This window comes from Streptosporangium sp. NPDC000239, assembly GCF_040300765.1.
GTDB lineage: Bacteria > Actinomycetota > Actinomycetes > Streptosporangiales > Streptosporangiaceae > Streptosporangium.
This window is the reverse complement of sequence record NZ_JBEPEI010000024.1, coordinates 57,016-114,686: the sequence shown is the minus strand read 5'-3', so window position 1 is coordinate 114,686 and position 57,671 is coordinate 57,016. Positions and strand designations below refer to the sequence as shown.

Below are 57,671 nucleotides of genomic sequence, written 5' to 3'. Positions count from 1 at the left end.
CGATCGTCCGACCGGTCCTGTCGTTCATGGCATCCTCACACTTTCTCGGAACGTGACAGAACAGGCGCCAATGCATCCGGCAGGGTCGTCCCCGAACGTTCGAGCCGGGAGAAAAGGCGTTCCTCAGTTGCCGTCGGGACGGTGCCCGGCGAGCAGTTGCAACGGGTTCTCACTGAAGATCGTCTCCACGACGTCCTCGGGAACCCCGGCCGCGATCAGGTCGGGGCCGACCTGCCGCAGCACGTACGAATAACCCGGCCCACCACGGCGTTCGCGCATGCCCAGTACGCAGACGTCGTGGGAGAGCAGCAGGCTCTTTGCCCATCCGCGGCGGATCAGCTCCACCGCGTTCGCGATCCGCTGCTCCTGGAGCAGCGCGTCACCCGGGCCGTTGCCGTCGTACATCACCATCGCGCCGCGCTCGGCCAGCCGCTCGTGGTAGTCGACGTCCGGATATGTGTCACAGTGGCCGACCGCGACCCGGCTCAGGTCGCAGCCCTCGTCCTCAAGCACGTCGAGCTGCCAGGCGCCGACCTCGCTCTTGACCGCGTGCAGGATCAGCCCGAGCCCGGTCTCCTGCTGGGCTCGGGCGGCCGCGCGCAGCACCCGCTCCTCGACCCCGGAAACCCACTCACGGTCGGCGCCGATCTCGCCGATCACGCCCGGCCGTACGCCGCCCTCGCCCTCGAAGATGTCGATCAGCAGGCGGTCGGTCAGCTCGGCCGTGCTCAGCTTGTTCATGTCCTCTTCGTAGTAGGGCTCCCGGTACCACCCGCAGCCCATGACGATGTGCACGTCGGCACGTTCGGACACCGACCGGAGCACGGCGGGCTTACGGCCGAGCCCGCCGCTGGTGGCCTCGACGACGGATCCGCCGCCGAGTTCCTTGAAAACCTTCAGGTCCCGGACCGCCTCGTCCGGGTCGTTCAACGCGGCGAGACCCATCTGCCGTGTCACGCGGAACAGGTCGCACGCCACGTGCTCGTGCGGCAGGACGCGCCCGAGCTCGGACACCGGGACCGGTCCGCGTACCGTCTGCACCGTCAGTCGCTCAGCCACTGCCCATCCTCTCCTTCGTTTCTCTCGATCACCGCGCGGCCGACGGTGCTGACCCCGCCGTCAGCGGAGACGCCGTACAGCGTGAGGTGACGCGAGGGCCCGTCCCCGTCGCCGTCGTCCGCCCGGGCGAGCACGCGAAACGGCGCGCCGACCCGGTCCATCCCTCGGTAGGAGGCGCTCAGCTCCCGCACGAACGTCCCGTGTCCGCCCCACTGCACGGCGGCACGCGCCAGGTAGGCGAGCTTGAGCAGGCCGTGGGTGATCGTCCCCGGCAGACCTCTCGCCCGTGCGAACGCGTGGTCGTAGTGCACCTCGTAGAAGTCGTCGGTGGCCGCGGCGTACCGCACGACCTCGCGGCTGCTCGGGGTGACCTCGATGACCGGTACGGCGTCGGCGGGCGGCTCCGTGCGGTGCCCGGAACCGCCGCGACCCTGCCGGGCGCCCGTGCGGATCGTCGTGGTGGACGTGCGCGCGACCACGTCGTGCGTCATGCGGCGCCGGTACGTCGTCGCGAGCTGGTAGAACGTCAGGTCGCTGTCGCGGCCCGGCTTCGTGGTGACCGACTCGATCACCGTGCGCCGCTCCAGGATCTCCCCCGGCGTCACGGGCGCCTCCCACCGGCACCAGTTGCCGGCGTTGAGCCTGACCGGCGCGTCCGGGACGCCCATGGCGTCCGGGTCGGTCCGATGGGCCACCAGGAACGTCGGGGGCAGCAACGCCAGGCAGGGCACGTTTCCGTCCGCGTACGGCGGGCCGTACAGGCCTGTGATCTCCTGGAGCACCCGCGCCCGCCACTCGTCGCAGACGAAGATCTCCCACCCCGGTTCCGGCTGTGGCTCCACGGCCTCCGACACCGCTCACACCTCCGGTTCGATGCGGCTCGCGGTCCGCAGCGCGGCGCGCACCGCGGGGGCGAGGGGCGATTCGAGCTCCTCGCCGATGTGCGCGACCAGGCCCGCCGTACGGCTCATCAGGGCGAAACCGCGGTGCAGTCGCCAGGGCACACCCACCTCAAGCAGCAGCGCGGCGGCGGCGCCCGTCGCGTTGAGCGGCAGTGCCTTTCCGGTGAGCGCGGCGGCCAGCTCGACGACGAGCTCAAGGTGCTCGACGTGCCGCGCCGCGACCTTCTGGTCCCGCGCGACGTCGAGCAGCTTCCCGGCGCGCGGGTCGCCGTCGCGGTGCAGGCTGTGCCCGAGGCCGGGAATCCGCCCACCCGCGTCCACGATGGCGCGCAGCCGCGTCTCCACCGCGTCACGGGCCGCGGCGCCGTCGGCGACGTCGTCGGCGATGTCCGTGAGCAGGCGCCCGCAGCCCTCCATCGAACCGAGCAGTACGCTTCCCGCGCCGAGCAGACCGGCCGCGACGGCGCCCTGGATCGCCTCGGGAGCCGACCAGAACGTCAGCCGTGCGGCGAGCGCGCTGGGCGTCAGGCCGTGGTCGAGCAGGCTCACCAGCACCGCGTCGACCACCTTGGTCTCGGCGGGGGTCGGCCTGCGGCCGGTCACCGCGAGCAGCGCGACCTCGGTGTAGGTCAGCTCGCCGATCAGGTCGTCGACGAGATCCAGTCCGCGCACCTGCACGTGGTGCTCGTCCGCCGCTCCCACGGCGGTGCCGATCTCCAGCCGCACACTGCGCCCGCTCACCGCGACGTCTCCTCGACGCGCGTGGCGGCTGGATCGTGCGGGGAGCTCACTGTCGGCCGAGCGTTCATGTTCCGTCTCCCACTTCGAGGATGTCCGTGGTCTGGGGGTCGGACGCGGCCGGCGTCGGCAGCCCGAGCGCCGCGAACCGGCGCAGCGGCGTGACTCCGAGCCGCTGCCGGACCGCGCCGGTCACGTCGGAGTAGGTGAACTCGTCGGCCAGGCGCACGCTCTCCTGCTCCTGGGGAGGCTCCCACCGGGCGAGTTTGCGACCGGCCGCGGTGAAGGTCTGCCCGGTGATGTGGCGGTTGGCCGGGTCGAGCAGCGCGCGTACGAGTTCGGCGACCAGCTCGGGGCCCTGCCGCTCGGCGCCGGGCCTGCTGGCCTGCATCCGGTCGGTCAGTCGTGAGGTCATGCGCGTCGCCGCGGAGGGGACGACGCAGTTGACGTTGACGCCGTAGCGTCCCATCGCCAGCGCCGTGCTCTGGGCGAGGCCCACGATGCCCGCCTTGGCCGCCGCGTAGTTGGCCTGCGCCGGGCTGCCCTCCAGCCCCGCCGCCGAGCTCAGCAGCGCGATGCTTCCGCCGCGCTGGCGGCGCATCTGCTCCGTGGCGAAGCGCACGCAGTTGAACGTGCCCTTGAGGTGGACGGAGACGACCGAGTCCCACTCGTCCTCCGTCATGTTGAAGATCATGCGTTCGCGCAGGATGCCGTGGCAGGTGACAAGGCCGTCGAGCGAGCCGAACTCCTCGACCGCGCGCCTGACCAGGTCGGCCGCCGCGTCGAAGGAGACGACGTCGTGCTGGTGGGCCAGGGCGCGACCGCCCCGGGCCCGGATCACCTCGGCCACGGACTCCGCCACCTGCCCGTCCGGGTCGTGGCCGTCGACGGACACCCCCAGGTCGCTGACGACGACGCCGTAGCCCGCGGCGGCGAGGCACTTGGCCACCTCGGCTCCGATGCCCCCGCCCGCACCGGTGACGATCACTCCGCCCGGTACGGCCACCTCACACGCTCGCTGAGGACGTGGCGGAGCGGTCGAGCGCGCCCGAGGCCGCCGACCCTGCGATCCGCCCGAACACCGAGCCCGCCGTGAGCCCGCTGCCCCCCGGGTAGTTGAAGTAGAAGATCCCGCCGACGATCTCCCCGCAGGCGTACAGCCCGGGAATGGGCTCGCCGGTGACGTCGATCACGCGCGCCGACGTGTCGATCCTCAGGCCGCCGAAGGTGAACGTGATTCCGCACGTCACCGCGTAGGCCTCGTACGGCGGCGAATCGAGGGTGTTGGCCCAGTTCGACTTCGGCACCGCCAGCCCGGAGGTGCCCCGCCCGTCCTTGACGTTGGGGTTGAAGGGGACCGACTGGTCGACCGCCGCGTTGTACTCGCCGACCGTCCGCAGGAACCGCTCCTCGTCGATGCCGTCCATCCGCCGGACGAGCTCCTCCAGGGTCGGTGCCACGATCTTCGTGACCTGCCGGATCCGGTACTCGTCACGCAGCAGGTGGTTCACCTTGCTGTCGAAGACCTGCCAGGCGATCTGCCCCGGCTGCCGCAGGACCTCCTGGCCGTACTTCGCGTAGGTGTAGTTCCGGAAGTCCGCGCCCTCGTCGACGAACCGCTCGCCGCGGCTGTTGACGATGATCCCGAAGGGGTAGCTGTGCTTCTGGAACCCGTCGCCGACCACGCGGTCGCCGAACGCGGGCGCGTTGCTGTCCCAGCCGACCGCGTGGCAGCCCGACCAGTTGCCCCACGACATGGCGCCGATGTCCATCGCCATGCGGTGTCCGTCGCCGACGTCGAACTGGGTGCCGCGGACCTTGGCGAACTCCCACCCCGGCCCCAGGTAGCGGGTGCGCCACTCCGCGTTGGCCTGGAATCCGCCGCAGGCCAGCACGACGGCGTCGGCGGAGATCGTCCGGATCTCCCCGCCCGCCCGGACCACGACGCCGGTCACCTTGCCGCCGTCCTCGGTGAGGCCGATGGCGCGGTGGCCGTAGAACACCTTGCCGCCCGCCGACTCGAACGCGTCGAACAGCGAGTCGACGAGCCCGGGACCGCCTCCGTTGGCCTCCAGCGTCAGGCCGCCCCAGAAGGTGAACTTCCCGTCCACCTGGAACGCCTGCCTGCCGTAGATCGGCAGGAACCGCACTCCCTTGTCGCGCATCCACTTCAACGTGTCGAAGCTGCGTGTCACGAGCAGTTCGACCAGGTCGGGGTCGCAGCGGTACTGCGTGACCCGGGCCATGTCGTCGAAGAACTGCTCCTTCGAGTAGCTGCCGAAGTCGGTCTTCGCGAGCTGCTCCTCCGACAGGTCGGGGACGAGCTGGACGATCTCCTCCCTGCCGTCGTAGGCGAAGCGCATGGCCCCCGCGGTGAATCCGGAGTTCCCACCACGCTCGGACTCCGGGGCGGCCTCGAGCAGTGTCACCTCGGCCCCACCCTCAAGGGCGGCCAACGCGCTACACAAGCCGGCGTTACCGCCGCCGATGACAACAACTCGACTCTGACCCATGCCTACCCCTCTCCTTGCATGTGCAACGTAAACTCTAATATATCAGATGTCAACGCTCCAGCAAGGAGGCCAGGGTGGGCCCCAGGACGCCGCCCACCCGGCGGCGGACGGGAGCCCCTACCCGCCCAAATGACAGAAGGCCCAGGTCATCGACCTGGGCCTTGCTTGTTTCCCGCTCCGCACGCTCGGACTCGACCGGTTCCCCGCCGACGTCACCCGCGTCCGTTCACCGGCGGGACGGTCAACGGGTGGCGGCATCCGCCTGCGGTGCGGGCTCGGGTGTGACAACGGCGCGGGCGCGGCCGGTGAAGAGGCTGCGGGCCAGCGCGAGTACGGCGAGCACGGCCACCAGCAGGCAGACGCCGCCCCAGCCGAGGCCGGAGTAGGCGCGGACCCCGAGCCAGGAGCCGATGCTGCCGCCGAGAAAGGCGCAGGTCATGTAAGCGGTGTTGAGGCGGCTGCGGACCTCGGAGCGCAGGGCGAAGATGCGCGCCTGGTTGGCGACCTGGCCGGACTGCATGGCCACGTCGAGCAGCAGCATGCCGACCGTGACGCCGACCAGCCCGGCGGGACCGCCAAGACCGCCCAGGGTCAGCAGGGCGGCGGCCGCGATGACGCCCACCATGCAGACCAGATTGACCGGGTTGGGCCCGTGACGGTCGACCAGCCGCCCGGCGATCGGGGTTGAGAACATGCTGGCGGCCCCGACCAGGGCGATCAGCCCGACCGCGGAGGCGCCGAGATGGTAGGGCCCGGTGATCAGCAGGGCCAGGCTGGTCCAGGCCGCGGTGAAGCCCGCGAAGATCAGCGCCTGGTAGAGGCACGAGCGGCGCAGGTCCGGCTCGGTGCGCATCAGGCGCAGCGCGGTGCCGATCAGGGCGGGGTAGCGCTCGCGTGACGACGGGGTCGTGGTGGGTACGGCGAACGCCAGGATCACCGCGAGCAGGATGACGACCGCGGCGGCGACCAGGTAGGGGGCGCGCCAGCCGAGCCACTGGCCGAGGCCACCGCCGAAGGTCCGGGCCAGCAGGATGCCGCCGATGAGCCCGCTCAGCAGCGTGCCGGTCACCGCGCCGCGTCGCTGCTCGGGGACCAGCCCGGCCGTCATCGGGATGATGATCTGCGGGACGACCGTCGCGGCACCGATCAGGACGCTCGCGGCCACCAGGACCGGCAGCGTGGTGGCGAGACCGGCGACCAGTGAACCGAGCCCGGCGATGGACAGCAGCGTGACGATCAGTTTCCGGTGCATCAGCCGGTCGCCCAGGGGGACCAGCAGGAAGATGCCGGCCGCGTAGCCGAACTGCGCGGCGGTCACGACCGTGGCGGCCGTGTCGGGAGACACGTTCAGGTCGGCGGCGACGAGGGGGCTGATGGCCTGTGGAAAGTAGATGTTCGCGACGCCGACACCGCAGGACAGGGCGAGCAGGAGGATCATCCTGCGCCCCGGCGCGGCGGCCCCTGACCGGGGCATGTCGATGGGCATGAAGGTCCTCTCTGACCTAGAACCAGTTTGACCGGTTCCAAAAACGGTACCAGTTAAACCGGTTCGCAAGTAGGGTTGATTCATGACGCCAGCGCCGAGCTTCCGATCCGGATCAGGCCGGTTGTGCCTGGACTTCATCCGTACGCTGCGGCATCGCGGTACGGCCCGGCCCGAGGAGGAACTGCCGGACCCGGCGGCGCTGGCTGCGTGGGTGGGCCGGTTCGGCCCCTGGGAGTCGGTGCCCGAGGCCGCGGCGGTGGGTCACGACGCCCAGGCGAGACAGCTGCGGGAGGCGATCCACACGCTGGTCGCGGCGGCGCGTGAACCGGTGGAGGGCGGTACGGCCCTCACCGCGGCCCTCACCGCGGCCCTCTCCACGGCCCTCTCCACAGCCGGGGACACCGTGAACCGGATCGCCGCGCTCCCGGTCCCGGCGCCCCAGCTCGACGGCTCGGGCCGGTTGCGATGGCTGGCCGCCGCCCCTGTCCCCGCGGTCCTCGCGCTCATCGCCAGGGACGCCGTGGACCTGGTCACCGGCCCCTCCATCGACCGTGTCCACGAGTGCGCCGACCCCGACTGCCACGCCCTGTTCCTCGACTCCTCACGGCCCGGCACCCGCCGCTGGTGCTCGATGAACACGTGCGGCAACAGGGCCAAGAAGCAGACGCTGCGGGGCCGGAGCGTCAGCCGTCCTGAAGGATGAGCTCACTCGCGCGTTCGGCCAGCATGGTGACCGGGGCGTGGGTGTGCGCCCGTACGATGCTGGGCATCGCCGAGGCGTCCACCACACGCAGGCCGGAGGCGCCTCGCACGCGGAAGCCCGGGTCCACGACCGACAGCGGATCGGCCCCCATCCGGCAGGTGCTCACCAGGTGGTGGATGCTCAGCCCGGTCCGCCGGATGTACGCGGCGATGTCCGCGTCGTCGGTGGCCAGCGCGCCCGGGGTCAACGGCTCTCCGCGCCAGCGCGCGTAGTCCGGCCTGTCGAGGATCCGGTGGGCCTGGCGCACGCCCGCGATGGCCGTCCGCAGGTCCGTGCCGCCCGGGTCGGACAGGTAGCGGGGGTCGACGACCGGCGCGTCGTGCGGGTCGGCCGAGCGCAGCTCGACGCTTCCCCGGCTGGCGGGACGCAGCACGATGACACCCAGCGCCAGGCCGTCCCCGGCGGCCGACTCGTGCTCGCCGAAGGGAGTCGTCAGGTGGACGATCTCGACGTCCGGGGCCGTCAGCTCGGGGCGGGTGCGCAGGAAGAGCAGTGCCTCGGAGATGATCGAGTTCAGGGATCCGGTCCGCTCCTTGAGGTAGAGCCGCATGTCCTCCAGGTCCGCGGCGGCGCCGGGAGACTCGAACCCGCGAGCGGCGAAGGCGAGGGGAACCACCAGGTGGTCGGTCAGATCGCGGCCGACTCCGGGGGCGTCCACCCGTACCGGGATGCCGTGCGCGGCCAGCTGCCCGGCCGGGCCGATCCCCGACAGCATGAGCAGGTGCGGGCTCCCCACCGCTCCGGCGGCGAGGATCACCTCGCGGCCGGCGCTGATCTGGAGGCTCCCGTTCTCCGTCTCCACCTCGACGCCGGTCGCCCGGGTCCCGTCCATGAGCACCCTGCGCACCAGGCCGCCGGTGACCAGGGTGAGGTTCGGCCGCTCGCCCGGCTCGCGGAGATAGCCGTCCGCCGAGCTCCAGCGGAGGCCGTCCCGGTGGGTGGCGCGGGCGAGGATGTACCCGTCCTGCCTCTCGGCGGCCGGCTGGTACCCGAGCTGGGCGCAGGCGCTGAGGAAGTCGGCGGTCGGGGGGACGGGATGATGCATCCCCGCCAGCCGGATCCTCTCCTCGGCCCGATCGAAGTACGGCAGCAGGTCCGTGTGCGCCCATCCGTCGAGCCCGGCCGCCGCCCAGCCGTCGTAGTCCGCCGGGTGGCCACGGGTCCACAGTTGCGCGTTGATCACGGAGGAACCGCCAAGGGCCTTACCACGGGGAATGGGAATGGTACGGCCGTCCAGCCCGGTCTGCGGCACCGTGGTGAAACCCCAGTCGAGCGCGCTGCCGAACATTCTGGGGAACAGCACGGGAACCTGGATCTCGGGGTGCTCTTCGGGCCTGGGGCCTCCGGCCTCCACGAGCACCACGCTGATGCGCGGGTCGGCACTCAGCCGGTGCGCGAGGACACACCCCGCGGAACCGGCCCCGACGATCACGTAGTCGGCGGTTTGCACGATGTCGTTCTCCACTTCTCTAAGGGCGTCAGGAAAGGGCGGCTGTGGCTTTGAGACGGGTGAAGGTGCGGTCGCAGTACAGCAACGGCATTCGGTGCGGGTCCGTGTGGAGCTCCTCGACCCGGCCGACGAGAATGCTGTGGTCACCGCCGTCGAGGACGGCGTGCATGGAACAGGCCAGACGCACCAGCGCGCCGGGCAGCCCCGGCAGGTTCATCTCGTACGGCCGCATGTCACCGGCTGCGAACCGGTCGATCCCGGAGGTGGCGAAACGCTGCGCGACCTCGACGTGCTCGGTCGCCAGGATGTTCACCATGAAGCGGTCGGCGGAGGTGAAGGCGTCGTGCGTGCTGGCGAAGCGGTCCAGGCACAGCAGGACGAGGGGTGGGTCGAGGGACAGGGAGCTGAAGGAGCTACCGGTGAAGCCCCATCGGCGGCCTGCCGCATCGACGGTCGTGGCCACGGTCACCGGGCCGGGGACCCGGGCCATGGCTTGTCGGAACGAAACGGCGTCAACGGACATCGGTGATCTCTTTCTCTGCTGAAAGAAACGGTGCGGGAGGCTCGGCGGACCTGACCCGCCCGGCCGTACCGGTTGACCGGTACGGCCGGAGGTCATCGGCTCAGCGGGTGACGCCGTACCCGGACGCCCGGCGGCGCGGTTCGCTCACGCGCCGCCGGACGCCGGTCACCGTGTGGATCGCCGGCGCGGGCACAGACGTCATCGCCTCCGGCGCGCGGGTGGATCAGGCGGGCCGCGACATCTCGGCGGCCGTGCCGGAGAACTCGCCGAACTCGGCCCGGATCACCAGGCGTCCCCCCGGAAGTCGACCACCGTCTTCAGCCCGGTGGTCGTACGGTAGTTCTCCAGGATCTTGACGAGACCGTCGTAGTCGTCGAACGGGTGGACGGTGGACAGCAGGCGCTTACCGTCGACGATCCCCGAGACCAGCATCTGCATGGCGGCGGTGATGACGTTGGCCGTGTGGTGCATGGGGAAACTGCTGACGTCAAAGGGCGAGGCGCTGATGTTGATGCCCTTGGCCAGCATCAGCCACGTGTCGAAGCTCTGCATCTCCTGGGACGCGCCGTACAGCACGTACCTGCCGCGCGGTTTGAGCTTGCGCATCGCGACCCGCCTCGGGTCCTTCGCCGGATCCGCCACATTGACGGTGGGCAGGCAGTCGAAGACGTAGTCGAAGGTGCTCTCCTGCACTTCCTCGATCAGTTCGTCCGGGAAGTAGGCGCGCTCGGAGAAATGCGCCTCCGCATGGGTGTTGCGGTGCGGATTGGCGTCCACGGAGACCACCGAGTGCGGCGCCAGCAGTTTCTTGATGATGCTTCCTGCGATGATCCCGATGGGCCCGGTACCGAGAATGAGCACCCGGTCGCCGATCCTGGGCGCGTTGGCCAGCACCGAACGCAGAACTCCCGTCGTCGGCTCGATGAAGGAGGCCTGCAGGTCGTCGAGCTCTTCGGGCACTTTGACGGCGGCCGCCCGCCGGTCGTCATAGAAATTACGATCGGCCTCGAAGACATCCGTTTTGATCTCTCCGGAGAATATAGGACGCAGTGTCCGATATTCAGCGAAGCCGTCGTAGTCGGTCTGTCCCCAGTAGACGATGCGGTCGCCGACCTCGATACCCGGGCCGGTGAACTCCGAACCGATCTCCACGACCTCGCCGAGATACTCGTGGCCCAGGACCACCGGATATTCGGAGGGGAACAGGTGGCCTTCGAAGAAGGAGACGTCGGTTGAACAGATCGATACGCATCGCGTCTTCATCAGCAGCCCGTCGGCCGGAACCGTGGGCTTGGGAAGTTCGGCCAGAATCGTCTTACGCGGGGCGAGAAGCTGTACGGCCTTCATGGTCTGCATGACTCTCTCCTCTGTACGTGACCGGCGTTAACGTCGCATCATCAGGGGGCCGCCCAGCAGGTACTGGCCGACCGTCTCGAAATGGGTGTGCGACAGGGTGATGTGTTTGACGGCCGTGTGGACGTCGCGGAAGTAACGCTCCAGCGGGCTTGAGGTGTAGATCGCCGTGGTCCCGGCGAGGCGGAAGGCGGTGTCCACGACGCTCGTGGCGTTCTCCGCGACGGTCGCGGCGGTGAGCCGGATCAGCGCGCTGAGCGCGTCGCCGCCGTCCTCTCCGCAGGTTTCCGCGTGCCACGCGGCGTCGACGAGCGCCAGGCGGGCGGCACGCAGCTGCGCCTCGGCCCGCCCCAGCTTCTCCTGCACGGTGTGGCTGCCCGCCAGGGGGTTCGTCGCCGCCGCCGGTGTCTTCCTCGTGGCCAGTGACTTGAACGCCTCAAGGGCGCCCTGCGCGGTTCCCACGGCGGTCGACGCCGAGGTGAACGGCCCGAAGTCGTAGTAGCCGATGGCGTACGCCCGGGACGGCCGGGCGGCCGGCGGCCGGAGCATGTCGGCGACGGCGACGGTGAAGTCCTCCGTGACGAAGGTCTCCTCGATCTCGAAGTGCTCGCTGCCGGTGCCCCGCAGGCCGATGGTGTGCCAGGTGTCGAGCATCCGGCACTCGGATTTGGGGACGAAGAGCATGCGCGTCTCCGGCCCGGTGTCCGTCATGTGGGGGGTACCGTCCTCGCCGGTGACGACCGCCGCGCAGATCAGCCAGTCGGCGTGCGCGGAGCCGCTGGCGAACGCCCAGGTGCCGCTCAGCCGGAACCCGCCGTCGACCGGGACCGCCCGTCCCGACGGGTTGACGCCGCCGACCACAAGCGTGTCGTTCTCCGCGAAGAGCTTGCGGGCGGTCTGCTCGGGCAGGTAGTCCGACAGCCGTCCGATCGCCCCCTGCACGCCCATCTGCCAGGCGACCGACGGGTTGGCGGCCGCCAGCCGCTGGATGACGGCCGATCCGGTTCTCAGGCTCACCTGGCCGCCGCCGAAGTCCTTGGACACCCACATGCGGTGGACGCCCGCGGCCCGGAGCGCGTCGATGACGGGCGCGGGAGTCACCCGTTCGTACTCGGCCTGCTCCCGGTGCTCGTCGATCACCGACGCCAGCGCGTCGGCTTTGGCGAGCCAGTGATCGGTCTCCGCGGTGGCCGGTGTTTTGTTCAACAGTCGTTTTGGCTGCTCGTTCACGTATCCCCCGGTCGTGGAAATCAACGCATTCATTTCCTCTTCTTTTCTCTGCCGCCGCCCCACAGTCGGGGCTTCGCGAGGATCCGGCTCTCGCCGTCCGTCTGCGAACCATTCCTAGCCATAGTTCGTTGTCCGGTATCGAAGGCTGCACACCAGACAACAAGCACCGGACAATGGCTCGGTGACCTGATGGGCGGGGGTGGAGATGCCACGAGCTGAGCGTCCCTTGGACGACAACGACAGTGCGTTAACGCGTTTCGCTGCTGACCTGCGGCTGTTACGCGCGAAATCGGGGGGACCTCCTTATCGAGAATTGGCGAGCCGGGCTCACTATTCAGCGGCGACGCTGGCCGACGCGGCGGCGGGCCGGAAACTACCGAGCCTCGCCGTGACGATCGCCTATGTACAGGCATGCGGGGGTGACGTGCATGAATGGGAGGAGCGATGGAAGACGGTCGCCGCAGAATCGGCCGAAGGGAACACCAAGGCCGAAAACGATAAGAAGCGGAATCCCTACTTCGGCCTGACTGCTTTTCAAACGGAAGACGCCGATTGGTTCTTCGGCAGGGAGCGGCTCACCGAGGAGCTGATGACCTGCGTGCGCGAACACCGTTTTCTCATGGTGCTCGGCGCATCAGGGGCGGGAAAGTCGTCGTTGTTGCGGGCCGGGTTACTGTCCGCGTTCGGAAAGGAACAGAAAACGGCTTCCTGGCCGACGTTGCTGTTCACGCCCGGACCGCATCCCCTGGACGAATGTGCCGCGCGCCTGGCCACCTTGGGTCATGAATCGGCCGCCACCCTGCGCAAGGAACTGGACGAAACCCCGCGTGCCCTGCATCTGGCCGTGTTGCAGGCGCTGACCGACCGGCCCGCGGACAGCGAACTGCTGGTGGTCGTGGACCAGTTCGAAGAGGTCTTCGCCCTGTGCCGAGACGCCGACGAGCGTGCCCGGTTCATCGAGGCGCTGGTCACCGCCGCCCGGGCGGCCAACAGCCGCGTCCGTGTCGTCCTCGGGGTACGCGCCGACTTCTACGCCCGCTGCGCCGAACACACCGATCTCCTTGAGGCGCTGCGGGAGTCCCACCTGCTGGTCGGGGCGATGAACGTCGAGGAGCTGCGCCGAGCCATCAGCCGGCCCGCGGTACAGGCGGGCTGCGTGGTCGAAAGCGCGCTGCTGGCCCGCCTCATCGCCGACGCCGCGGGGCAGGCGAACGTCCTGCCGCTGGTTTCGCACGCCCTGCGGGAGACCTGGCGACGCCGTCGCGGCAACGCCCTGACCCTGTCCGGTTACGAGCGGGCCGGCGGCATACATGGGGCGATCACGGCCACCGCCGAACAGCTGTACGCGAACCTGTCGGACGCCCAGGCCCACCAGGCACAGCGGATCCTGCTGCGGCTGATCAACCCGGGTGAGCAGGCGGCAGACACCCGCCGCCCCGCCTCCTACGCCGAGCTGCTTCCCGACACGAGCCCCGACGCCGCCGAGGTGCTGGAACAGCTGGCCGCCACCAGGCTGGTGACCCTGCACGAGGACACCGCCGAACTCGCTCACGAGGCTCTCATCTCCTCCTGGCCGCGCCTGGGCGAATGGATCGATCAGGAACGTGAGCTGTTACGCGTGCAACGGCACCTGACCGAGGCCGCCACCGGCTGGCAGGAACTCGGTGGTGACCCCGGTGCCCTGTACCGGGGAACCCGCCTGAGCGCCGCCCGGCCTCTGCTGGCCCACCCGCAGGACCTCACCTCGCTGGAGAGCGCCTTCCTTCGGGCCTCCGTCGAGGCGGCGGACCAGGCCGAACGCGCCACCGTCCGGCGCAGGAAGCTGGCACGTCTGGCGGTGGCCGCGCTGACCGTCCTGAGCGTCCTGGCCTCGGCCGCCGCCGGGGTGGCCATCACCGCGGCCCGCCAGGCCGACGCCCGCGGCCGGGAGGTCCTGGCCCGGCTCGTCGCCAAGAGCAGCGACGAGCTGGCCGCCACCGACCCGGCCCTGGCCGGACTGCTGGCCGCGGCGTCCTGGCACTTCACCCCCACCGCCGAGGCCCGCTACACCATGCTCACCACACTGACCGGCTCCCTGGACGGCGTCCTGAACAACCCGGCCGGGGGCGTCACCACCGTGGCCTTCAGCCCGGACGGCGGCCTGCTGGCCGCCGCGGGCGCCGACGGAAGTGTGCAACTGTGGCAGGTCGCCGCTCGTCACCTCGTCGCCACTCTGCCCGCCGGTCCCGCCCGCGACAGCGATGTCCGCACCATGGCCTTCAGCCCGGACGGCCGCCTGCTGGCCACCGCGGGCGCCGGCAAGGACGTACGGCTGTGGGACGTCGCAGGCCGCCGCCTGACCGCGACCCTGTCCACCGGTCACACCACCGCCGTCACCCTCGTGGTGTTCAGCCCGGACGGCACCAGGCTGAACACCGTCGGCGACAGCGGGAACGTCCAGGTGTGGGATGTCGCCACCCGCCGCCCTGCCGTCACCCTGCCCGCCACTCCCGCCCACGGCGTGACCGGCGTGGCCTTCAGTCCCGACGGCGCCACTTTCGCCACCAGTTACGTCAACGAGACGCACGTGCAAAGCTGGGACCTGGCCACCCGTCGCATGAACGGTCCGTTGTTCGACGGCGACGTCGGCCCCTCCCCTCGGGTGAGGTTCAGCGCCGACGGCACCACCGTCGCCACTTTCGGCGACAACGCGAACGTGCAGTTGTGGAACGTCGCCACTCACGGGCGGGTCGGCCATCCGCTGCCCACCGGCTACACCAGCGAACTGGCGTTCAGTCCGAACGGCGCCACGCTGGCCATCGTCGGCAAGGGCGAAAAACGCATCCAGTTGTGGGACGCCCACACCCAGAGCTCCACCGGCGTCCCGTTGAGCGGCCACACCGGCCCGATCACGGATATCGCGTTCAGCCCGGACGGCGGCATCCTGGCCAGTTCCAGCGACGACGGAACCATCCGGTTGTGGAACACCTCCGCACGCCACGAGAACAGTGTCCTTCTGACCGGCCACACGCTCGATGTCACCACCGTGGCCTTCAGCCCGGACAGCCGCCTGCTGGCCAGCGGCGGGAACGACAAGACTTTCCGGCTCTGGGACGTCACGGCACGCCGCCCGATCGGCGTTCCCGTGACCGGCTCCGCCGGCGGCATCGCCACGCTGGCCTTCAGCCCGGACGGCCGCCTGCTGGCCGCCTCCGGCAGCGACACGAGCGTTCACCTCTGGAGCGCCGCCACCCGCCGCCCGATCGGTACCCTCACCCCCAAGGGGAGCCAGGGCGCGGTGAACACGCTGGCCTTCAGCCCGGACGGCACCAAGCTGGCCACCGGGAACTGGTACGGCGCCACCCAGCTGTGGGACGTGACCACCCACCAGCCGATCGGCGCCCCCCTCCTGAGCCACAGCGGCGCGGTGAACACGGTGGCCTTCAGCCCCGACGGCCGCCTGCTGGCCACCGGCAGCTGGTACGGCGTCGTCCAGTTGTGGAACGTGGCCACCCACCAGCCGATCGGTACCTCCCTGATGGGACACGGCAGCTCGGTGAACACGGTGGCCTTCAGTCCCGACGGCACCACCCTGGCCAGCGGTGGAACGGACAGGACCGTCCGCCTGTGGGACGTGGCCACCCGCCACCCGATCGGCGCCCCCCTGATGGGACACAACGGCTCAGTGAACACCGTCGCCTTCAACCCGGACGGCACCACCCTGGCCAGCGGCGGAGAGGACAGAACCATCCGGCTGTGGGACGTGGCCACCCGCCACCCGATCGGCGCCCCCCTGATGGGACACAACGGCTCAGTGAACACCGTCGCCTTCAGCCCCGACGGCACCACCCTGGCCGGCGGCGGAGAGGACAGAACCATCCGGCTGTGGCAGGAGAGGATACCGGAGGACCCCTCCGCGGAGGTCTGCGCCGTCGTGGGCCGCTCCCTCACCCCGCAGGAATGGCGGCAGTACATCCCCGGACAGCCCTACCAGCAGGTCTGTCCTTAACGCGTTTCCGCACGTCATCGGCCTGAACGGTACGGCGGGGCAGGGATGGCGCCCCGCCGTGCCCGGCCCTTCGTCCCCCGCCACCTGGTCGCGTACGGGTTCGGCCTGGTCACGGCCCATCCGTTCCGAGGCGAGCACCGATGGCCACGGTACCGGCGCGACCAAATTTCTATTGACAATCCTACGATCGTATTTATTACGATAGTTACATGAAAGCAAGGAAGCGGGTCGGACCACTCTGGATCGCCCTCGCCTGCGTGCTCGTCCTGGTCGCCGGGGCCTGTGCGTGGATCGTCGTGCAGAACGATTTCGCCGTACGCGAGGTGCGGGTGACCATCCCCGGTCCGAAGCAGCCGCTGAAGGCGGTGCTCGCGCTGCCGACGGAGGGGAAGGGCCCGCGAGGGCTGGTTGTCCTCGCTCACGGGGACGGAGTGGCGGACGCCTCCAGGGACGGGTTCTACCGGCCGATCTGGGAGGCGTTCGCACGTGCCGGATACGCCTCGCTGTCCTGGAACAAGCCCGGCGTCGACGGCGCGCCGGGGAACTGGCTCCACCAGAGCATGAGCGATCGCAGCGCGGAGGTCGACGCCGCGCTGGATTGGGCGAAGCGGCGACCGGAGATCGACCCGAATCGGCTGGGAGTGTGGGGGATCAGCCAGGGCGGCTGGGTGCTGCCCAAGGTGGCGGGAGACCGTACCGACCTGCGCTTCATGATCCTGGTAGGGGCTGCGGTGAACTGGTTGCGGCAGGGCGAGTACAACCTGCGGGCCGAACTCCAGGACCAGGGCGCGCCGGACGACAGGCTCGGCGCCGAACTCCGCCGGCGTGCCGCCCAGATCCGCCTTCTTGAGGAAGGCGCCGGGTATGACGAGTACCTCGCGTCCGGGCTGGACGACCCGCCGATGAGCAAGGACCGGTGGCGGTTCGTTCTCCGGAACTTCCGCGCCGATGTCACGGACCAGCTTCCGAGGGTGCGCACCCCGACTCTTCTCGTGCTCGGGGACCACGACCGCAACGTCGACGTCAAGGAGACCGAGGCCGCCTATCGCGCGGGCGTCCCCCAGGGCCTGCTCACGGTCGAGACGCTCCGGGGCGGCTCCCACAGCGCGGCCAGGTACGAACTGGACACCCCCGGCAGCGTCCGGGGTCTGATCACGTACGTCGCCGCCCCCCGTTCGCTCTACGTACCCGGCTACCTCGACTCGCTCACCGACTTCGTGAAGAAGCACGGGCGGTGACCATGGAGGAACCACGCCTCCGGAGCGGCCCCGTTCGGCAGGTGGGAGAGCAGACCAGGCGGTACCCGCGTGAGGGCGTCCTCCGGTTCCTGTCCGATCCCACCTACCTCGACCGGCATTCCACGCCCAGGTACCAGCGGCTGTGGCCGGCGTTCCTCAACGTCCGTAAGGGGATGGTCTTCGATGGGCGAGCGATACCGTGTGGTCGCGCTGGGCGGAGCCGGAGCGATGGGCGGACCCGTCGTCGAGGCGCTCGCCGGGCGCGCGGACATCGCGGAACTGGCGATCGCCGACCGTGACACCGCGGCCGCCGAACGCCTGGCCGCCCGCTTTCCGGGCGTCTCGGTCGCGCCGGTGGACGCCTCGGACCCGGTACGGCTCCGCGAGCTCTTCCACGATGCCGACCTGGTCCTCAACACCACCGGCCCCTTCTTCCGGCTCGGTGTGCCGATCCTGCGGGCGGCGATCGAGAGTCGTACCCATTACGCCGACATCTGCGACGACTGGGAACCGACGCTGGACATGCTCGCCATGGACGCCGAGGCGCGGGAGGCGGGCGTGATCGCCGTGGTCGGAGCCGGGGCCAGCCCGGGCACCGGCAACATGCTGGCCGCGCTGGCGAGCCGAGAACTGGACACCGTCGAAGACGTCTTCACCGCCTGGCCGGTGGACGTCCCGTTCGTCGGAGACGACCCCGCCGACGACGCGTCCGACGGAAACTCGGCCGCCCTCGTCCACTGGATGCACCAGCTGTCAGGAAAAATCATGACTTGGTCGGGCGGGGAACCCGCCGAGGGCCCGCCGCTCGAACCCGTCCGGCTCGACTACCCCGGGCTGGGCACCGGAACCGTCTACACCGTCGGCCATCCCGAACCGCTGACCCTCCCGGCGACCTGCTCGGTCACCCGCGACTCCGCCTGCGTCATGGTGGTCAGGCCGGAGACGGCCGCCTACCTGATGACCCTGCGCGATGAGGTCGACCGGGGAAGGCTCTCCCTGGAACAGGCCGCCGCCGCGATCGAGACCCCGACCGCCGCCCGCTTCGCCCGCTCGGCCATACGTCGGCTCTCTCTGCGCGGCCCCGGCTCGCTTCCCCCCTTCTTCGCACTGGCCACCGGACTCCGGTACGGCCGGCCGTACCGGGTCGGCGCGAGGCTGATCGCCTCGCCGCGCGGGATGGCCAGGATGACCGGGATCCCTCTGTTGCTCGCGGCGGCGCAGATCCTCGACGGCACGGTGCGCACCCCCGGCGTCCACCCGCCGGACGCCGTACTCGACCCGGCAAGATACTTCGACGAGCTGGCCGCCCACTGCGACCCGCCCCGCACCGGCCGCGACGAGGTCGTCAGGGTGGACCACACCCCATGACCACGGATCATGGCGCCCGACACAGAATCTTTCATGCATTCGACTATCGAGCCCAATACGATAGTTCTTTTGGAGGGCCGCAGCATGGACGTCCATGTCCCCACCCGGATGCTCGTCGAAGCGCTCGTCCGCACCGACCTCACGGTCGACGCCGGCGACCTCTACGCGACCGCGAACCTGCTGCGCATGAACGACCAGCAGGTTCGCCTGTGCATCAAACGCCTGGTCGCCGAGGGACGCTTCGTCCAGGAGGGACGAGGGCGCAAGGCGATCCTGCGCGCCACCGGCGGCACCGAACGCGCGATGGGCCTCGACGTCGAGTTCGTCACCCACGCCTTCCGCCAGGACGCCGGGCTCGCCCCCTGGGACGGCGCCTGGCACCTCGTCGGCTTCGCCGTACCGGAGAGCGCGCGGCCCGCCCGCGACGCGCTGCGCGCCTGCCTCACCTTCCTCGGCGGCGCCGCCATCCACGGGGGCCTCTACCTCAGCGCCAATCCTTGGGAGCCGTACGTCGAGGAGCACGCCCGCCGCCTGGACATCCTCAACCACGTCACCTTCCTGACCACCCGGGACCTCCGTCGCGGCGAGGAGACCGATCCCGTCGCGCTCACCCGCGCCATGTGGCCGCTGGACGAGATCGCCGAACGTTACGACCGGCTCGCCGCGGTGGCGGAGCCCCGGCTCGCGCTCATCGAGGATTCCGCCGATCTGTCCGGGGCGCAGCGGCTGACCGTCGCGGTGGAACTGGCCGCGGAGTTCACCCGCGCGATGGAGGCGGACCCGCTCCTTCCTCCCGAGCTCCTCCCCCCGTCCTGGCCCGGCGCCCGAGCCCGCGCCCTGACCGCGCGCTGCTGGTCGCTGCTGGAGGAACAGAGCGACCAGGACGACAGCGGGATCCGCCTGTTCAGGCTCTACGGCGACACAGCCGTCACGACGCCCCGCGAGTTCGACCTCGACAACCGGCGCTCGGCCGGCCATGACCCGACGGTGCACGGTCCGGGCTGACCTGGCCTTCTCCCATGAGCCCGCATGAGGCGATTTCATGCGTTCTTTGCCCACTCCACCAGCTTTGGTGACGGATCCGGCGGCGGCTGCCAACCGGAGTACTCCGACGTCATGGTGCCCATCCCGCCGGGAGGCGTTCCGGGGTCGATCGATGTCGAACCGCCGTTCCCGCCCTTCCCGGCCTCCCGGTGGCGCCCGCACCCCCGAGGAGACAGGGAAATCCGCCGATCAGGTTTTCTTTCACGGCATCGCGGTACGCGGTAGAGAGTCGGACAAAAAGGGAGAAACCGGATGATTACCCAGAACCAGATCTCAGCGGTGATCGACCAGACCGTCTACGACAACCACGGGGACAAGATCGGCAAGGTCAAGCACGTCTACCTCGACGACAACACCGGTCGCCCCGAGTGGCTGTGCGTGCGGACCGGGCTGTTCGGCATCAACGAGACCTTCGTCCCCATCCAGGGCGCCGACGTGGTCGGCGACCACGTCGAGGTCGCCTACGACAAGGACCGCATCAAGGACGCTCCCAACATCGACGTCGAGTCCGGCGGCCACATGTCGCCACAGGAGGAGCGCGAGCTGTACAACTACTACGGCATCGACCTGGACGCCTCCTGGAGGGAGGCCAACCAGCCGGGTGAGACCGGCTGGGCGCACACCGGCGGCCAGCGGGAGCGCGAGCGCCTGGGCTCCGTCGGCCGGGAGCGGGAGGCCGGACGCGCGGACCTCACCGGCGACGACGCGATGACCCGCTCGGAGGAGCGGCTGACGACCCACACCGAGAGCCACGAGATCGGCCGGGCGCGGCTGCGGAAGTACGTGGTCACCGAGGAGCAGCAGGTCACCGTGCCGGTCACCCGAGAGGAGGTACGCATCGAGCGCGAGCCGATCACCGAGGAGAACCGGGACGCCGCGCTGCGGGGCCCGGACATCTCCGAGGCCGAGCACGAGGTGACCCTGCACGAGGAACGGGCGGTGGTGGAGAAGAACACCGTCCCGGTGGAACGGGTCCGGATGACCACCGAGAAGGTCACCGACGAGGAGACCATCACCGAACAGGTCCGCAAGGAACGCATCGAAGCCGAAGGAGACATCGGCGAGGACGGCCGCGCCTTCTGAGCGCGGGGGCGACCCGTCCGGAAGCGCCCTCACCGCTCCACGCCCGCCGTCATGACCGGCCGACCGCTCGTCTCGAACCGACGGCTGCGTCCAACAGGTGTCCAGCAGGTCCCGCACGGGGCGAGCACGGCCGGTCAGTCCTCCCGCGCCTCTCGCTGGCTCCCGTAGATCGGGCCGCCTGCCTGTATTCGGGGAGCGGCCCTCCTCACGCCGACCGCCCCGGCCCATGCCGTCCCTGGCCGGAGGTGAGGGCCGGAGAACCGGGCGACACAGCTGGAGTTCCAGGACGGCCGGGAGCCGACCGGCACGACGAGGAGGTCCGTAGGGGTATTACGCCAGTCTGAAAATACCAAAAAACACCGTATTAAACCCCATGGGATTCACGAGACGGCACCCTCGGGAGCCTTCTGACCGGGGTTGTTCCGGCCCTCAGAGGCCTTGACGGACCGCCCCCCGACACCCGTCCGCGACCGGCCAAAAATAGGCGAATTCCCGAATTCGGCAGAACTTTCGATAGACCGTTCGACACAGCTCCAGGTTGTCGGCCGCCTGTCCGTTTCTTCGGATCTCACCAGGCTGAGCTATGTCCGGATCCGGAACTTCGTTCACATAATGACAGATTTAATGATTTAGCTATACGATCGCCGTTCGTGGTTGGAGTTAATCCCCCAAGAACCCGATTGGCCGACGACCTGTTCTTTGTCATGCATGACAACTCGACCGGCCGGCCGCGGCTTCACGCCCGCCTGGCCGGTCTGGGGCTGGCCGCCGCCATCCTGGGAGAGCTGATGCTCGCCGGGCGGACAACCGTGGGATTGGCAGCGGGGCAGATACGGCTCGTCGTTCTCGACACGGCGCCGCCCGGAGACGCGGTCACCAGGACCGCCTTGGACCACATCATCGCCGAGCCCGCCCACCGCCTCCATACCTGGTTGCAGTTCTTCGCCCGTACGGCGCTCGCCGACGTGGCGGCCCGGATGACCGCCGACGGGCTGCTGCGCCCGCCCGGCAGACGCCCGTCGCGGAGGCAGGCACCGGTCGACGTGAACATCGCGGCGTGGCCCGGTGGACGCGTCAACCTGGCGATCCAACGCCGTGAACCGCTCAACGTCCAGGACAACGTCCTGCTGGGGCTGCTCGTCGTGACCGGCGGCAGCCGGCTCGTCCTGTGGGAACAGAACCCGGGATATCTCTCCGATTCGGTCGCCGCCCTCCCGGCGCCGCTCCAGGAACTGATCGCCCAGACCGAGGCTGCCGTGGGTGACTCCATCATCAGCCGCCGGTGAACCCACCCCCCTCACTCCAAGGATCCTCCCCATGTCCGTGACAGAACGAAGGGCCAGCGCCGTCTCCGCCGCACTGGCCCAGGACCGCCTCGGTGTGCCGTCGGTGGTGTTCTTCGTCATCTCGGCGGCGGCGCCGCTGACTGTCATCGGCGGTTCGGTGACCTCCGCCTACGCCGCGACCGGCGTGACCGGCGTACCGCTCGCCTTCATCCTGCTCGGAGCCATCCTGGGCCTGTTCGCCGTCGGCTACGTGACGATGGCCCGTTACGTCGTCAACGCCGGGGCGTTCTACGCCTACACCGCGAAAGGACTCGGCAGGCCGATCGGAGTGGCGACCGCGTGGGTCGCGTTGCTGGCCTACAACGCGCTCCAGGTGGGCCTCTACGGCATGATCGGCGCGGCGGCCCAGCAGCCGATCACCGACTGGTTCGGAAGCTCCCCTCCCTGGTGGGTCATCGGACTGGTCGCCTGGGTGCTGACCGGGGTGCTCGGCCTCATGCGGGTCGACGTGAACGGGAAGGTCCTGTCGGTCCTGCTGCTGACGGAGATAGCCGTCGTCATCGTGTTCGACGTCGCGGACCTGATCAACCCGTCGGCCTCGGGCTACAGCCTCGACGTCTTCTCCCCCTCAAGCCTCTTCGTCCCCGGGATCGGTGCGGTGGTCGCGATCTGCATCGCGTCCTTCGCGGGCTTCGAGTCGTCGGTGGTGTTCTCCGAGGAGACCAAGGACCCGAGGCGTACGGTGCCGATCGCGACCTACGTCGCGCTCGCCGTCATCTCGGGCCTCTACGCCGTCTCGTCCTGGGCGATGACCGTGCCGATCGGCTCAGGCAAGATCGTCGACGCCTCACGTGAGCAGAGCTCGGCCCTGCTGTTCAACCTGGCCGGGCGGCACCTGGGGGCGACCATCGCCACCATCGGCTCTCTCCTGTTCGTGACGAGCCTCTTCGCCGCGCTGATCGCCTTCCACAACACGATCTCCCGTTACATCTTCGCCCTCGGCAGGGAGAGGGTGCTTCCCGAGACCTTCGGTCGCACCTCCCCCGGGACCGGCGCCCCGATCAACGGCTCACTGGCGCAGAGCGTCATCGGGCTGATCACGATCGTCGTGTACGCGGCCTTCGGCCTGGACCCGGTCGTCCAGCTGTTCTTCACCGTCGGATCGTTCGGCGGCCTGGGGCTGCTCATGATGCTGGCGGCCACCTCGGTCTCCGTGCTGGTCTTCTTCTCCAAGAACCCCAACGAGGAGAACGCCTGGCGGACCAGGATCGCCCCGGGCATCTCCTCGGTCCTGCTGGTCGTGGTCATCGCACTCGTCATGATCAACTTCGACACCGTGCTCGGCGTGGCCTCCGACTCCCCGCTGCGCTGGATCATGCCCGCCGTCTACTTCGTCGCCGTGGGGCTCGGCGTCGTGTGGGGACTCACCCTGCGGTCCAACCGGCCGAAGGTGTACGCGAACATCGGGCGGGGCGCCCAGGCCGCCGTGGGAGGGGCCGAATGACAGAGATCATCCGCATCCAGAACGTTCCCGGAGCGGCCGAGGCCGTCGGCGCGATCATCGCCACCTCCTTCCACGAGCAGGAGATCTCGGCCTGGATGGTCCCGTCGGACGACGACCGCCGCCAGGTCATGCCCCCCTTCTTCTCCATGGCCACCGAGAGCGCCCTCGTCCACGGCGAGGTCCACGCGACGGCCGACATGACCGCCGTGGCCGTGTGGTTCCACAAGGGCGTCGAGCCGCTTCCCGAGATCCCCGGCCGGGACGCCCGGGTGGCGGAGCTGGCCGGTCCCCACGCGGAGCGCATCGGGCGGATGGGAGAGGAGATGGACAAGCGCCATCCTCACGAACCGCACCACTATCTGGCGTTCCTCGCCGTGCTCCCCGGGCACCAGCGGCGCAGGACGGGGACCCGGCTGCTCCAGGGGTACCACCGCGGACTCGACGAGGCGGGCATACCCGCGTACCTGGAGGCCAGCAGTACCCACAGCCGCAGGCTCTACCTGCGCCACGGTTACCAGGACCTCGGCGACCCGATATTCATGCCCGGCGGCCCGCCGATGTTCCCGATGTGGCGCCCGCCGAACCCCTGACCCGCGTACGGCCCCGCCCCCGCCTGACAGGCGCCCGGCAGGCCTCGGGCGGTCTCGCCGACGCCCCTGTTGCCGGCGAGACCGCCCTCACGTCGTCGGATCCCGAACCGGGCGCCCGACGATCACGGCCGACCCGGCGGAGGGTCGGGACGGGCCTGGGAGGCGTTTCCCGAGCCCGCCGGCCCCTGCGCCGGTGGTGATCCATGTGCTTGCCGTACGGGTGACCACAGGGAACGCGAACACCGAGCCGTACCAGGTGGTCCTGTCGTCGGCTTCGGAGCCGAAGCCGTATCCGCCCTTTTCCCGGTCACCGGCCTTCGTGTCGCCGATGCCGTAGGAGAGGCGGCGGTGCCGTTCCACGGTCTCCGAACCGATCAGCCTGCTGATTCGGGCGGCTCACCGGGGACACCTGTTGGTGAGAGTGGTGCGGTCCTTATCCGAAAGCCGATTTTCGGCACGCGCGAAAACGGTCCGGTCGATGCGGTCGTCGACACCGACGACGGCCTACGAGGCCTCGCCCGCGTCGACGGTCACCGCGGGCCGCTCGGCCGCCGGATCGTCCGGCGCGGCCAAGGCGGAGAAGGCCGTACCGACGACCATGTCGGTCAGCGTGATCTCTGAGATCAGGAGCAGGCGACTGACGAGCATTCCAGGTCATCTCCTTGGGGGTGGACATGGCTCCGTTCCGTTCCTGCGGTGGGATGCCCGTCGGCCGAACGGCCCACCGGTCTGGGATCGTCCCGTCAGCCCGGCCGGTGGAACCGCCACGGGAACGCCTTGGGAGAAGGCGTCTCCACGGTCGGCCGAAATCAAGCTGTTCCGGTCTTTCCAGGTTTCCGGTGAACCACCCGCCTCCGGCGGCCGGCGTGTTTCCCGCATCCGCTCTTCCGCTTTTTTGGTGGAACGAGAACCACTGTGCGCCATTGCCTGTGGACGAACCTTGGGCCAACCTTGAACCGGCTGGTCCGACCGGCCGTCCCGGGCCGGAATTCCCGCTGGAAAGGTGAACGGAATGGCCGTGGAGTTCGGCTTGTTCGGTGGCGTCGAGGCGCGAGCCGACGGTCGGCCGATCGAGCTGGGCCACGCCCGGCAGCGATCCGTGCTGGCGGCGCTGCTGATCGATGCGAACCGGGTGACATCGGTCGAGCAGCTGGTGGACCGGGTGTGGGGCGAGCGTTCTCCCCAACGGGCTGAGGGAACCCTGTACAGCTACGTGTCCCGCCTGCGTCAGGCACTGGCTCCGGTCGCCGGTGAGGCGCGTCTTTCGCGGGCCTCCGGTGGCTACGTCCTCGCGGTCGACGCCTCCACCGTGGACCTGCACCGTTTCCGCGACCTGACCGCCCGGGCCCGCACGGCCGATGACGACGGCACCGCCGCCTCCCTGCTGGAGCAGGCGCTCGGCCTGTGGCGGGGAGAGCTCTTCCCCTCCCTGGACACCCCGTGGTTCAACTCCGTACGCGAGTCCCTGGGAAGGGAACGGTTCGCCGCCGAGCTGGATCTGGGCGATGTCCTGCTGCGGCTCGGACGGCACGCGGAAATGCCCTTCGAGCTGGCCGCCCGCACCAGGGAACATCCGTTGGACGAGCGCCTGGCCGGTCAGCTCATGCTGGCCCTGTACCGCTGCGGCCGTCCCGCCGACGCCCTGAACCACTACCGGGACCTCCGGAGCCGGTTGGCGGATGATCTCGGTATCGACCCGGGCCCGGAGCTGCGGCACCTCCATCAGCAGATCCTCACCGCTGATCCGGCCATCGCCGTACCGTCTCCCGCCGACTCCCCCACGACCGGCGCCCACCCCGCGCCCACTCCGGTGCCGCGGCAACTTCCGGCACCGCCGCCGATGTTCACCGGCCGGGACCTGGAGGTGAAGGTCCTCTGCGGAATGCTGGATCCCGACGAGCCCCGGCACGCCCACGTGGTGGCCGTCGACGGAGTCGCCGGAGTCGGGAAGTCCGCGCTGGCGCTTCATGCGAGCCATCGGATGGCACACGGGTTCCCCGACGGGCAGCTCTACGTCAACCTGCAGGGCGCGTCTGCCGCGGGAGCGCCGCTGACGCCGTACGACGTCCTCGTCCAGTGGCTCCCCCAGCTCGGTGTGGCGGGCACGGATGTGCCCGGCGAAACAGGGGCGGCGAGCGCGCTGTGGCGCTCGGTGCTGGCGGGGCGGCGCCTGCTGCTGGTGCTCGACGACGCCTTCTCCGCCGAGCAGGTCCGTCCGCTGCTGCCCGCGGAACGCGGATGTGTGACGGTCGTGACCAGCAGGAGCGTGCTGTCCACCCTGGACGGAGCCGAGTTCGTGCACCTGGAGCCGCTGGCCCAGGAGGAGGCGGTGACGTTGCTGGAGCGGCTGGCGGGTGCGGGCCGGGTGGTCGCGGACCCGACGGCCGCCGGCGACGTCGTCGGGTTCTGCGAACGCCTTCCGCTCCTGCTGCGCATCGTGGCCGCCAGGCTGGCGGCCCGTCCGAGCTGGTCGATCCGGGTGATCGCCGACCGGCTGGCCGAGGAGCACCGGCGCCTGAACGAACTGCAGGCCGGTGAGCTGAGCGCGCGGGCGAGCCTCGCGGTGAGTCTGCGGGAGACGAGTGAGGAGGGCGCGCGGGTCTTCGCGTCTCTCGCGATGGTCGGCGTGACCGAGCTCGACCTGCCGCTGGCGGCCTCGCTCGCCGGCCTGCCCTGGGCCGCCGCAGAAGCCGTCCTGGAACAGCTCGTCGACGCCCGCCTCATCGACTCGCCCGTTCCCGGCCGTTACCGGATGCACGACGTGGTCCGGCTCTACGCCCGCGAGCAGGCCCGCGTGCGGGCCGACACCGCCGGGTGGAGCGCCACGCGACGCCGGGTGCTGGATCACTACCTGGCCCTCACCCAACAGGCCGCCCTCCTGCTGGACCCGGAGGAGGCCTCCGCGCTCACGACCGGACCGCCGCCGGCCCATCCCTCCGGTTTCGCGTTCGACGACCGCTCGGAGGCGAGTGCCTGGATCGACTTCGTGGCCCCCCATCTGCCGATGATCATGGACGAACTGGCCGGTTCCGACGACCTGACCGCCGACATCGCCCTGCTCGCCCTGGAGGCCTATCCGGCGCTGGTGGTCCGCGACCGCTGGACGGAGCTGATCCGGCTGAGTTCCATCGCGGTCAGGACCGCCCGCGACGGCGACCGGCGGGTCCTTGAGGCACGGGCCCACAATCTGCTGGGCATGGCGTACGGCAACACCGGCCGGTTGGACGAGAGCCTCGCCGAGTTCGATCTCGCCCTCCGGCAGTGGGAGGAGATCGGTGACCGGCACCAGATGGCCCGCGCCCTGAACAACCTGGGCCTCGTCGCACGCCTGCGCGGCGACCTGCCGGAGGCGGTGCGCTGCCACGAACGCAGCATCCTGCTGTTCCAGGAGGTCGGGGACTCCAACGGGCAGGCTCGGGCCCTGTCCAATCTGGGCCTCGTCCACCAGCGCATCGGTGACCACGACCAGGCGATCGTGGCGCACGAGGAGGCCGCCGGGATATTCCGGACCCTGGGCGACCGGTACCGTCTCGGCCTCATCCTGGGCAACCTCGCCCGGTCCGTACGGCTGGCCGGCCGGATCCGCGAGTCCCTCGACCGCTACCAGGACAGCCTGAGGGTCATCCGCGAGACCGGTAACCGTTCCGGTGAGGCCGAGCAACTGTGGGGACTGGCACAGGCCCTGCACGACCTCGGTGAGTCCGACCTCGCGCGTGCGCAGTGGCGCGCCGCCCTGGACATTCTCCGCGAGTGCGGTGACCTCACCGCCAAGGAGGTGGAGGCCATCCTCGCCCAGCCCGTTCCACAGGCGCCGGCGGCCATCAGCAGGGGAGTCTGAACGAGGATCGGCCGTCCGGCCCGGACCCGGGAGCGGTCAGAGTGCCGTGTGGTGGTCCTTCCTGGAGGAGTGCATCGTGTCGATTTTGGCGTGCAGCCGGGCCAGGTCCTCGGCGATGGCTGCCAGCCGGTCCTCGGTCCGCTGTTCCTCCGTCGAGGTGTTCTGGTCGTCCATCGCGTTGACCACGACGGCGATCAACAGGTTCAGCACCACGAAGGTCGTCATGAGGATGTAGCCGACGAAGAACACCCACGCCCACGGTTCCCGCCCCATGACCCTCTCGGCGATGTCCGGCCACGCCTCACCGGTCATGACCTGGAACAGGGTGAACAGCGAGGTGGGCAGTTCGCCGAAGTACTCCGGGGCGATCCCTCCGAACAGCTGTGTCGCCAGGACCGCCGAGACGTACATGACCAGAACGAGCAGGCCGACGATCGACAGCATGCCGGGGATGGCGGACAGCAGGGCGTTGACGACGTTGCGCATGCTGGGCACGGCCGACACCAGGCGTAACGCGCGCAGGATCCGCAGGGTGCGCAGGATCGAGGTCGGGCCCGAGGTGGGAACCAGCGCGACGCCCACGATGATCGTGTCGAACCAGTTCCACGGGTCGCGGAAGAAGGCCCCACGGTAGGCGTACAGCCGGGCGGCCAGTTCGACGGCGAAGACCGCCAGGGCGATCCTGTCGACGACGTGGAGCAGTCCGCCGACGTGATCGACGAGGTAGGAGGACGTCTCGCAGCCGATCGTGATCGCGTTGATCACGATGACCGCGACCACGGCCCGCTGCAGAAGGGAACTCTCAAGAAAACGGCGCGTCCGTTCCCGTACCGGCACCTGGTCGATTCCTGAAGGATGGGGGTTCACCCGACGATCATCGCAAACCGCCGTCCACGATTTTCGGACAGATCCCCCCATGCGGCTCATCAAAGGAGAATTCGACCGATGATCGGGCAGCTGCGGCGTCTACGGGAGGTCGAAGGGAGCCGGGAAGTGGTCCTCCCAGATCCGGCGGGAGGCCTGCTCCGGGTAGGGCAGGGTCTCCGACGGGGCGTCCAGGACGCGGGTGAGCCGCCGGTCGGGCCGGTGGGCGGCCCACCCCGCGTCACCGGTGGTGACGAAGCGGATCCACGCCTCCTTCAGCTCGCGGGAGAGAGCGACGGCCTCGGGGGTGGGCTCGTCGCCGATGAGCTGTGTGCCGACGGGGCTGTCCAGGGTGCCGAACGCCAGGGGGACGTCGAGGCTGTGACAGGCGCCCAGGGCACCGCCGAGGGCCGGAGCGCTCCAGCGCAGCTCGAACAGGTACGAGGTGCCGCCCGCCGCGGCGTTCGCCTCGGCGAGCTTCTGCGACGGCATGCGGAAGAGCGCGTCGGAGTACACCGCCTCCACCAGTTCCTCAGGGCCGGCCTGCGCGAACGCGGCGCGGTACGCCTGCGCGCCGTACGGCTGGGGGGCGAGCAGTTCCAGTGCCGTGCGGGCGTCCTGCTCGGTGAAGGTGCCCCGCCGTCCGCCCATGACGCTGAACAGCCGGAACTCGTCCCGGGTGTGGCCGACGAGCAGTTCGGTCCCGCTCGCGCGCGCACCGGTCAGCGCGGGCCAGGGCGTCTCGGGAAGGACCTCACCGTCGACGACGGGGCACAGGGAGGTGCCGGTCCCCGTGATCCGCCCCCAGCTCTCCCGGTGCGCGTGGAGACCGGCGTTGAAGGAGGTGAGCTCCGCGGCCAGGCGCCAGGGGTCGACGTCGCGCAGGGCCGCGGCGGTGGGGGCCGCCGCCCCGAACCGGTCCGCGAGCGCGGCGGTGATCCGCCGTGCCAGCGCGGGGGTGCTGTGCAGTCCCGGCACCGAGTGGGCGACGGCCCGCCGGAACAGGCCGCGCGCCGGTTTCATCGTCAGGAGGGCGGCGACCGACCCCGCCCCGGCGGACTGTCCGGCCACGGTGACCTGGTCGGGGTCGCCTCCGAAGGCGGCGATGTTCCGCCGCACCCATTCCAGTGCCGCGATCTGGTCGAGGAATCCGCGGTTGGGCGGCGCGTCGTCGAGGAACGCGAACCCCTCCGCGCCCACGCGGCAGTTGACGGTCACCACGACGAGTCCCGCCTCGGCCAGCGCCGCCGGGTCGTACATCGGGTCGCTCGACATCGCCGTGACGTAGCCGCCCACGGGCAGCCACACCAGCACCGGCAGTCCCGCCGCGCCCGGGTCCGGAGTGCCGACGTTGAGCGTCAGCCAGTCCGTGCCCCGCTGCGGGCCCACGTCGACCGGCAGGGACAGCGGAACCACGGGACCGAACTCCGTCGCCTGCCTCGTCCCCTCCCAGCGGTCCGGCGGGGCCGGCGCGGCGAAGCGGAGCTCCCCCACCGGAGGCCGGGCGTAGGGGATGCCGCGGAACACCGCGTGCCCCTGCCGCCAGAGCCCCCGCACCGGGCCCTCCGTGGTCCGTACCCTCGGCTGTCCAGACATGACGTCTCCTTCCCTGAGTGGGGCCAGGATTATAGGTCAGCTGTATTATGTCAACTGTATTGGAAAGACTCCGGGACACGAGGGAGGGACCGGCGATGCCGAAACAGGTGGATCACCGTGAACGCCGCGAGGCGATCGCCCGCGCGTTGTGGCGGGTCGTGGAGCAGCGCGGCGTCACACACCTGACGCTGCGCGTGGTGGCGCAGGAGGCGGGCATCTCCCTCGGGCAGCTGCAGCACTACTTCGCCTCCCGGACCGCCATGCTCTCCTTCGCCATGGACTTCGCGTCCGAGCGGACCTCGCTACGCGTCGCCCAGGGCCTCGAAAAGCTCGGCGACCACCCGCACCCCCGTGACGTGCTGCGACTGACGCTCATGGAGATGCTCCCCCTGCACGCCGACGCCCGCGCGACCAGCCGGATGAGCACCGCCTACGTCCTGGAGGCACTACACGACGAGGCCGTCCACGAGCAGGCGCGTCACGGCCTCACCCGGGGACGGGCCCTTGTCGAACGGTTGGTCCGCCATGCGATCGCCGACGGGCACATCGCCCCCGGCCGCGACCCGGCGACCGAGACCAACCTGCTCCTCGCCCTCACCGGCCTCACCCCCCTGATCGAACTGAACGTGATCGAACCCCGGGACGCGCTCGCCGCGATCGACCTGCACCTGGACAGGTTGTTCGACGGGAACGACCGGAGGGCGTGACCCGCACCCGAAGCGGATTCCGCGCCGGATCGGCGGACCGGCCGCCGACCCACGCCCGAGGCAGCGTTCCGCGTGACGGGAAAAGCCGTCAGAATGATTTCCACAGGACGGAACGCATCGGGAAATCTCGAATTCCAACCTCTTCGCAGAAACGCGCCGATCTCCATCGGCCCAATGGATTCCCTACGACGCGAAATCGGCGTTGTCAAGCCGGTGCACAGCCAATTTCCTGCGACAACGGCCAGCACAATGACGCTGCGCATCCACCCGGAAGCCAATCGTGCAAATCAAATTCACAGTTGATTTTCACACATGTGATCGGCCTATGCTGACCCGTCGGCTCCCTTGGTCCCACAACAAACCCATCGCGCGGGAAACGCGCCATTCGGCGTGCCCGCACGCCCAAAGTCACGAACGCCGGGCGGCACCCGCGCACCCCAGAGGACGACGAGAAGAGGAGAATTCGGTGCCAACTCACTCCGCCACCCGGGGTCACGGAGGACCACGGTCACGGTGGCTCACCGCGGCCCTGCTCTCCGTGGCCGTCGGCGCGCTGTCCGGCGTGGTCGCCGCGAATCCCGCCTCGGCCGAGCCCGCCCCGGCCTACGACCACAGCAAGGACAAGGGCACCGCCCCGGGCACCCACGCCCCCCTGCCCAAGGGCTTCTCCACGACCCAGCTCTCGGTGAAGTTCAAGCCCGGCCTCGCCGTACGGCTGCGCGGGCAGGGCCTGGTCGCCAAGGACTCCGGAGACACCGCGGACATCCAGAAGGTCCTGGCCAGGTACAAGGACGCCTCCATCAGGCCCCTGTCCTCGACCTCCGAGACGAAGACCACCGAGCAGCGCCTCCAGCTGGAGAGGAAGACCGGCAGGCAACTGCCCGACCTCAACTCGTGGTTCGTCGTCACCGCCCCCAAGAGCGGCGTCGAGGGCCTGCTGAAGGACCTCAACGCCCTGCCCTCGGTGGAGATCGCCCAGGCCAAGCCGAACGTCCGCTCCTTCTCGGAACCGCTGCGCCCCCATCAGAGGTACCTCAACTCGGCCACCTCGGTGTCGGGCGGCGGGGTGGACGCCGAGTACGCCCACACCCAGACGGGTGGCAAGGGCGACGGCATCACCGTCACCGACATCGAGGTCCAGTCCACGATCATCCCCGCCTACGGCGGGCAGACGATCTCCGCCGGAGACGACCACTCGCTGATGCTGGACTCCCTCGGCCATGTCTGGGCCTGGGGGGACAACAGCCAGGGACAGCTCGGCACCGGGGACACCGCGGCCAGGAGGATCCCGGTGCAGGTCCCCGGCCTGGACAACTTCATGTCCGTCGCCGCGGGCAACGACTTCTCCGTGGCGAGGAAGAGCGACGGCACCGTGTGGGCGTGGGGTGACAACAGCCAGGGCCAGCTCGGTAACGGCACCCTGACCGACAGCTCCGTCCCGGTGCAGGTCGCCGGGATCTACAACGCCGCGAGCATCAGCGTCGGCCCCAACCACGCCCTGGCCGTCCTGACCGACGGCACCGTACGCGCCTGGGGCGACAACAGCCAGGGCCAGCTCGGCTACGCCGGCTCCGACTCCCCCGTCGCCATCACCGTCCCCGGCCTCACCGGCGTCATCACCTCGACCGGTGGAATCGCGGCGGGCTACGGCCACTCCGTGGCGCTCATCAACGACGGCACCGTCAAGGCCTGGGGCGGCAACGGCACCGGCCAGCTGGGCGACGGCACCACGACCAACCGCACCACCCCGGCCGCCGTCACCGGCCTGACCGACGTCAGGCTGATCAGCAGCCGGGGCTACCACACCCTGGCCGTCCTCAACGACGGCACCGTCAAGGCCTGGGGTGACAACGACCAGGGACAGCTCGGCGACGGCACCACCGTGGACCGCAAGACCCCGGTCGCCGTCCCCGGCCTGACCAACGTCAGCGACGTCTCGGCCGGAGCCCTGCACAGCCTCGCCACCACCTCCTCGCTCACCTCGACCACCTACGCCTGGGGCGACAACGCCCAGGGACAGCTCGGCGACGGCACCACCGTCGACCGTCCCTCCCCCACCGCGATCTCCCCCTCCCTGGAATGGGTCGCGGCGGGCCGTACCCACAACATCGGCAAGGCCGGCTCGTCGTTCTTCACCTGGGGCGTCAACGGCACCGGCCAGCTGGGCGACGGCACCACCACCACCCACATCACCCCGACCCAGCTGAGCGGAGTGGCCAACCGCTGGAACCTCTGCCACGAGGACCTCGCGGGACGCGTCGCGGCGGGTCAGATCGTCCAGCTGCCGTCCGCGTTCGGTGACCCGTGCTCCACCGACGCCGGCACGATCTACCACGGCACCGCCGTCGCCGGGATCATCGGCGCCCAGGACGACAACGGCGTCGGCATGGCGGGCATCGCGCCGCACGCCACCCTGCACCTGACCGGCAACGCGATCCCCGACCCCGTCGCCTACACCACCGCCCACTCCCAGCCGGGCGACGTCATGCTCTTCGAGTTCGGGGCCGAACCCGAGGCGTACAAGCACTACCCCTGGGAGTACGACAGCAGCGTCTACGACCAGATCGTCCTGGCCGTCGCCGCCGGAGTGACCGTGGTCGAGGCGGGGGGCAACGCGAGCAGCAACCTCGACGATCCCCTGGACCCCTACTCCGCCGTCATCATGGGCCGCCCCGACTCGGGCGCCATCATCGTCGGCGCCGGAGCGCCCCCCAGCCCCGGCGGCACCAACTGCCTCGGCTCGACCCCGCCCGCCGAGCGGACCGCGATGTCCTTCTCCACGTACGGCTCCCGCGTCGACCTCCAGGCCTACGGTGCCTGCGTCGCGACGCTGGGCGTCCCCTTGGCGAACGACCTGACTCCCTCGGAGACCAACCCCAACAAGATCTACTCCGGCAGGTTCAGCGGTACCTCAAGCGCCAGCGCCATCATCGCCGGAACCGTCGCCTCCCTGCAGGGCGTGGCCAAGGCCAACGGCGGCGTGCTCACCCCCGTCCAGGCCCGCGACACCCTCAAGCTCACCGGAACGGGACAGCCCGCGAGCGACCCCCGCCACATCGGCCCGCAGCCCAACCTGCACGCCGCCATCGACGACATCCTGACCCCCTGACCCCCTGACCTGCTGACCTTTGGCCGGAACGACCTTCTGGCCGGAACCGAGGGCCGGTGAACGCGCGGGCCACGGGACGCCTCCCGTGGCCCGCGCCTCGTATCGTGGAGGCCTGTTCTACAACGGGAGACACCGGATGCGACTTGATCAAGCCCTTGTGGACGCGGCCGTCGCGCAGATGGAACGGCGCTGGCCCGCCGACGAACCGGGGGGCGCCGCGGCCGTCTACCTGGAGGACGGGCAGATCATCACCAGCGTCGGCCTGGACAACTTCAACGGCGGGGTGTCCCTGTGTCATGAGACCGGGGCCTTCTGCCAGGCCTACACGCTCAACAAGAGGATCACCGCCTCCGTGTGCGTCTTCCGGGAGTCCGCGCGGGACCGCGTCCTCTTTCTTCCTCCCTGTGGCGTCTGCCAGGAGCGCCTGGCCCTGTGGGGGCCCGACGTGCAGGTCGGTGTGCCCGACGACTCCAGCCCGGCGGGATGGGGCGTCCGCACCCTTCGCGAGGTGAACCCGTACTACTGGGCGCAGCAGTTCACCGAGGACGGCACCTGGCCCACCCTTGAGGCCCACTCCTCCTGAGCCGTCAGTGCGCTCCGGCGGCGCGGAGCAGGCCGGCCACCGCGGTCTGCCTTCTGGAGACCGCGTGGGCGAGTGGGGTGACGCCCTCGCGGTCACCGAGGTCGACGTCGGCGCCCGCCGCGATGAGCAGGCGGACGATCTCCTGGTAGGGCCGGCCGCCGTCGCCGAGGATGATCGCCTCAAGCAGGCCGGTCCAGCCGAGGTCGTTGACGTGATCGACCTTGATGCCGGTCTTCAGCACCTCCCGGACGTAGTCCACGTGCCCACGCTCACAGGCGGGGATCAGGGAGACGCCCCCGTAGCGGTTGCGTATGGTCAGGTCGGGCCTGCCGGGCAGAAGGGCCTTGAGCATCGCGACGCTTCCGGTCACGCCCGTGACCAGCCAGGGGGTGTCGTGCCTGGAGTCCAGCGCGTTCGGGTCCGCGCCGGCCGCGATCAGCAGTTCGGCGACCTCCACGTGGTCGCCCGCCACGGCGAGCAGCAGTGCCGTACGGCGGAGCCCGTCGCGGGCCCCGACGTCGGCCCCGGAGGTGAGCGCGTCCCGGACACCCGCGACGTCGCCTCGCGCGGCGCGCGTCAGCAGTTCATCGTTGAGCACCTTCTCCCCTTTCACCGTGCGACTCACCGTACGGCCGCCGCAGGCAGCGGCCAGCAGGCCGAGTCCGGAGAGCAGGATCGCCCGGCGCCTCATCCACATCGTCCCTCTCCCCTGCTTCCGATACCCGGTCTCTCGACCTCCGGCCTCCCGGATCCCTGACCTCCTGGTCCCCTGCCTCGACTCCCGGCCCCCGACGACGTCCGGCCCGGCGGGGCGGGACGGGTCGGTCAGCGGAGCCGACCGGCGACGGCCTTGAGGCCCTCCTGGGCGATGGCCTCGTCGATGTCGCCGCTCGGCGCGCCGCCGACACCGATGCCCGCGACGGGCGCGCCGCCGGAGACCACGGGAACACCGCCGCCGAGGAAGAGAGTGCCCGGGATGTCGGCGATGTTCGGGCCGCCGCCGGTCACGCCCTTGCCAAGCTCACTTGTCGTCTTACCGAAGGAGACCGCGGTGAAGGCCTTGCGCCGCGCCGACTCCTCGGTCTGCGGGCCCGCGCCGTCGCCCTTCAGCACCAGGCGGGTCACGCCGGACCGGTCGACGATCACCACCGTGACACGCTGCTTCCGCCTGGCGGCCTCCTTCATCGCGGCGTCGGCGATCGTCAGGGCGGCGTCGGCGGAGAGCACGTCGGTCTGCACGACGGCCTGCCCGTCCTTGGCGGGGGCGGCCTGCGCGGGGGAGGCGACGGCGAAACCGAGGGTGCCCGCCATGATGGCGAGCCCCGCGAGGGAGCCGACGACCAAGCGGGGACGCGCGGAACGGACTGTCATTGGTTTCTCCAGGTGCGGGTCGGTGGAACCTTGCACACCCAAGGCTTCCGGAGACGGCGCTCCCGGCCATCGCAAGCATGGGCGGTTCCCGGACGCCGAAGGGTCGAGGGAGGAGTCAACCGATCGGTTGACGCGTGGCCGTACCGCTCGGGCCGATCCTCGCCAGGGGATAACGTCGAGAAAGACCAGACAAGGAGGGTGATGAGGGAACGTATCTGGCTCAACTGGGCCATGCACGCGGGGTTCTACCTGCTGCTCGCCGCCTCCGCCCTACGGCTGGTGTCCCGGCACGACATGGGGACGCGGACCGTCGCCTCGCTGGTCGTCGGCGGTCTCCTGGCCCTGACCTACACGGCGGGCGTCGTCCTCTGGAACCGCCTCGGACGCGGGCGCGTCGTCTGGCTGGCGGGGGTGGCGGCGGTCTGGCTCGTGCTCGTGGTGCTCGCGCCGTCGTTCAGCTGGTGCGCGGTCCCCCTGCTCTTCCTGTGCCTGCGGTCGCTGAACGCGCGTGGTTTCGCGGTGGCCGCGGCCGCCCTCACGCTGGTCGTGATCGCGGCCCAGCTCAAGATCGCGCGGGAGTTCGATCTCAGCCTGATCCTCGCGCCGATCGGCATCGCCGCCATGACCGCGGTGATCTTCTGGGAGCTCCAGCGGGAGAGCGCCGCCCGGCAGCTCCTCATCGACGACCTGATCAGCACCCGGGGAACGCTGGCCGACTCCCGGCACCGTACCGGCGTCCTGGAGGAGCGCGAGCGGCTGGCCAGGGAGATCCACGACACCCTCGCCCAGGGGCTCACCAGCATGGGCATCCTTCTGCAGGCCGCCGACCGCATGTGGGCCTCCGACCCCGAGCTGGCCCGCGCCCACGTACGGCGGGCGGCGGCAGCGGCCGCGGAGAACCTCGACGAGGCCCGGCGCTTCGTCCGCGACCTCCAGCCCCCGGGCCTGGTCGAGGCCTCGCTGCCCGAGGCCTTGGCCAGGCTCTGCGCGGGCACCGGGAACGGCACCGGGCCTGACGTGCGCTTCCGCCAGGAGGGCGAGCAGTACCCGCTGGAGCCCGAGGTGCAGGCGGCGTTGCTGCGGGTGGCGCAGGGGGCGCTGGCCAACGTCCGCGACCACTCCCGCGCGGGCACGGCCATGGTGACCCTGTCCTACCTCGACGGTGAGGTCACGCTGGACGTCTTCGACGACGGCGCCGGGTTCGACGCCCCGGCCCCCGCGCCGGGCCGGGGATACGGGCTGCGGGCGATGCGCGACAGGATGGCGGAGGTGAACGGCGTCCTGGTCGTCGAGAGCGTCCCCGGCGAGGGAACGGGGATCGCGGCCACGGTCCCGACCGGCGCGCGGGCACGAGACGGGGAGGAAGAGCGATGAGGCTGTTTCTGGTCGACGACCATCCGGTGGTCCGGGCGGGGCTGGTGGCGCTGCTCGGCGGTGAGCCCGACATGGAGGTCGTCGGCGAGGCCGCCGGTGGGGACGAGGCACTGCGGGGTGTCGCCTCAAGCTCCCCGGACGTCGTGCTCATGGACCTGCAGCTCGGCGACGGCGTCGACGGGGTCGAGGCCACCCGGCGGATCCGGGAGCTGCCCACTCCGCCGCAGGTCCTGGTGCTGACGACGTACGAGACCGACGCGGACATCATGCGGGCCGTCGACGCCGGGGCCACCGGTTACCTGCTCAAGGCGTGCCCGCCGGAGGAGCTGTTCCAGGGCATCAGGGCCGCGGCCAAGGGCGAGTCGGTGCTGTCCGCCAAGGTCGCGGCCCGGATGATGAGGCGGATGCGCGACCCCGGCCCGGCGTTGAGCGCCCGGGAGGTGGAGATCCTGGAGCTGCTGGCGAGCGGCGCGGGCAACCGGGAGATCGCCAGGCGGCTCTTCATCACCGAGGCGACGGTCAAGACCCACCTGGTGCACATCTACGGCAAGCTCGGCGTGGACACGCGTACGGCCGCGGTGACCGCCGCCGTCGAGCGACGCCTGATCAGGCTCCCCTGAGGCGCTTCAGAGATCGTTCTCCTGCTCGTTGAGGATGGCGAGCGCGATCGTGACCGCGCCCGCCGCGTCGCCCGCCTCGATCGCCCGGTACAGGTCCCGGTGGGTGGAGTCGGCGTCGAGCACGGCGTGTTCCATGCACTGGTCGCGGCGGACCGTTTCGCGCACCGCCTCGCTCATGCCCCGGTACAGGTCCAGCAGCACGGGGTTGTGCGAGGCCGCGGCGACGGCCAGGTGGAAGTCCACGTCGGCGTCGGCGAACGCGTCGAGGTCGGCGGCCTCGTGGGCGGCGGTGCGCCGTTCCAGCGTCTCCCGCAGCGCGTCGAGGTCGGCCGGTTCGCGTCGTTCGGCGGCGAGCCTGGCCGCCACGAGGTCCAGGCCGCGCCGTACGTCGATGATGTCCATGGTGGCCGCGCGGTCCAGGCGGCGCCTGAGGGCGACCTCGTTCTCGTCGGTCGCGGTGACGTAGGTTCCGTCGCCCTGACGGGTGGCGAGCAGACCGGCGTGGACGAGGACGCGGACGGCCTCGCGCACCGAGAGCCTGCTCACGCCCAGGGTCTCGGCCAGCCGCCCCTCTGTGGGGATCTTGGTGCCGACCGGCCAGACGCCGTTCGCGATCTCCTGGCGGAGCTCGTGGATGGCGGAGTCGACGAGGGAGGTCCGGCCCACGTGGCGCATTCTTCCTCTGCTTCTCTAATCATCTGATGTCTGATAATTCTAGGACACTGTCGCCCTCAGGTTAAGGGGATCAGCCGGTATGGCTCAGATTCTGTTCACCCATGTCCGTCCCCACGACGTCCTGGTCGAGGACGGTCGCGTCGTCCCCCTCGAACGCAGAACCGAGGACTGCGAGGTGGTGGACTGCGGCGGACTGCTCGCCCTGCCCGCCCCGGTCGACGCGCACATCCACCCCGACAAGACCACCTGGGGGCAGCCCTGGCTGAGCCGTACCCCGGCCGGGACGCTGCGTGACCTGATCGAGGGCGACGTCGCGGCACGGGCCGGGATGACCGCGCCGGTCGCCGAGCGGGCCGGGGCGCTCATGGACAGCGCGATCGCCCGTGGCACCCGGGCGTGGCGGGCGCACGTGGACGTCGCCCCGGTGTACGGGCTGAGCAACGTGCACGGCGTGCGGGAGGCCGCCCAGGCGCGCGGGGACCTGCTGGACGTGCAGATCGTCGCCTTCCCCCAGCTCGGCCTGCTCACGGCGCCGGGAACGGCGGAGCTGATGGAGCGGTCACTGCGGGAGGGCGCCGACATCGTCGGCGGGCTCGACCCCGTGGGCGTCGACGGCGACCTGCACGGCCACCTCGACCTGCTGTACGGCATGGCCGAGCGGCACGCCGTACCCGTCGACATCCACCTGCACGACCGCGGCGAGGAGGGTGTCGCGCAGGTGGTCGAGATCGCCCGCAGGGCGAGGTCCAGCGGGGTGCCGACCACGATCAGCCACGCCTTCTGCCTGGAGGGCCGCGAGGACCTCGCCGAGACACTGTTCGAAGCAGGAGTCTCATTGACCACCTGCGCGCTCGGCGCGTCCCCGATCCCGCCCGTCGGGCCGCTGCGCGAGGCCGGGGTGCCGGTCGGCCTCGGATCCGACGGGGTGCGGGACCCGTGGACGCCGTTCGGCGACGGCGACATGATCAACCGCGCGCACCTGCTCGCCTACCGCACCGACGCCCGTACCGACGAGGAACTGGCCGCGTGCTACGAGGTCGCGGCGCACGGGGGCGCCGCCCTGCTCGGTCTCGAACCGGTCAGGTTCCAGCCCGGCGACCCCGCCACCTTCGTCCTGGTCCGCGCCGAGTCCATGGCCCAGGCCGTGGTGGACCGGCCGACTCCCCAGCTCGTCGTCCGTGACGGCCGGGTCATCCAGGCCGGATCGTGAACGGCCCCGACCTCACCACCGGCCTCGCCGCCGAACTTTCCGCCGAGCTTTCCGCCGAGCTGGATGTCCGGCTGGCGGCGGCGGACGAACGGCTGCGCACGGCCTACCCCGGCGAGCCGACCGGCAGGCAGCCGGTGCACACCGTCTACGTCCCCGCCGACCGCTACACCCCGGACACCGTACGGACGTGGGGCGAGCAGGCCCGGACGGCGCTGGCCGCGCACGGCCGGACCGCCGAGGAGTTCGCCGACGCGCTCGTCCTGCCGCCGGGGACGGCGGCGGAGGTGTACGACCTGGTCCTGGCCAAGCTGGAGCGCGAACCGGTCGAGGACCTGAGGATCGACTTCGAGGACGGCTACGGCGACCGCCAGGACGCCGAGGAGGACGCGGCCGCCCGGACCGCCGCCAAAGCCCTCGCCTCCGGTGACGGCACGCCCTTCTGCGGAATCCGGTTCAAGAGCTTCGAGGCGCCGACCCGGCGGCGCGGCCTGCGCACCCTGGCGATCTTCCTGGAGGCCCTCGGCCCGCCGCCCGGCGGCTTCGTCGTCACGCTCCCGAAGGTGACCTCCGTCGAACAGGTGGAGGCGATGACGCTGACCGCCGAACGGCTGGAGGCCGCCCACGGGCTGCCGCACGGGAGCCTGCGGTTCGAGATCCAGGTGGAGACACCGCAGGCGATCATGGGCGTTGACGGCGTCTCGCCGCTGGCGCCGATGATCCACGCCTCGGCCGGGCGCTGCACGGGCCTGCACTACGGCACCTACGACTACTCGGCGGCACTCGGGGTCTCGGCCGCCCACCAGAGCGTGGAGCACCCGGTCGCCGACCACGCCAAGGCCGTCATGCGGGTCGCCGCTGCGGGCACCGGCGTACGCGTCTGCGACGGCTCGACCAACGTGCTCCCGGTCGGCGACGGCGACACGGTCCGCGCCGCCTGGCGGCTGCACGCGCGCCTGGTACGGCGTGCCCTTGAGGACGGCGTCCACCAGGGCTGGGACCTGCATCCGGCCCAGCTTCCCAGCCGGTACGCCGCCGTCTACGCCTTCTTCAGGGAGGGACTGCCGGGCGCGGCGGCCCGGCTGCGCGGCTACCTCGAACGCCGGGAGTCCGGCTTCCTCGACGAACCCGCGACCGCCAGGGCGATGGCCGGGTTCCTCACCCGGGGCCTCGACTGCGGCGCCGTCGGCGAGGCCGAACTGCGCGACCTCACCGGCGTCACCCCCGCCGAACTGCGGGCCGTACGAGGTGGGCCGTCATGCGCATCCTGATCGTGAACGTGAACACCACCCGGTCGATGACCGAGACGATCCGTGCCCAGGCGGCGGCGTACGCGTCGCCGGGCGTCGAGATCGTCGGCCTCACCCCGTCGTTCGGGCCCGAGTCGGTCGAGGGGAACTTCGAGAGCTACCTGGCCGCGGTCGCGGTGATGGACCGGGTCGTCCGGTACGCCGAGCCGTACGACGCGGTGATCCAGGCCGGGTACGGCGAGCACGGCCGCGAGGGGCTCCAGGAACTGCTCGACGTCCCCGTGGTGGACATCACCGAGGCCGCCGCGCAGGTCGCGATGCTGATCGGGCGCACGTACTCGGTCGTCACCACCCTCGACCGCGCCGTGCCGCAGATCGAGGACAGGCTGCGGCTCGCCGGGCTGACCGGCCGGTGCGCGTCGGTCCGGGCCGGCGGGCTTTCGGTCCTCGAACTCGACGAGGACCCCGGCCGGGCCGTCGGCGCGATCGTCGCCCAGGCCCGCAGGGCCGTCGAGGACGACCGGGCCGAGGTCATCTGCCTCGGATGCGGGGGGATGGCCGGTCTCGACCGGGAGATCACCGCCGCCACCGGGGTGCCGGTCGTGGACGGCGTCGCCGCCGCGGTCACCCTCGCCGAAGGGCTCGTCCGGCTCGGCCTCACCACGAGCAAGGTGCGAACCTACGCGAAACCGCGCCCCAAGACCGTGACCGGATGGCCGGTCCACACCGGGGATGCCTCCTGATGGCCGGGCTTGACCTGCTGTTCCGTGCCCGTCGCGTCGTCACCCCCGCCGGGGAGAGGGCGTGCGGCGTCGGCGTGCGGAACGGGACGATCGTCGCGGTCGAACCGCCGGACACGGATCTCGACGCCGCCGAGGTCGTCGAACTCGGCGACGACGAGGTGCTGCTGCCCGGCCTCGTGGACAGCCACGTGCACGTGAACGACCCCGGCCGGGCCGAGTGGGAGGGGTTCGCGACCGCCACCCGGGCCGCCGCGGCCGGTGGCGTCACGACGATCGTCGACATGCCGCTGAACAGTCTCCCGCCGACCGTCGACACGGCCGCGTTGCGGGTGAAGCGGGAGGCCGCCGAGGGGCGGGTGCTCGTCGACGTCGGCCTCTGGGGCGGTGCCGTACCGGGCAACCTGCGTGAGCTGCGCGGACTCCACGACGCCGGGGTGTTCGGGTTCAAGTGTTTCCTGCTGCACTCCGGTGTGGAGGAGTTCCCCCACCTTGAGCCGGACGAGCTGGCGGACGCGCTCCGGGAGATCCGGGCGTTCGACGCGCTGATGATCGTGCACGCCGAGGACCCGCACGTGATCGATCACGCCCCGGCGGCGCACGGCGCGAGCTACCGGGACTTCCTGCGCTCCCGGCCCCGTGGCGCGGAGAACCTCGCGGTCGCACGCGTCATCGAACTGGCCCGCACGACCGGCTGCCGGGTGCACATCCTGCACCTGTCCAGCTCGGACGCGCTGCCGATGATCCGCTCGGCCCGGGACGACGGCGTCCGGATCACCGTGGAGACCTGCCCGCACTATCTGACGTTCACCGCGGAGGAGATCACCGAGGGGGCCACCCAGTTCAAGTGCTGCCCGCCGATCCGCGAGGAGCCCAACCGCGAGTCGCTCTGGCGGGGTCTCGCCGACGGCACCGTCGACTGCGTGGTCTCCGACCACTCGCCGTGCACACCGGAGCTCAAGCGGTTCGACACCGGGGACTTCGGCGCGGCCTGGGGCGGCATCGCGTCGCTGCAGCTCGGCCTGCCCGCCGTGTGGACCGAGGCCAGGCGTCGCGGCCACACCCTGACCGACGTGGCGCGCTGGATGGCCGAGGGCCCCGCGAGGGTGGCCGGTCTGTCCCGCAAGGGCCGGATCGCACCGGGCCACCAGGCCGACTTCTGCGTGTTCGCCCCCGACCAGGTGTTCACGGTCGACAGGGACCGGCTGCACCACCGCAACCCCGTCACGCCCTACCACGGCCGCGAGCTCACCGGCGTGGTCCGCGGCACCTGGCTGCGCGGCGTACGGATCGACATCGACGGCCCGCCGCAGGGCCGGCTGCTCAACCGAGGAGAGGCATGACCTTCACCCACCTTCCCGACCTGGCCTCACGCGCGCTGGCCGGCAGCGTCGTGTACGCCAACGACGAGTTGTTCGCCGAACGCGAGAACCTGATCAAACCCGGTCCCTCGGTGTTCTCGACGGAGGACTTCGGCCACAAGGGCAAGGTGTACGACGGCTGGGAGACCCGGCGCCGCCGCGAACCGGGGAACGACCACGCGATCATCCGGCTCGGCGTCCCCGGCGTGGTGCGCGGCGTGGTGATCGACACCGCCTGGTTCAGGGGCAACTACCCGCCCTACGCCTCGGTCGAGGCGACCAGCGTCGAGGGGGCGCCGTCACCGGCCGAGCTCGAACAGGCGACCTGGGAGACGATCGTCGGCAGGAGCGCGATCGAGGGCGACGCCGAGAACGCCTTCGAGGTGACGGACCCACGACGCTGGACCCACGTCCGGCTGAGCATCTACCCCGACGGCGGGGTGGCCCGGTTCCGGGTGTACGGCGAGCCCGTGCCGGACCCCCGCCTCCTGGACGGCACGATCGACCTGGCCGCGCTGGAGAACGGCGGATCGGTGATCGACTGCTCGAACACCTTCTACTCCTCGCCTGTGCAACTGCTGCTGCCCGGCAGGGCCGCGACCATGGGCGACGGCTGGGAGAACGCCCGCCGTCGCGACGGCGGCAACGACCACGTGTCGATCAGGCTCGCGGCCCGGGGGCGGGTCCGCCGGGTGGAGATCGACACGTCGTACTTCGTCGGCAACGCGGCGGGCTGGGCCACGCTGAGGGGGACCGACGCCGATCGTCCCGGCGAGGACACCGAGTGGTTCGACCTGATCCCCAGGACCAGGCTGCAGCCGGACACGCGTCACTTCTTCCGCCCGGTCTCCACCGCCCCCGTGACGCACGTCCGTCTCGACGTCTTCCCCGACGGCGGCCTGGCCAGGCTCAGGGTGCACGGCGAACTGACCGCCGACGCCCACCGGGCCGCCGTCCTCGACTGGCTCACCCTGCTCCCCGAGGAACACGCCGTCCAGGTCCTCGGGGAGGCCGGTGTGCCCCGTCAGCCCGGCGAACTGCCTCCGGCGGTGCTCGCCGCGCTCATGGGAGAGTCCCGGTAGGAGCGCGCCTTCTTCGCCCGGTGGCGGCCGAGGCGGGCGCGGGAAGCTCGTCGCCACGGGCCGGTCGGTGGCCTGGGTCGGACCGGCCACCGAGGCACCATCCGGCCCCACGGCACCGGTGACCGGCCGCGGCCACCGTGATCGCCGTGACCGGCCGCGGTCGCCGCGGTCGCCGTGATCGCCGTGATCGCCTGAATCGTGGCCTCCGGAGACCCGCCTCGCCTGCCGAAGCGGGACCGTCCCGGCTCCTCGGTGCTCTCCCGGCGTGTATCCGGATCTTCGCCCTCGTCGCCGTGACCCCAGACGGTATCTTCGCCAGCGTGCTCCTCGACGTGAAGAACGCCCGCCCGTTCCCGTCCGGCACACCGGTTCCGGCCATCCCCATCGCGCCCGGCCGTACCCTCCACGCCCCGGACCGCGTCTCGCCGTGACCGCCTGACAACCACCGAACTCCCAAGGAGCGATCCATGGCACAGAACGTGACGACCGTCGATCTCCAGGCGAAGGCGGAGGCGTTGGCGAAGGAGGGCGTCGTCGGCATCACCATCGCCTGGGCGGACAACAACGGCATCACCCGCTCCCGTACGGTCCCGGTCGAACAGCTGGCGTCCGTCGCGGAGCGCGGGGTCGGCGTCACCACGCTGTTCGCGGTTTTCGACTCCCACGACGGCATCACCTTCGGTCATCCGGGGCTCGCCACGCCGTCCGGTGACATCCGGCTGGTCCCCGTCTCCGACCGGATCGTCCAGCTGGCCGGACAGCCCTCGTTCGCGTGGGTTCCTGGCAGGCAGGTCGCCGCCGACGGCTCCGCCTGGCCGTACGACCAGCGGGGCGCGCTGGAGCGCCAGGTCGCCCGGGCGGCAGAACTCGGCCTGGAGTTCCGTGCGGGCTACGAGATGGAGTTCCACCTCAGCCACGCCGAGCCGGGCCCCGGCGGGAGCACCCAGCTCGCCCTCCCCGGCCCGGCCTACGGCCCCCGTGTCCTGCTCGACGTCGACGGCTTCGCCGCCCAGCTCCTGGGTGACCTGCGGGACAACGGCGTGCGGGTCAACCAGTTCCACGCCGAGTACGGCCCGGCCCAGTTCGAGCTCAGCATCGCGGCGACCGACCCCGTCACCGCCGCGGACCAGCAGTTGCTCGCCCGGCAGACCATCCACGCCGCCGCGAGGGCGCACGGGCTGCGGGCGAGCTTCGCCCCCCTGGTCACCGGCGCCGGGGTCGGCAACGGCTGGCACCTGCACACCTCGCTGTCCCGCGACGGGGTCAACCTGCTCTCCGGGGGCGACGGCCCGTACGGCCTGACCGCCGAGGGAGCCGCCTACCTGGCCGGTCTCCTACGCGACCTGCCGGCCATCACCGCCGTCACGGCGCCCAGCGTCCCCTCCCTGCACCGGCTCAGGCCCGGCTACTTCTCCAGCGCCTACACCTTCTGGGGGGTGGAGAACCGTGAGGCCGCCCTGCGGTTCGTCCCCGCCACCGAACTGCTCGGCGCCTCCCACGCCAACGTCGAGCTCAAGCCCTCCGACGCCTCCGCCAACCCCCATCTCGCGCTCGCCGTCGTCATCGCCTCCGGCCTGGCCGGGATCGCCGACGGCCTCACCCCGCCGGAGCCCGTCCAGGAGAACCCGGACACGTGGTCAGCGGAGCGCCGCGCAGCGGAGAACATCCACCGGCTTCCCGCCACCCCCGACGAACAGCGCGCGGCCCTGCTCGGCAACGACCGCGTCCGCGACGCCCTGGGCGAGGAACTCCTGGGCGCCTTCGCCGCCGTCCGCGCGGCCGACCAGGCCTGGGCCGAGGGCAAACCCCTCGAAGAGGTCATCACCGCCCACCTGTGGCGCTACTGACATCGTGATCCCCGGCGGCGGGGTTCGAGGCCGGGATTCTCGGTGAGGACGCCGCCGACGGGCCGGCGAGTGCGCTCGCCGGCCCGGTCAGGCGGCTCCCTACAAGGGGTCGCTACACGGCTGGAAAAAGGTCCGGTCTCCGAAATGGTCGGCCCAGCCTTCGCCGACGTACCGATCCCACTTGTCCTTGTCGAGAATGAACCCATTGGGGGCCGCGCCGCCTCGGCACAGGTCACGCAACGGGTCACCGCTGACTTCCGCGAGATTCCACCAGACCCCGCTCCCCTGATTTACGCCGACGAAAGCGGTCATTCCGTTCCGGCTCAACGCGACCGACCTGGCGAAACTGTCGACCCCGCCCAGCTGCGCGACCTTGAAGGGGTGGGACGGGTCGGTTATCTCCCACAGCGCGACAGAATAGATTCCCTGGCGGATCAGAACGGTGTGACGGTCCGAGACCGCCGACATCATGTCAACGGGACCCGTGCCCTGGGAGAACGCTCCTCGTTGAACGGGATCACCTCCGCTCGGCAGGTCCCACACGACTGCTCCGTCGCCCGTCCCCACCACCACCACGTCCCCTTCGGGCCCCAGCGCGACGCTTCTCCATTCAGCGGTGCCCGGCCGCCGAATGCTCGCCGTCTCTTTCGGTTTGGATGGATCCGTGATGTCCCACACCACGGCCCCGTCCTTGCCGACGATCACCGCGACCTTGTCGGTCGCGTCGACCCCAAGCCGCCCGGAGCCGGTCTTCTTGGAAGACAACGAGGCCACCTTGACCGGATGCGACCTGTCCGTGATGTCCAGCACCAGAACATGACCCACATCGGTCTCGGAGTCGGTTCGGTTGACCAGGGCGGTTCTGCCGTCCGGTGTGATGGTCAGACTTTCCACATCCCCCTCCGGCTGACCTCCTTCGAAGGTCGCCGAATGACGGGGCTTCTTTGGCTTCGTCAGATCCCAGATCTCCACCGGCGGGTCCCACACGTTCGCCGTGTCTATGAGTGCGACCTTTCCGTCGAGCGACAACGCCACCTCACCCGCCGCGGCGTCCTTCAGAAGGAAGCTCGCAGGCATGTACACCTCGTCCCTGACGGAACGCCTGTCGGGCAGCGGCCGGACACGCACTCCCCTCCCGTTGTCGCTCGTGAAAGCGAGTCTGCCGTCGGCGCTCAACGCCGCCGCCCAGATATCGACGCTTCCGGCCAACTGCTGCTGCCGGGTCGCCATGATGCCGTCCATCAGTGCGGCTTTGACGAGTGGATCGGGGTCCATCCGCATCGCCGTGGCGCCGAGGATCAGGGAGAGCTCCGGGTTGCTCTCCCGGAGGCTCACCCCGGCCAGCGCCACCCTGGAAGCCGCCGCGGAACGCTGACGCGCTCCCGAGCCGACCGTGATCACGCAGACCCACCCCGCGACCACGGCGGACAGAATCGCGAGGGCAGTCACAGCCACGGTACGGCGACCGCGCCTCATCATTGACGATCCGATCTCACGGCCTTCTCCTGTTCATTTCTCACCGCAGCTCTGAGAAGCCCGATGCGACCATTCGTTCCGAACATCGACCGCCTTTCCTGGATTTCAGGTACCGGCCTTCTTCCAATGTCCGTCAAGAGATTCAACACGCCTTCCTGGAACAGCTGTTCACTTCGCGGGACCGACGGCTCGAATGGTCACCTCCAACCTGCCGCACAGTGGCGCTCCGCCGTGGCGGCCTTTCTCCATGGCATTCGGAACACACCGCGGCTCGATCGCCGCCGTGGCGGCCACCGCGGCCGGACAGAGGGGGGCATGTGGGTCCGGCGGCATTCCGGTGTCGCGATCCTGTGGGGTGGCGGGTACGGGCCGATCGGCAGGGGCGACCGCCTTCCCTGAGACAGCCCTCCGGCGTCCCTGGCCCGGTGTGGTTCAGAGATCTTTCCGGTCTTTGGAAAGGTTGTCCAGCTTCGGGTCATAGGTGGTGGGGGTCCGGCGTGTGCGTCGACAGGCCCGGCGAATGCCGCTCATGATCTGAAACGGGTCGGGCCACGGCTTTCCGTGGTGAATCGCCGGCTCTTCCGGGGGCGGTGAGGGGCGATCATGGCCGAGCAGGGGCGCGTGCGCTGGAGGCGCTTCCTCCTGATCCTCCTTCCCGTCGCGACGGTGACGTCGCTGCTGGTCGGCGCCGTCGCCCAGGGGGTCGTCGGCGCCACGTTCGTCGTCTCCGGGCAGGCGTTCAAGCTCTTCACCGACGAGTTGCGCGGGCAGGACTTCACGTTGTCCGCCGGTGTGGTGCGCGACCGGGAGGGCCAGGCCATCCCGGTCATCGTGACCGGCGTACGGCGGGCGTTCGCCAAGGGCCTGTGCCAGAGCGCGCTGGTGCGGACCCCCGTGGGCACGGTGACCATCAGGATCACCGGCGGCCAGGACGGCAACGAGGTGACGATCGAGGACATGGTGATCGACACCGCGGCGGCCCGTGGCGCGGCCACGCTGCGGGGCGTCGAGCTGGGCCGCGACGCCTCCACCCTGAACGGGGTGCCCGCCGCCCGAGGCCCGGCGGGCACCTTCGGCGGCCAGAGCCGGACCTTCACCCTGCACGACGTACGGCTGAGCGCGCGGGCCGTCTCCGCCGCGACGCTGAGCCTGCCCGACCTCGGGCTGAAGATCCTGCGCGGCGAGCACGAATGCTTCTGACCCGCGAACCGCTTCTGACCCGCGAACGGAGGACCATGAGATCGTGGCGGCGCTCACGACCCTTCTGGGGCGGCCTGTTCATCGTGGCGGCGGGCCTGGAGCTGCTGTCCGTCTCCCTGACGATCGACGCCCTGCCGGTGGCCGTCATGTTCGGCGCGGTGGGGGCGGGCTACCTGGTCGCGCTGGTCATGGTGCTCGCGGGAGTGCTCATCTGGTTGCAGCCCGGCCAGCGGGTCTTCCTCGGCCTGGTGAGCGTGGTGCTCTCCCTGGCCTCCTTCGTCTACTCCAACCTGGGCGGTTTCCTGGCCGGTATGGTCCTGGGCCTGCTGGGCGGCATGCTGGCGGCGGCCTGGGCCCCCATCAACCGGCCCGTCAACCGGCCCGTCAACCGGCCCGCCGCCCGGCCGGGCGGTCAGACCGTCAGCCAGTCCGCCGACCGGGCGAACGGCCGGACCGTCGGCCATGCCGCCGACCGCTCGGGCGGCCTCTCAGGGGGTGACGATGGCGAAGTCCGGCGTGGACTCCTCCAGTACGGCGCCCAGCCTCCGCAGGACGGTGGCGTCCCCGTCATGGTCGACGCCGTCAAGACCGCCGGAGCCGTCCCCGACGATCAGGTCGAGCAGCCGCTGCCTGGTCAGCCGTAGCGTCAGGTCGGCGCTCTCCCCCGGCGACGTCCGCCGGTGGGTCAGCGCGCCGTTCGACATCGTGGTGCGGTGGTGTTCGTCCAGGTCGGTGAGGTGCCAGTCGATGGTGAACCGCTCGTTCCATGCCTTCGGGCCGTTGACGCGGATGGCCAGGGAGCCGAAGATCTGTTCGGCGGACAGCGCGCTGAGCATGTCCGGTGAGGTGGTGTCGGCCGTACCCGCCGAGGGGCCGTCGGCCAGTTCGGCGGCACCGGCCAGATAGAAGTTGCGCCAGGTGGCGTTCTCGGCGCCGTGCCCGAGGCGGGTGTAGACCTCGGCCAGGAGTTCGCGGGCCTCGGTGTTGTCCTCGTCGGCGAAGACGGCGTGGTTGAGCAGGGTCGCGGCGAAACGCAGGTCCCCCTTGCGCACGTAGCGGCGGGCGTGTGCGACGACGGCCGCGGCGCCGCCCAGACACTCGACGTAGCGTCTGGCCTGCGGAACGGGCGGATGCTCCCACAGGTGGGCCGGGTTGCCGTCGAACCAGCCCAGGTAGCGCTGGTAGATCGCCTTGACGTTGTGGCTGACGGAGCCGTAGTAGCCGTGGGTGTGCCAGGCCTGCTCCAGGGCGGGCGGCATCCGCATGGTCTCGGCGATCTCGACGCCGGTCAGACCGTGGTTCATCAGCCGTACGGTCTGGTCGTGCAGGTAGGCGTACAGGTCACGCTGCTGCGACAGGAAGGCGACGATGTCGTCCCTGCCCCAGGTGGGCCAGTGGTGGGAGGCGAAGGCGACGTCGGCCTTGTCGGTGAACAGCGTGATCGCCTCGTCCAGGTAGCGGGCCCAGACCCGCGCGTCACGGACCTCGGCGCCGCGCAGGGTGAGCAGGTTGTGCAGGTTGTGGGTGGCGTTCTCGGCCATGCACAGGGCCCGCCGGTCGGGGAAGAGGAAGTTCATCTCCGCCGGGGCCTCGGTGCCCGGGGTGAGCTGGAAGACGATCCGTATCCCGTCGATCGTCTCCTCCTGCCCGGTGTGGGTGACGTCGACGGTGGGCGGGATGAGGGTGACCGTACCCGCCGAGGTGCCCATCCCCAGTCCGCAGCCGAGCTGGCCCTCGGCGGTGCGCGGCAGGAGCTGGCCGTACATGTACAGGGCCCGGCGGTTCATCGCGGTGCCCGCGTAGACGTTCTCCGAGACGGCGTGCTCCATGAAGCCGGCCGGGGCCAGGATCGGGATTCCCTCGCCGTCGGTCACGCCGCGGGCTCCGCCGAAGTGGTCGACGTGGGAGTGGGTGTAGATCAGGCCGGTGACCGGCCGGTCGCCCCGGTGGTCCCGGTAGAGCCGCAACGCCGCCGCCGCGCACTCGGTGGAGATCAGCGGATCGATGACGACGACGCCGGTTTCGCCCTCCACGATCGTCATGTTCGACAGGTCCAGCCCGCGCACCTGGTAGACGCCCTCGGTCACCTCGAACAGCCCCTGTTTGGCGCACAGCTGCGCCTGCCGCCACAGGCTCGGATGCGCGTCCTGCGGGCAGTCGCCGTCCAGGAAGGCGTAGACGTCGTTGTCCCAGACGACCTTCCCGTCGGCCCCCTTCACCAGGGCGGGGCTGAGTTTCGCGACGAAGCCACGGTCGGCGTTGTCGAAGTCGGCACGGTCATGAAAGGGAAGGTCTGCCATGAAACCGTGCTGCCCCCACCCCTTCCAACCAAAGGCCAGGAAAACCCAAATTCCCCTTCTGCGAGCTTTGGCTCTACCGATGAGCCCTCGGTTTGCGCTTCCGATACCCAGGGGATGACAACTCTGGGCATTCGATTGATCACTCTTTGGAGTCACTTGTGAGACGTGCGCGCGTGACACTCGCCGCCATGGCGGTCGGCGGCATCCTGACCGCCGGTCTGGCCACCCCCGCCCACGCGACCCCCCTCCGGGCCGAGAGCGCACCGGCGGCGGGGACGGTCCAGTTCACGGACGCCTCCTTCACCAGCGCCGTGCTCAACTCCTCCAAGCCGGTGCTGGTGAACTTCTGCGCCGCTTGGTCCTCCCCCTGCCGGGCGCTGGACCCGGATCTGGAGAGGGTCGCCGCCGAGCGGAACGGCAGGGTGGTCGTGGGAACGCTCGACATCGACGAGAACCCGGTCACACCCCCCAGATACCGCATCAGAACCATCCCCAGCCTGCTGCTGTTCAAGAACGGCTCGGTCGTCGCGACACGGATCGGCCCCGTGACCAAGGACGACATTCTGCGGCTCATCGACCCCTACCTCTGACTCCGCCCCCGCCGTACGGCGTCGCGGGCGAGGGGTCAGTCGTCCAGGTGAACGGTGACGCTGACCCGGCCGGCCTTGCCGCGTTCGGCGACCACGTCGTGCCCGATGTGGGCGACCCCGTCCAGGAAGTCGCACCACCATGCCTTGGCCTCGGGGAACCGGACACCGATCGTGTGTCGGCCATGCGCCGGAGGGCGACGGAAGTGCTGAAGGCGCGTCCAGAACGGCGTCCCATGTAGGCGACGGCCGATCACCCGGCTCCACCGAGGGGCGGAACGCACCGTCAGGACCCAGGAGTCGAAGCAGCCGACCGCCGTTTCGGAAGCGATTTCCGGTACGGCACGGGACCTCCCCACCGCGGGCGTCCGACACCGCCAACGTGACCCGGCCGCGGACCGAGGCATACGGCTCGCATGAAGATCGACACCACCGTGTTGGCGGTGCGCCCCCGACCGCGAACAACTACTCTCCGCGTTTTTATTTGCACTATTCGTGACATCGGTTGGAGTTTCATGCCTCACGGCACGCATCGCCGTCCACAGGCCCCGGCCGTCCCCGCCCGGGGATTCCCGTCGCATCCCGGACCTTCGGCATCGGTTCGTGACCGCCGGTGTGAACCCCCTCCAGGACCTCGTGGCCTTCCATCGCGGACGACGGTGCGGCGACACACCGGGCGTCGGCGATCAGGCCTTTCGACCACATCTCTCACAACAGAGTGGAGTTCTTTCGTGTTGTTCCCACACCGATCCCGGTCCGCGCTCACCGCGCTGGCCTACACCCTGGTGGCGTTGCTGGCCGCGTCGGGCACGCAGGCAGTGACCACCACGCCCGCCCGCGCCGCTGACAGCGCGCACCAGGCCGTCGCGCAGGCCGCCAACGCGCCGTGCGTCCGCCAGGGGCAGCACAACTACCCCGTCGAGTACTACTGGAAGAACATCATCGGCGTCCGGCTGGGCAACGGGAACATCTCGGTCACCACCTCCCCGTCCCTGTGGGGAGGGGAGATCGCGCCGGGCGGCACCTTCACCTTGACCCTGAGGCACCAGACGGCCAAGTGGCCCTGGGTGGTGCGCTCCTACACCACCAACTGGGACATCTCCTCCCTGCTGGCCAACGCCACCGTCGTCTCCCAGTCCGGGACGGGCGGCATCAGCGGCAACACATTGTCGATCACCTCGCCGGGTTCCAAGACCGACCCGGCGGCGAAGGTCATCACCTTCCGCGTCAAGCCGGGCACCGTGGGACGGAGCATGACCATCCGGCCGACGGGGATCAGCAGCGTCATCGCCCTGCCGGGCCAGCTCGGCAACAACACCCAGGCACCGCCGATCCGGATCGTCAACGGCAACTCCATCTCGCCCACCAACGCCGTCAACGACACCGCGACCACCGCCGAAGGCACCGCCGTCACCGTGCCCGTCCTGGCCAACGACACCGCAACAGCGCCGACGATCACCAGCGTGACCCAGCCCCGCCACGGCACCGCGACGATCTCCGGCAACACCGTGATCTACAAGCCCAACGCGGGCCTGGGCGGCACCGACACCTTCACCTACACCATCACCACCGCCTGCGGAACCAGCACCGCCACCGTCACGGTCAACGTCACCTGCGCCCGCGAGCCCGTCAAACTGGTCAACGGCGGCTTCGAGACCCCGGCGGTGACCGGATTCAAGATCCTGCCCGACGCCTCGACCAACCCGGCCATCGGCTGGCACACCACCGCCACCGACCACCGGGTGGAGTTGTGGCACACCGGCTTCCAGGGCGTCCCGGCCGCCGAGGGCAGGCAGTTCGCCGAACTCAACGCCAACGAGGTCGCCACGCTCTACCAGGACGTGCCCACCGTTCCCGGCACCACGATGACCTGGTCGCTGTACCACCGAGGCCGTCTCGGAACCGACGTGATGCGTGTTCTCATCGGCACTCCGAGCGCGACCGTCCCGCAGACCCCGAACGGGGCCTCCTCTCCGGAGATCTCCGACGGCAACACCGCCTGGGGCCACTACACCGGCACCTACGTCGTGCCCGCCGGGCAGACCGTCACCCGCTTCGCCTTCGAGTCGGTCTCGGCCGCCGGAGGCAGCCCGGGGTCCGGCAACTTCCTTGACGGCGTGGTCTTCCAGACTCCGCCCTGCCGCCCCATGAACTAACAGCCGACGATCCCGGGGCTGGCCGCACACCAGTGGCGGCCCGCCCCGGGGCATTCCATGAACGATCTTCACCGCCATCCGGCCGTGGAGACCCCGGTGAAGGAGCTCCCCTGTGAAACCACGTGTCGTCATACCGCTGCTGCTCACCGCAGCGCTGTCGCCGCTCCTGCCGTCCGCCCCGGCCCTCGCCCAGCCACCGGCCGCCGTCCAGTCCGTCGTCCAGCCCACCCGGCAGCAGGCGGTCCAGGCCGCCCTCAACGCGATCGTCGCCGCCGGAGCCCCCGGCGCCCTGGCCGAGACCTACGACGAGGACGGCCGCTGGAGCGGCACGCGGGTACCGGCGATCTCCGTACCAACGCCCCCGTCCCTCGTGACGGGCGCTGGCGCATCGGCAGCGTCACCAAGACCTTCGTCGCCGCCCTGGTCCTCAAGCTCGCCGACCAGAACAAATTCGCCCTGGACGACCCCATCGACCGGCACCTGCCGGGCCTGCTGCCCCACGGTGATCGGATCACCGTCCGGATGCTGCTCAACCACACCAGCGGCGTCGCCGACTACGCCGCCACCTTCGACGAGACCCCCGCCGGACTGCGCCGTCTGGCCGCCACCACCTACACCCCCCGTCAGCTGATCGGCATCGGCACCGGCCTGCCGCCCACCTCCGACCCCGGGGCCCGGTGGGCCTACTCCAACACCGGCTACGCCGCCCTCGGCCTGCTGATCGAGAAGATCACCGGCCGGAGCCTGTCCATCGCCCTCTTCACCCGTCTCCTCGCCCCGCAGGGCCTGCTCGCCACCACCCTGCCCACCACTGCCCGCACCATCGTCGGCCCCCACCCCCACGGCTACATACGCGACGAGAACAACCGTCCCGAGGACATCACCGCCTTCAACCCCTCCAACGCCTGGGCCGCCGGCGCCCTCATCTCCACCGCCTCCAACGTCAACCGCTTCTTCGACCGGCTGCTCCACGGTCAGGTCCTCTCCTCCGGTTCGCTCGCCCAGATGAAACGGACCGTCCCGGCCGCTCCCGGTTTCGGCTACGGTCTGGGCCTGATGAAACTGACTCTCACCTGCGGCACCACCGTCTGGGGGCACAAGGGACACATCCCCGGCTACGCGACCTACAGCTTCCACAGCGACCGCCGCGGCATCACCGTCGCCGCCACCGCCCTTCCCTCCTCGAACGACGCCGCCGTCGACCAGGCCATGAACCAGGCCCTGAACGCCGAGTTCTGCGGCTGAGGCGACGGGGCCCTGTTCATGGAGGGCACCGACCGGCCGGACCGGGCCCGTGGGTCGTACGGCCCGCGGGCCCCGCGCCACGCCCGTACCGCGCGAATGCCCAGGCCCGGAGTCATTCGGTCGCACAGTGTGATGACGAACCGGTCGGCGTGGAGGTGTTCGATGAACGTTTCGGGGAGCCTGTCGAGGCGGAGGATGGTGGCCGGGCTGGGGGCGCTGGCCGTACCACCTCTCGCCGGTCGTGGGGGTGGCGCGTCGGCCCTCGCCGGTCGTGGGGACGACACGCCGGTCCCGGTCGTTCCGGTCGGTGCCACGCCTGAACAGGTCGCCCGGGACGAGGGTTTCTGGCGGTCGGTGGCACGGCAGTACCGGGTGAGCGACGACTTCGTGAACCTGGAGAACGGCTACTACGGGATCATGCCCGAGCCGGTGCGCCTGGCCTACCACCGGGCGACGGACCGGCTCAACGAGTACAGCTCCCACCTGCTGCGCACCACCTACAAGGACGAGGCGGAGCAGGTCAGGCGGCGGGTGGCGGCCGTGGTGGGGGTGGAGCCCGGGGAGATCGCCCTGACCCGGGGCGGTACGGAGGCCCTGCAGTTGCTGATCGCCGGGTATCGGCGGCTGCGGCCGGGCGACGCGGTGATGTACGCCGACCTGGACTACCACAGTGGGCGGTACGCCATGAACTGGCTACGGCAGCGGCGGGGGGTCCAGGTCGAACGGCTGACCATCCCGGAGCCCGCGACCCGGCAGACGGTGCTCGACGCCTACGCCACGGCGTTGAAGGAGCACCCGCGGGTCAGGTTGCTGCTGCTCAGCCACATGAACAACATCACCGGCCTGGTGACACCGGTCGAGCGGATCGTCGCGATGGCGCGCGAGCGCGGCGTGGACGTGATCGTGGACGCCGCCCACTCCTGGGGGCATCTGGACTTCACGATGGCCGACCTGGGGGCCGACTTCGGGGTGTTCTCCCTGCACAAGTGGGTGGGAGCGCCGCTGGGCACGGGCTTCATCCACATCCGCGCGAGCCGTCTGGCCGACGTCGAACCGGCCTTCTGCGACGAGTCCTATCCCGCCGACGACATCCGTTCCCGGGTGCACTGCGGCACCCAGGACGTCGCCCCCGTCCTGACGGTCGGCGCCGCCCTGGACTTCCACGACCGGCTGGGCGCCGCGGTCAAGCAGGCGCGGCTGCGGTTCCTGCGGGACCGCTGGGTGAGCCAGGTGCTGGAGGTGCCCAACGTGGAGGTCCTCACCCCCGAGGAGGACGGCATGTACGGTGCCATCACCGCCTTCCGGATCGCCGGCCGTACGTCCGAGGCGGACAACGCCGCGATCACCACCGAGTTGATGGACCGGTACCGGATCTTCACGGTTCGTCGTGGCGGGCTGGTCGGGGGCGCCTGTGTGCGGGTGACCCCGGCGCTGTTCACCTCGCGGGACGAGGTGGACCTGCTGGCCGGAGCGGTGCGTGACCTGGCGCGCCGGATGGGGAGCTGAGCGCGGGGCGCGGGAGGCGCCCCCCGCGCCCCGCATCCGGCGCGTTACGCCGTGACGGCCTGGGCGGGCTGGGGCAGGCCCGCCGTACGGTCGAGGGCGGCGACGGCCGTGGCGCAGGCGAGACCGATCACCGTCAGGGCCAGCCACGACAGGGCGGGCAGGCCGACGCGCGCGCCGACGTCCAGGGTCCATCCGGTGAGCAGGTTGCCGGTGGCGATGCCGATTCCGGCCAGGGTGCTGTAGAGGCCGTAGAAGGTGCCCACGGCGTGGTCACCGCCGAAGGCCGCGATGGTCGTCATCTCGAACGGATAGATGATCATGGTGGCCACGCTCAGCAGGGCCGCCGTCGTCAGGGCCGGTGCCAGGGTGAAAGCCCAGGCCACGGGGCCCGGTGGGACCGGCCCCTGCAGCCACAGGGTGCTCACGGCGACGGGCACGAAGGACAGGCCCATCAGGGCGAGACCCCTGGCGATGGCCTGGGGTGGCCGCCAGCGCGCCTGCGCCCAGGCGGTCAGCCTGGCCTGCAGGACGACGGTCAGCACCGCCGAGACCACGAAGACGCCGGTGACGCCGAGTTCGCTCGAACTCACCCTGCGGATCTCCAGCGGCAGCCCCAGATAGACCTGGAAGCCCAGCACGTAGGAACCGGTCATGGCCAGGGAGAACAGCAGGAAGGACCGGTTCGTCAGCACGGCGCGCCAGTCCTGCAGCACACCGGGCCGCCGCCGTTCGTCGTCGGGGCGGGACGGTGCCCGGGCGGGCAGGGCCCGCACCTGGGCGACGGTCAGGACGGCGAACATCGCCGCCGAGGTCAGGCACACCACGCTGAAGGCCATCGCGTCCAGCACCAGGCCGATCA

General features: G+C 70.5%; 48 protein-coding genes and 1 pseudogene (2 of these 49 only partly in view). 28 read left to right on the top strand and 21 right to left on the bottom strand.

What is annotated here, in order from left to right; all coding sequences use genetic code 11:
- From ABT340_RS37760 to ABT340_RS37730, 7 genes are all read right to left on the bottom strand, one after another.
- A protein-coding gene (locus ABT340_RS37760; protein WP_352015718.1) for an alpha/beta fold hydrolase crosses the window boundary here: on the bottom strand, positions 1-28 show its 5' end (the start). It extends 950 nt beyond the left edge of the window; the window shows 28 of its 978 coding nt (coding positions 1-28); its start codon is at positions 26-28; its stop codon lies off the left edge, out of view.
- A gap of 95 nt (positions 29-123) precedes the next feature.
- On the bottom strand, positions 124-1,059 hold the full coding sequence (locus tag ABT340_RS37755) for a phosphotriesterase family protein (RefSeq protein ID WP_352015717.1): 936 nt from the start codon (positions 1,057-1,059) through the stop codon (positions 124-126).
- Positions 1,044-1,913, bottom strand: a complete 870-nt coding sequence (locus ABT340_RS37750; RefSeq protein WP_352015716.1) for a MaoC/PaaZ C-terminal domain-containing protein — start codon at positions 1,911-1,913, stop codon at positions 1,044-1,046. The genes ABT340_RS37755 and ABT340_RS37750 overlap by 16 nt, the downstream gene beginning before the upstream one ends.
- Positions 1,914-1,916: 3 nt before the next feature.
- The gene (locus ABT340_RS37745) at positions 1,917-2,702 is read right to left on the bottom strand and encodes a citryl-CoA lyase (protein ID WP_352015715.1); all 786 of its coding nucleotides are present in this window, start codon (positions 2,700-2,702) and stop codon (positions 1,917-1,919) included.
- Between the two features lie 64 nt (positions 2,703-2,766).
- Positions 2,767-3,687, bottom strand: coding sequence for an SDR family NAD(P)-dependent oxidoreductase (locus ABT340_RS37740; protein WP_352015714.1), 921 nt, complete (start codon positions 3,685-3,687; stop codon positions 2,767-2,769).
- Between the two features lie 19 nt (positions 3,688-3,706).
- Complete coding sequence (gene tcuA, locus ABT340_RS37735) at positions 3,707-5,212, bottom strand: FAD-dependent tricarballylate dehydrogenase TcuA (RefSeq protein WP_352015713.1); 1,506 nt, start codon at positions 5,210-5,212, stop codon at positions 3,707-3,709.
- 241 nt (positions 5,213-5,453) lie between these two features.
- Positions 5,454-6,698, bottom strand: a complete 1,245-nt coding sequence (locus ABT340_RS37730) for an MFS transporter (protein WP_352015712.1) — start codon at positions 6,696-6,698, stop codon at positions 5,454-5,456.
- Between the two features lie 82 nt (positions 6,699-6,780).
- Between ABT340_RS37730 and ABT340_RS37725 the strand changes: the two genes are divergently transcribed.
- Positions 6,781-7,401 (top strand): CGNR zinc finger domain-containing protein, encoded by a 621-nt coding sequence (locus ABT340_RS37725; protein ID WP_352015711.1) that lies wholly within the window; start codon positions 6,781-6,783, stop codon positions 7,399-7,401.
- Here the strand turns inward: ABT340_RS37725 and ABT340_RS37720 are convergent.
- The 4 genes from ABT340_RS37720 to ABT340_RS37705 all read right to left on the bottom strand — a co-directional run bounded on the left by ABT340_RS37720 (position 7,382) and on the right by ABT340_RS37705 (position 12,050).
- Positions 7,382-8,911 carry a GMC family oxidoreductase gene (locus ABT340_RS37720; RefSeq protein ID WP_352015710.1) on the bottom strand — a complete coding sequence of 510 codons (1,530 nt, stop codon included), beginning with the start codon at positions 8,909-8,911 and terminating at the stop codon, positions 7,382-7,384. The two genes, ABT340_RS37725 and ABT340_RS37720, sit on opposite strands and share 20 nt — an antisense overlap.
- Positions 8,912-8,939: 28 nt before the next feature.
- Positions 8,940-9,434 carry a flavin reductase family protein gene (locus ABT340_RS37715; protein ID WP_352015709.1) on the bottom strand — a complete coding sequence of 165 codons (495 nt, stop codon included), beginning with the start codon at positions 9,432-9,434 and terminating at the stop codon, positions 8,940-8,942.
- 282 nt (positions 9,435-9,716) lie between these two features.
- Positions 9,717-10,790, bottom strand: coding sequence for a zinc-dependent alcohol dehydrogenase (locus tag ABT340_RS37710; RefSeq protein ID WP_352015708.1), 1,074 nt, complete (start codon positions 10,788-10,790; stop codon positions 9,717-9,719).
- A 27-nt stretch (positions 10,791-10,817) separates the two neighbouring features.
- On the bottom strand, positions 10,818-12,050 hold the full coding sequence (locus ABT340_RS37705; protein WP_352015707.1) for an acyl-CoA dehydrogenase family protein: 1,233 nt from the start codon (positions 12,048-12,050) through the stop codon (positions 10,818-10,820).
- A gap of 172 nt (positions 12,051-12,222) precedes the next feature.
- Between ABT340_RS37705 and ABT340_RS37700 the strand changes: the two genes are divergently transcribed.
- From ABT340_RS37700 to ABT340_RS37665, 8 genes are all read left to right on the top strand, one after another.
- Positions 12,223-16,005, top strand: coding sequence for an nSTAND1 domain-containing NTPase (locus ABT340_RS37700; RefSeq protein WP_352015706.1), 3,783 nt, complete (start codon positions 12,223-12,225; stop codon positions 16,003-16,005).
- 209 nt (positions 16,006-16,214) lie between these two features.
- Positions 16,215-17,243, top strand: coding sequence for an alpha/beta hydrolase family protein (locus ABT340_RS37695; RefSeq protein WP_352015705.1), 1,029 nt, complete (start codon positions 16,215-16,217; stop codon positions 17,241-17,243).
- 183 nt (positions 17,244-17,426) lie between these two features.
- Positions 17,427-18,611 carry a saccharopine dehydrogenase family protein gene (locus ABT340_RS37690; protein ID WP_352015704.1) on the top strand — a complete coding sequence of 395 codons (1,185 nt, stop codon included), beginning with the start codon at positions 17,427-17,429 and terminating at the stop codon, positions 18,609-18,611.
- Positions 18,612-18,695: 84 nt separating this feature from the next.
- Positions 18,696-19,616 (top strand): PaaX family transcriptional regulator C-terminal domain-containing protein, encoded by a 921-nt coding sequence (locus ABT340_RS37685; RefSeq protein ID WP_352015703.1) that lies wholly within the window; start codon positions 18,696-18,698, stop codon positions 19,614-19,616.
- 291 nt (positions 19,617-19,907) lie between these two features.
- Positions 19,908-20,738: a DUF2382 domain-containing protein gene (locus ABT340_RS37680; RefSeq protein WP_352015702.1), complete on the top strand. Its 831-nt coding sequence runs from the start codon at positions 19,908-19,910 to the stop codon at positions 20,736-20,738.
- Positions 20,739-21,388: 650 nt separating this feature from the next.
- The gene (locus ABT340_RS37675; protein WP_352015701.1) at positions 21,389-22,024 is read left to right on the top strand and encodes a GOLPH3/VPS74 family protein; all 636 of its coding nucleotides are present in this window, start codon (positions 21,389-21,391) and stop codon (positions 22,022-22,024) included.
- A gap of 31 nt (positions 22,025-22,055) precedes the next feature.
- Positions 22,056-23,528 carry an APC family permease gene (locus ABT340_RS37670; RefSeq protein ID WP_352015700.1) on the top strand — a complete coding sequence of 491 codons (1,473 nt, stop codon included), beginning with the start codon at positions 22,056-22,058 and terminating at the stop codon, positions 23,526-23,528.
- Complete coding sequence (locus ABT340_RS37665) at positions 23,525-24,118, top strand: GNAT family N-acetyltransferase (RefSeq protein ID WP_352015699.1); 594 nt, start codon at positions 23,525-23,527, stop codon at positions 24,116-24,118. Before ABT340_RS37670 ends, ABT340_RS37665 begins: the two co-directional genes overlap by 4 nt.
- 504 nt (positions 24,119-24,622) lie before the next feature.
- On the opposite strand, the gene ABT340_RS37660 is transcribed toward ABT340_RS37665, so the two are convergent.
- Positions 24,623-24,766 carry a hypothetical protein gene (locus tag ABT340_RS37660; protein ID WP_352015698.1) on the bottom strand — a complete coding sequence of 48 codons (144 nt, stop codon included), beginning with the start codon at positions 24,764-24,766 and terminating at the stop codon, positions 24,623-24,625.
- A gap of 364 nt (positions 24,767-25,130) precedes the next feature.
- Between ABT340_RS37660 and ABT340_RS37655 the strand changes: the two genes are divergently transcribed.
- Positions 25,131-27,956 carry an AfsR/SARP family transcriptional regulator gene (locus ABT340_RS37655; protein ID WP_352015697.1) on the top strand — a complete coding sequence of 942 codons (2,826 nt, stop codon included), beginning with the start codon at positions 25,131-25,133 and terminating at the stop codon, positions 27,954-27,956.
- A 36-nt stretch (positions 27,957-27,992) separates the two neighbouring features.
- Here the strand turns inward: ABT340_RS37655 and ABT340_RS37650 are convergent, their stop codons facing one another.
- Both ABT340_RS37650 and ABT340_RS37645 read right to left on the bottom strand, forming a co-directional pair.
- A complete protein-coding gene (locus ABT340_RS37650) occupies positions 27,993-28,823 on the bottom strand; it encodes an ion transporter (protein ID WP_352015696.1) in 831 nt (276 codons plus the stop codon).
- A gap of 99 nt (positions 28,824-28,922) precedes the next feature.
- Positions 28,923-30,416 carry a carboxylesterase/lipase family protein gene (locus tag ABT340_RS37645; protein ID WP_352015695.1) on the bottom strand — a complete coding sequence of 498 codons (1,494 nt, stop codon included), beginning with the start codon at positions 30,414-30,416 and terminating at the stop codon, positions 28,923-28,925.
- Between the two features lie 95 nt (positions 30,417-30,511).
- Here ABT340_RS37645 and ABT340_RS37640 point away from each other — a divergent pair, with 95 nt between their 5' ends.
- The 3 genes from ABT340_RS37640 to ABT340_RS37630 all read left to right on the top strand — a co-directional run bounded on the left by ABT340_RS37640 (position 30,512) and on the right by ABT340_RS37630 (position 34,815).
- Positions 30,512-31,123 carry a TetR/AcrR family transcriptional regulator gene (locus ABT340_RS37640; RefSeq protein ID WP_352015694.1) on the top strand — a complete coding sequence of 204 codons (612 nt, stop codon included), beginning with the start codon at positions 30,512-30,514 and terminating at the stop codon, positions 31,121-31,123.
- Positions 31,124-31,589: 466 nt separating this feature from the next.
- Complete coding sequence (locus ABT340_RS37635; RefSeq protein ID WP_352015693.1) at positions 31,590-34,232, top strand: RCC1 domain-containing protein; 2,643 nt, start codon at positions 31,590-31,592, stop codon at positions 34,230-34,232.
- 136 nt (positions 34,233-34,368) lie between these two features.
- Positions 34,369-34,815 (top strand): cytidine deaminase, encoded by a 447-nt coding sequence (locus ABT340_RS37630; RefSeq protein ID WP_352015692.1) that lies wholly within the window; start codon positions 34,369-34,371, stop codon positions 34,813-34,815.
- Between the two features lie 4 nt (positions 34,816-34,819).
- Here ABT340_RS37630 and ABT340_RS37625 read toward each other — a convergent pair whose 3' ends face one another.
- Positions 34,820-35,512, bottom strand: a complete 693-nt coding sequence (locus ABT340_RS37625) for an ankyrin repeat domain-containing protein (protein ID WP_352015691.1) — start codon at positions 35,510-35,512, stop codon at positions 34,820-34,822.
- Between the two features lie 128 nt (positions 35,513-35,640).
- Entirely contained in the window at positions 35,641-36,186 is a 546-nt protein-coding gene (locus ABT340_RS37620) for a GlcG/HbpS family heme-binding protein (protein ID WP_352015690.1), read from the bottom strand.
- 201 nt (positions 36,187-36,387) lie between these two features.
- On the opposite strand from ABT340_RS37620, the gene ABT340_RS37615 reads away from it, so the two are divergent.
- Both ABT340_RS37615 and ABT340_RS37610 read left to right on the top strand, forming a co-directional pair.
- Positions 36,388-37,560 carry a sensor histidine kinase gene (locus ABT340_RS37615; RefSeq protein WP_352015689.1) on the top strand — a complete coding sequence of 391 codons (1,173 nt, stop codon included), beginning with the start codon at positions 36,388-36,390 and terminating at the stop codon, positions 37,558-37,560.
- Positions 37,557-38,180, top strand: a complete 624-nt coding sequence (locus ABT340_RS37610; RefSeq protein ID WP_352015688.1) for a response regulator — start codon at positions 37,557-37,559, stop codon at positions 38,178-38,180. The genes ABT340_RS37615 and ABT340_RS37610 overlap by 4 nt, the downstream gene beginning before the upstream one ends.
- A gap of 6 nt (positions 38,181-38,186) precedes the next feature.
- On the opposite strand, the gene ABT340_RS37605 is transcribed toward ABT340_RS37610, so the two are convergent.
- Entirely contained in the window at positions 38,187-38,855 is a 669-nt protein-coding gene (locus ABT340_RS37605; RefSeq protein ID WP_352015687.1) for a FadR/GntR family transcriptional regulator, read from the bottom strand.
- 79 nt (positions 38,856-38,934) lie between these two features.
- Between ABT340_RS37605 and ABT340_RS37600 the strand changes: the two genes are divergently transcribed.
- From ABT340_RS37600 to ABT340_RS37570, 7 genes are all read left to right on the top strand, one after another.
- On the top strand, positions 38,935-40,065 hold the full coding sequence (locus tag ABT340_RS37600; protein WP_352015686.1) for an amidohydrolase family protein: 1,131 nt from the start codon (positions 38,935-38,937) through the stop codon (positions 40,063-40,065).
- Positions 40,062-41,333 carry a DUF6986 family protein gene (locus ABT340_RS37595; RefSeq protein WP_352015685.1) on the top strand — a complete coding sequence of 424 codons (1,272 nt, stop codon included), beginning with the start codon at positions 40,062-40,064 and terminating at the stop codon, positions 41,331-41,333. Before ABT340_RS37600 ends, ABT340_RS37595 begins: the two co-directional genes overlap by 4 nt.
- A complete protein-coding gene (locus ABT340_RS37590) occupies positions 41,321-42,055 on the top strand; it encodes an aspartate/glutamate racemase family protein (protein WP_352015684.1) in 735 nt (244 codons plus the stop codon). The genes ABT340_RS37595 and ABT340_RS37590 overlap by 13 nt, the downstream gene beginning before the upstream one ends.
- Positions 42,055-43,395, top strand: a complete 1,341-nt coding sequence (gene allB, locus ABT340_RS37585) for an allantoinase AllB (RefSeq protein ID WP_352015683.1) — start codon at positions 42,055-42,057, stop codon at positions 43,393-43,395. The genes ABT340_RS37590 and allB overlap by 1 nt, the downstream gene beginning before the upstream one ends.
- Positions 43,392-44,495 carry an allantoicase gene (alc, locus tag ABT340_RS37580; RefSeq protein WP_352015682.1) on the top strand — a complete coding sequence of 368 codons (1,104 nt, stop codon included), beginning with the start codon at positions 43,392-43,394 and terminating at the stop codon, positions 44,493-44,495. The genes allB and alc overlap by 4 nt, the downstream gene beginning before the upstream one ends.
- Positions 44,496-44,788: 293 nt before the next feature.
- Complete coding sequence (locus ABT340_RS37575) at positions 44,789-44,926, top strand: hypothetical protein (RefSeq protein WP_352015681.1); 138 nt, start codon at positions 44,789-44,791, stop codon at positions 44,924-44,926.
- 36 nt (positions 44,927-44,962) lie between these two features.
- Entirely contained in the window at positions 44,963-46,342 is a 1,380-nt protein-coding gene (locus ABT340_RS37570; protein WP_352015680.1) for a type I glutamate--ammonia ligase, read from the top strand.
- Between the two features lie 99 nt (positions 46,343-46,441).
- On the opposite strand, the gene ABT340_RS37565 is transcribed toward ABT340_RS37570, so the two are convergent.
- Positions 46,442-47,743, bottom strand: coding sequence for an LVIVD repeat-containing protein (locus ABT340_RS37565; protein ID WP_352015679.1), 1,302 nt, complete (start codon positions 47,741-47,743; stop codon positions 46,442-46,444).
- A gap of 678 nt (positions 47,744-48,421) precedes the next feature.
- Between ABT340_RS37565 and ABT340_RS37560 the strand changes: the two genes are divergently transcribed.
- Together ABT340_RS37560 and ABT340_RS37555 are read left to right on the top strand one after the other, a co-directional pair.
- A complete protein-coding gene (locus ABT340_RS37560; RefSeq protein WP_352015678.1) occupies positions 48,422-49,018 on the top strand; it encodes a DUF6230 family protein in 597 nt (198 codons plus the stop codon).
- Positions 49,009-49,362 (top strand): annotated as a pseudogene (locus ABT340_RS37555) (DUF6114 domain-containing protein); the annotation flags it as partial. The gene ABT340_RS37560 and the pseudogene ABT340_RS37555, both read left to right, overlap by 10 nt.
- Positions 49,363-49,506: 144 nt before the next feature.
- Here ABT340_RS37555 and ABT340_RS37550 read toward each other — a convergent pair.
- Positions 49,507-51,318, bottom strand: a complete 1,812-nt coding sequence (locus tag ABT340_RS37550; protein WP_352015677.1) for an alkyl/aryl-sulfatase — start codon at positions 51,316-51,318, stop codon at positions 49,507-49,509.
- Between the two features lie 158 nt (positions 51,319-51,476).
- Here ABT340_RS37550 and ABT340_RS37545 point away from each other — a divergent pair, with 158 nt between their 5' ends.
- On the top strand, positions 51,477-51,908 hold the full coding sequence (locus tag ABT340_RS37545; RefSeq protein ID WP_352015676.1) for a thioredoxin family protein: 432 nt from the start codon (positions 51,477-51,479) through the stop codon (positions 51,906-51,908).
- A gap of 35 nt (positions 51,909-51,943) precedes the next feature.
- On the opposite strand, the gene ABT340_RS37540 is transcribed toward ABT340_RS37545, so the two are convergent.
- Positions 51,944-52,162: a hypothetical protein gene (locus tag ABT340_RS37540; RefSeq protein ID WP_352015675.1), complete on the bottom strand. Its 219-nt coding sequence runs from the start codon at positions 52,160-52,162 to the stop codon at positions 51,944-51,946.
- Positions 52,163-52,636: 474 nt separating this feature from the next.
- Between ABT340_RS37540 and ABT340_RS37535 the strand changes: the two genes are divergently transcribed.
- The 3 genes from ABT340_RS37535 (at position 52,637) to ABT340_RS37525 (ending at position 56,812) form a co-directional block, all read left to right on the top strand.
- Entirely contained in the window at positions 52,637-54,061 is a 1,425-nt protein-coding gene (locus ABT340_RS37535) for an Ig-like domain-containing protein (protein ID WP_352015674.1), read from the top strand.
- 57 nt (positions 54,062-54,118) lie between these two features.
- Complete coding sequence (locus ABT340_RS37530; protein ID WP_352015673.1) at positions 54,119-55,306, top strand: serine hydrolase domain-containing protein; 1,188 nt, start codon at positions 54,119-54,121, stop codon at positions 55,304-55,306.
- A gap of 162 nt (positions 55,307-55,468) precedes the next feature.
- Positions 55,469-56,812: an aminotransferase class V-fold PLP-dependent enzyme gene (locus ABT340_RS37525; protein WP_352015672.1), complete on the top strand. Its 1,344-nt coding sequence runs from the start codon at positions 55,469-55,471 to the stop codon at positions 56,810-56,812.
- A 44-nt stretch (positions 56,813-56,856) separates the two neighbouring features.
- On the opposite strand, the gene ABT340_RS37520 is transcribed toward ABT340_RS37525, so the two are convergent.
- Positions 56,857-57,671, bottom strand: partial view of an MFS transporter gene (locus tag ABT340_RS37520; protein ID WP_352015671.1) — the 3' portion only. The gene runs 463 nt beyond the window's last position; 815 of the gene's 1,278 nt are visible here — the last part of the coding sequence; its start codon lies off the right edge, out of view; it ends in the stop codon at positions 56,857-56,859.

Bases quoted from the DNA above. Each gene is read 5' to 3' on its own strand.
- tcuA (WP_352015713.1), bottom strand. From the start codon at position 5,212: ATGGGTCAGAGTCGAGTTGTTGTCATCGGCGGCGGTAACGCCGGCTTG.
- ABT340_RS37730 (WP_352015712.1), bottom strand. From the start codon at position 6,698: ATGCCCATCGACATGCCCCGGTCAGGGGCCGCCGCGCCGGGGCGCAGG.
- ABT340_RS37725 (WP_352015711.1), top strand. From the start codon at position 6,781: ATGACGCCAGCGCCGAGCTTCCGATCCGGATCAGGCCGGTTGTGCCTG.
- ABT340_RS37715 (WP_352015709.1), bottom strand. From the start codon at position 9,434: ATGTCCGTTGACGCCGTTTCGTTCCGACAAGCCATGGCCCGGGTCCCC.
- ABT340_RS37710 (WP_352015708.1), bottom strand. From the start codon at position 10,790: ATGCAGACCATGAAGGCCGTACAGCTTCTCGCCCCGCGTAAGACGATT.
- ABT340_RS37705 (WP_352015707.1), bottom strand. From the start codon at position 12,050: ATGAATGCGTTGATTTCCACGACCGGGGGATACGTGAACGAGCAGCCA.
- ABT340_RS37700 (WP_352015706.1), top strand. From the start codon at position 12,223: ATGCCACGAGCTGAGCGTCCCTTGGACGACAACGACAGTGCGTTAACG.
- ABT340_RS37695 (WP_352015705.1), top strand. From the start codon at position 16,215: ATGAAAGCAAGGAAGCGGGTCGGACCACTCTGGATCGCCCTCGCCTGC.
- ABT340_RS37690 (WP_352015704.1), top strand. From the start codon at position 17,427: ATGGGCGAGCGATACCGTGTGGTCGCGCTGGGCGGAGCCGGAGCGATG.
- ABT340_RS37685 (WP_352015703.1), top strand. From the start codon at position 18,696: ATGGACGTCCATGTCCCCACCCGGATGCTCGTCGAAGCGCTCGTCCGC.
- ABT340_RS37680 (WP_352015702.1), top strand. From the start codon at position 19,908: ATGATTACCCAGAACCAGATCTCAGCGGTGATCGACCAGACCGTCTAC.
- ABT340_RS37670 (WP_352015700.1), top strand. From the start codon at position 22,056: ATGTCCGTGACAGAACGAAGGGCCAGCGCCGTCTCCGCCGCACTGGCC.
- ABT340_RS37665 (WP_352015699.1), top strand. From the start codon at position 23,525: ATGACAGAGATCATCCGCATCCAGAACGTTCCCGGAGCGGCCGAGGCC.
- ABT340_RS37660 (WP_352015698.1), bottom strand. From the start codon at position 24,766: ATGCTCGTCAGTCGCCTGCTCCTGATCTCAGAGATCACGCTGACCGAC.
- ABT340_RS37655 (WP_352015697.1), top strand. From the start codon at position 25,131: ATGGCCGTGGAGTTCGGCTTGTTCGGTGGCGTCGAGGCGCGAGCCGAC.
- ABT340_RS37645 (WP_352015695.1), bottom strand. From the start codon at position 30,416: ATGTCTGGACAGCCGAGGGTACGGACCACGGAGGGCCCGGTGCGGGGG.
- ABT340_RS37640 (WP_352015694.1), top strand. From the start codon at position 30,512: ATGCCGAAACAGGTGGATCACCGTGAACGCCGCGAGGCGATCGCCCGC.
- ABT340_RS37630 (WP_352015692.1), top strand. From the start codon at position 34,369: ATGCGACTTGATCAAGCCCTTGTGGACGCGGCCGTCGCGCAGATGGAA.
- ABT340_RS37625 (WP_352015691.1), bottom strand. From the start codon at position 35,512: ATGTGGATGAGGCGCCGGGCGATCCTGCTCTCCGGACTCGGCCTGCTG.
- ABT340_RS37620 (WP_352015690.1), bottom strand. From the start codon at position 36,186: ATGACAGTCCGTTCCGCGCGTCCCCGCTTGGTCGTCGGCTCCCTCGCG.
- ABT340_RS37615 (WP_352015689.1), top strand. From the start codon at position 36,388: ATGAGGGAACGTATCTGGCTCAACTGGGCCATGCACGCGGGGTTCTAC.
- ABT340_RS37610 (WP_352015688.1), top strand. From the start codon at position 37,557: ATGAGGCTGTTTCTGGTCGACGACCATCCGGTGGTCCGGGCGGGGCTG.
- ABT340_RS37605 (WP_352015687.1), bottom strand. From the start codon at position 38,855: ATGCGCCACGTGGGCCGGACCTCCCTCGTCGACTCCGCCATCCACGAG.
- ABT340_RS37600 (WP_352015686.1), top strand. From the start codon at position 38,935: ATGGCTCAGATTCTGTTCACCCATGTCCGTCCCCACGACGTCCTGGTC.
- ABT340_RS37590 (WP_352015684.1), top strand. From the start codon at position 41,321: ATGCGCATCCTGATCGTGAACGTGAACACCACCCGGTCGATGACCGAG.
- allB (WP_352015683.1), top strand. From the start codon at position 42,055: ATGGCCGGGCTTGACCTGCTGTTCCGTGCCCGTCGCGTCGTCACCCCC.
- alc (WP_352015682.1), top strand. From the start codon at position 43,392: ATGACCTTCACCCACCTTCCCGACCTGGCCTCACGCGCGCTGGCCGGC.
- ABT340_RS37570 (WP_352015680.1), top strand. From the start codon at position 44,963: ATGGCACAGAACGTGACGACCGTCGATCTCCAGGCGAAGGCGGAGGCG.
- ABT340_RS37560 (WP_352015678.1), top strand. From the start codon at position 48,422: ATGGCCGAGCAGGGGCGCGTGCGCTGGAGGCGCTTCCTCCTGATCCTC.
- ABT340_RS37550 (WP_352015677.1), bottom strand. From the start codon at position 51,318: ATGGCAGACCTTCCCTTTCATGACCGTGCCGACTTCGACAACGCCGAC.
- ABT340_RS37530 (WP_352015673.1), top strand. From the start codon at position 54,119: ATGAACGATCTTCACCGCCATCCGGCCGTGGAGACCCCGGTGAAGGAG.
- ABT340_RS37525 (WP_352015672.1), top strand. From the start codon at position 55,469: ATGAACGTTTCGGGGAGCCTGTCGAGGCGGAGGATGGTGGCCGGGCTG.